Source organism: Caldovatus sediminis (assembly GCF_014644455.1).
Lineage (GTDB): Bacteria > Pseudomonadota > Alphaproteobacteria > Acetobacterales > Acetobacteraceae > Caldovatus > Caldovatus sediminis.
Genome location: NZ_BMKS01000013.1, coordinates 54,755 through 110,754, shown reverse-complemented (window position 1 = coordinate 110,754; position 56,000 = coordinate 54,755). Strand labels below are relative to the sequence as shown.

Annotated in this window: 50 protein-coding genes and 1 pseudogene (2 of these 51 running past the window's edge); 22 read left to right on the top strand and 29 right to left on the bottom strand. The window is 75.2% G+C overall.

What is annotated here, in order from left to right; genetic code table 11:
- A protein-coding gene (locus IEX99_RS17630) for an ADP-ribosylglycohydrolase family protein (RefSeq protein ID WP_229678109.1) crosses the window boundary here: on the top strand, window positions 1-102 show its end. Its footprint begins 1,323 nt before the window's first position; the window shows 102 of its 1,425 coding nt (coding positions 1,324-1,425); its start codon lies off the left edge, out of view; the stop codon is at window positions 100-102.
- Between the two features lie 19 nt (window positions 103-121).
- Here the strand turns inward: IEX99_RS17630 and IEX99_RS17625 are convergent, their stop codons facing one another.
- Both IEX99_RS17625 and IEX99_RS17620 read right to left on the bottom strand, forming a co-directional pair.
- Window positions 122-1,411 carry an adenylosuccinate synthase gene (locus IEX99_RS17625; RefSeq protein ID WP_188902716.1) on the bottom strand — a complete coding sequence of 430 codons (1,290 nt, stop codon included), beginning with the start codon at window positions 1,409-1,411 and terminating at the stop codon, window positions 122-124.
- Between the two features lie 5 nt (window positions 1,412-1,416).
- Window positions 1,417-2,565, bottom strand: coding sequence for an ATP phosphoribosyltransferase regulatory subunit (locus IEX99_RS17620; RefSeq protein WP_188902715.1), 1,149 nt, complete (start codon window positions 2,563-2,565; stop codon window positions 1,417-1,419).
- A 185-nt stretch (window positions 2,566-2,750) separates the two neighbouring features.
- Between IEX99_RS17620 and IEX99_RS17615 the strand changes: the two genes are divergently transcribed.
- Window positions 2,751-3,296, top strand: coding sequence for a hypothetical protein (locus tag IEX99_RS17615; RefSeq protein WP_188902714.1), 546 nt, complete (start codon window positions 2,751-2,753; stop codon window positions 3,294-3,296).
- Between the two features lie 11 nt (window positions 3,297-3,307).
- Here IEX99_RS17615 and serA read toward each other — a convergent pair whose 3' ends face one another.
- On the bottom strand, window positions 3,308-4,894 hold the full coding sequence (serA, locus tag IEX99_RS17610; protein WP_188902713.1) for a phosphoglycerate dehydrogenase: 1,587 nt from the start codon (window positions 4,892-4,894) through the stop codon (window positions 3,308-3,310).
- A 5-nt stretch (window positions 4,895-4,899) separates the two neighbouring features.
- Window positions 4,900-6,093, bottom strand: coding sequence for a phosphoserine transaminase (locus tag IEX99_RS17605; protein ID WP_188902712.1), 1,194 nt, complete (start codon window positions 6,091-6,093; stop codon window positions 4,900-4,902).
- Window positions 6,094-6,211: 118 nt separating this feature from the next.
- Here IEX99_RS17605 and IEX99_RS17600 point away from each other — a divergent pair, with 118 nt between their 5' ends.
- Window positions 6,212-6,496 carry a hypothetical protein gene (locus IEX99_RS17600; RefSeq protein WP_188902711.1) on the top strand — a complete coding sequence of 95 codons (285 nt, stop codon included), beginning with the start codon at window positions 6,212-6,214 and terminating at the stop codon, window positions 6,494-6,496.
- A 14-nt stretch (window positions 6,497-6,510) separates the two neighbouring features.
- Here the strand turns inward: IEX99_RS17600 and IEX99_RS17595 are convergent, their stop codons facing one another.
- Window positions 6,511-7,344, bottom strand: a complete 834-nt coding sequence (locus IEX99_RS17595; RefSeq protein ID WP_188902710.1) for a PhzF family phenazine biosynthesis protein — start codon at window positions 7,342-7,344, stop codon at window positions 6,511-6,513.
- 146 nt (window positions 7,345-7,490) lie between these two features.
- Here IEX99_RS17595 and IEX99_RS17590 point away from each other — a divergent pair, with 146 nt between their 5' ends.
- Entirely contained in the window at window positions 7,491-9,269 is a 1,779-nt protein-coding gene (locus IEX99_RS17590) for a patatin-like phospholipase family protein (protein ID WP_188902709.1), read from the top strand.
- A 126-nt stretch (window positions 9,270-9,395) separates the two neighbouring features.
- Here the strand turns inward: IEX99_RS17590 and IEX99_RS17585 are convergent, their stop codons facing one another.
- From IEX99_RS17585 to IEX99_RS17525, 13 genes and pseudogenes are all read right to left on the bottom strand, one after another.
- Window positions 9,396-10,337, bottom strand: a complete 942-nt coding sequence (locus tag IEX99_RS17585) for a Bug family tripartite tricarboxylate transporter substrate binding protein (protein ID WP_188902708.1) — start codon at window positions 10,335-10,337, stop codon at window positions 9,396-9,398.
- 243 nt (window positions 10,338-10,580) lie between these two features.
- Window positions 10,581-11,396 carry a bifunctional hydroxymethylpyrimidine kinase/phosphomethylpyrimidine kinase gene (gene thiD, locus IEX99_RS17580; RefSeq protein WP_188902706.1) on the bottom strand — a complete coding sequence of 272 codons (816 nt, stop codon included), beginning with the start codon at window positions 11,394-11,396 and terminating at the stop codon, window positions 10,581-10,583.
- Entirely contained in the window at window positions 11,393-12,784 is a 1,392-nt protein-coding gene (glmM, locus tag IEX99_RS17575; protein WP_188902704.1) for a phosphoglucosamine mutase, read from the bottom strand. Before glmM ends, thiD begins: the two co-directional genes overlap by 4 nt.
- Window positions 12,785-12,830: 46 nt before the next feature.
- On the bottom strand, window positions 12,831-13,889 hold the full coding sequence (gene folP / locus IEX99_RS17570) for a dihydropteroate synthase (protein ID WP_229678108.1): 1,059 nt from the start codon (window positions 13,887-13,889) through the stop codon (window positions 12,831-12,833).
- Window positions 13,890-13,961: 72 nt separating this feature from the next.
- Window positions 13,962-15,893 carry an ATP-dependent zinc metalloprotease FtsH gene (gene ftsH, locus IEX99_RS17565; protein ID WP_188902702.1) on the bottom strand — a complete coding sequence of 644 codons (1,932 nt, stop codon included), beginning with the start codon at window positions 15,891-15,893 and terminating at the stop codon, window positions 13,962-13,964.
- Window positions 15,894-16,194: 301 nt separating this feature from the next.
- Window positions 16,195-17,577 carry a tRNA lysidine(34) synthetase TilS gene (gene tilS / locus IEX99_RS17560; RefSeq protein ID WP_188902700.1) on the bottom strand — a complete coding sequence of 461 codons (1,383 nt, stop codon included), beginning with the start codon at window positions 17,575-17,577 and terminating at the stop codon, window positions 16,195-16,197.
- Between the two features lie 45 nt (window positions 17,578-17,622).
- A complete protein-coding gene (locus IEX99_RS17555) occupies window positions 17,623-18,513 on the bottom strand; it encodes a tetratricopeptide repeat protein (protein WP_229678107.1) in 891 nt (296 codons plus the stop codon).
- A gap of 267 nt (window positions 18,514-18,780) precedes the next feature.
- A complete protein-coding gene (pal, locus tag IEX99_RS17550) occupies window positions 18,781-19,254 on the bottom strand; it encodes a peptidoglycan-associated lipoprotein Pal (protein WP_188902698.1) in 474 nt (157 codons plus the stop codon).
- 168 nt (window positions 19,255-19,422) lie between these two features.
- Window positions 19,423-20,802: a Tol-Pal system beta propeller repeat protein TolB gene (gene tolB / locus IEX99_RS17545; protein ID WP_229678106.1), complete on the bottom strand. Its 1,380-nt coding sequence runs from the start codon at window positions 20,800-20,802 to the stop codon at window positions 19,423-19,425.
- Between the two features lie 23 nt (window positions 20,803-20,825).
- Complete coding sequence (locus IEX99_RS17540; protein WP_188902694.1) at window positions 20,826-21,905, bottom strand: hypothetical protein; 1,080 nt, start codon at window positions 21,903-21,905, stop codon at window positions 20,826-20,828.
- Window positions 21,906-21,928: 23 nt separating this feature from the next.
- Window positions 21,929-22,522 (bottom strand): protein TolR, encoded by a 594-nt coding sequence (gene tolR, locus IEX99_RS17535; RefSeq protein ID WP_188902692.1) that lies wholly within the window; start codon window positions 22,520-22,522, stop codon window positions 21,929-21,931.
- A gap of 133 nt (window positions 22,523-22,655) precedes the next feature.
- Window positions 22,656-23,366 (bottom strand): annotated as a pseudogene (gene tolQ, locus IEX99_RS17530) (protein TolQ); the annotation flags it as partial.
- Window positions 23,367-23,504: 138 nt separating this feature from the next.
- Window positions 23,505-24,029 carry a YbgC/FadM family acyl-CoA thioesterase gene (locus IEX99_RS17525; protein WP_188902688.1) on the bottom strand — a complete coding sequence of 175 codons (525 nt, stop codon included), beginning with the start codon at window positions 24,027-24,029 and terminating at the stop codon, window positions 23,505-23,507.
- 374 nt (window positions 24,030-24,403) lie between these two features.
- Here IEX99_RS17525 and IEX99_RS17520 point away from each other — a divergent pair, with 374 nt between their 5' ends.
- From IEX99_RS17520 to IEX99_RS17465, 12 genes are all read left to right on the top strand, one after another.
- Window positions 24,404-25,054, top strand: coding sequence for a TetR/AcrR family transcriptional regulator (locus tag IEX99_RS17520; protein ID WP_188902686.1), 651 nt, complete (start codon window positions 24,404-24,406; stop codon window positions 25,052-25,054).
- Window positions 25,044-25,808: an SDR family NAD(P)-dependent oxidoreductase gene (locus tag IEX99_RS17515; RefSeq protein WP_188902684.1), complete on the top strand. Its 765-nt coding sequence runs from the start codon at window positions 25,044-25,046 to the stop codon at window positions 25,806-25,808. The genes IEX99_RS17520 and IEX99_RS17515 overlap by 11 nt, the downstream gene beginning before the upstream one ends.
- 35 nt (window positions 25,809-25,843) lie before the next feature.
- Window positions 25,844-27,052: an ABC transporter substrate-binding protein gene (locus tag IEX99_RS17510; RefSeq protein WP_229678105.1), complete on the top strand. Its 1,209-nt coding sequence runs from the start codon at window positions 25,844-25,846 to the stop codon at window positions 27,050-27,052.
- A 51-nt stretch (window positions 27,053-27,103) separates the two neighbouring features.
- Complete coding sequence (locus tag IEX99_RS17505; RefSeq protein ID WP_188902682.1) at window positions 27,104-27,973, top strand: branched-chain amino acid ABC transporter permease; 870 nt, start codon at window positions 27,104-27,106, stop codon at window positions 27,971-27,973.
- Entirely contained in the window at window positions 27,970-28,929 is a 960-nt protein-coding gene (locus IEX99_RS17500; protein ID WP_188902680.1) for a branched-chain amino acid ABC transporter permease, read from the top strand. The genes IEX99_RS17505 and IEX99_RS17500 overlap by 4 nt, the downstream gene beginning before the upstream one ends.
- A complete protein-coding gene (locus IEX99_RS17495) occupies window positions 28,916-29,665 on the top strand; it encodes an ABC transporter ATP-binding protein (protein ID WP_188902678.1) in 750 nt (249 codons plus the stop codon). The genes IEX99_RS17500 and IEX99_RS17495 overlap by 14 nt, the downstream gene beginning before the upstream one ends.
- Complete coding sequence (locus IEX99_RS17490; protein WP_188902676.1) at window positions 29,665-30,360, top strand: ABC transporter ATP-binding protein; 696 nt, start codon at window positions 29,665-29,667, stop codon at window positions 30,358-30,360. The genes IEX99_RS17495 and IEX99_RS17490 overlap by 1 nt, the downstream gene beginning before the upstream one ends.
- Window positions 30,361-30,371: 11 nt before the next feature.
- Window positions 30,372-31,997, top strand: a complete 1,626-nt coding sequence (locus IEX99_RS17485; RefSeq protein ID WP_188902674.1) for a class I adenylate-forming enzyme family protein — start codon at window positions 30,372-30,374, stop codon at window positions 31,995-31,997.
- A gap of 13 nt (window positions 31,998-32,010) precedes the next feature.
- The gene (locus tag IEX99_RS17480; RefSeq protein WP_188902672.1) at window positions 32,011-32,814 is read left to right on the top strand and encodes an enoyl-CoA hydratase/isomerase family protein; all 804 of its coding nucleotides are present in this window, start codon (window positions 32,011-32,013) and stop codon (window positions 32,812-32,814) included.
- 833 nt (window positions 32,815-33,647) lie between these two features.
- A complete protein-coding gene (fusA, locus tag IEX99_RS17475) occupies window positions 33,648-35,729 on the top strand; it encodes an elongation factor G (RefSeq protein WP_188902670.1) in 2,082 nt (693 codons plus the stop codon).
- Window positions 35,730-35,737: 8 nt separating this feature from the next.
- A complete protein-coding gene (locus IEX99_RS17470; RefSeq protein ID WP_188902668.1) occupies window positions 35,738-36,055 on the top strand; it encodes a hypothetical protein in 318 nt (105 codons plus the stop codon).
- A 76-nt stretch (window positions 36,056-36,131) separates the two neighbouring features.
- A complete protein-coding gene (locus tag IEX99_RS17465) occupies window positions 36,132-36,383 on the top strand; it encodes a hypothetical protein (RefSeq protein ID WP_188902666.1) in 252 nt (83 codons plus the stop codon).
- Window positions 36,384-36,590: 207 nt separating this feature from the next.
- Here IEX99_RS17465 and IEX99_RS17460 read toward each other — a convergent pair whose 3' ends face one another.
- Window positions 36,591-36,992 (bottom strand): hypothetical protein, encoded by a 402-nt coding sequence (locus IEX99_RS17460; protein ID WP_188902664.1) that lies wholly within the window; start codon window positions 36,990-36,992, stop codon window positions 36,591-36,593.
- A gap of 98 nt (window positions 36,993-37,090) precedes the next feature.
- On the opposite strand from IEX99_RS17460, the gene IEX99_RS17455 reads away from it, so the two are divergent.
- Genes IEX99_RS17455 through der form a run of 3 tightly spaced genes read left to right on the top strand, consistent with a single transcriptional unit; the run spans window position 37,091 to window position 40,526 of the window.
- Window positions 37,091-37,747, top strand: a complete 657-nt coding sequence (locus IEX99_RS17455; protein ID WP_188902662.1) for a tetratricopeptide repeat protein — start codon at window positions 37,091-37,093, stop codon at window positions 37,745-37,747.
- Window positions 37,747-39,135 carry an outer membrane protein assembly factor BamB family protein gene (locus tag IEX99_RS17450; RefSeq protein ID WP_188902659.1) on the top strand — a complete coding sequence of 463 codons (1,389 nt, stop codon included), beginning with the start codon at window positions 37,747-37,749 and terminating at the stop codon, window positions 39,133-39,135. Before IEX99_RS17455 ends, IEX99_RS17450 begins: the two co-directional genes overlap by 1 nt.
- Before the next feature lie 26 nt (window positions 39,136-39,161).
- Window positions 39,162-40,526 carry a ribosome biogenesis GTPase Der gene (gene der, locus IEX99_RS17445; RefSeq protein WP_188902657.1) on the top strand — a complete coding sequence of 455 codons (1,365 nt, stop codon included), beginning with the start codon at window positions 39,162-39,164 and terminating at the stop codon, window positions 40,524-40,526.
- Window positions 40,527-40,553: 27 nt separating this feature from the next.
- On the opposite strand, the gene IEX99_RS17440 is transcribed toward der, so the two are convergent.
- Window positions 40,554-41,864, bottom strand: coding sequence for an ABC1 kinase family protein (locus tag IEX99_RS17440; RefSeq protein WP_188902737.1), 1,311 nt, complete (start codon window positions 41,862-41,864; stop codon window positions 40,554-40,556).
- A 55-nt stretch (window positions 41,865-41,919) separates the two neighbouring features.
- Window positions 41,920-43,776 (bottom strand): M3 family oligoendopeptidase, encoded by a 1,857-nt coding sequence (locus IEX99_RS17435; protein WP_188902655.1) that lies wholly within the window; start codon window positions 43,774-43,776, stop codon window positions 41,920-41,922.
- A 124-nt stretch (window positions 43,777-43,900) separates the two neighbouring features.
- Between IEX99_RS17435 and IEX99_RS17430 the strand changes: the two genes are divergently transcribed.
- Together IEX99_RS17430 and IEX99_RS17425 are read left to right on the top strand one after the other, a co-directional pair.
- Window positions 43,901-45,610 carry an AMP-dependent synthetase/ligase gene (locus IEX99_RS17430; RefSeq protein ID WP_229678104.1) on the top strand — a complete coding sequence of 570 codons (1,710 nt, stop codon included), beginning with the start codon at window positions 43,901-43,903 and terminating at the stop codon, window positions 45,608-45,610.
- 591 nt (window positions 45,611-46,201) lie between these two features.
- Complete coding sequence (locus tag IEX99_RS17425) at window positions 46,202-47,605, top strand: CoA transferase (protein WP_188902651.1); 1,404 nt, start codon at window positions 46,202-46,204, stop codon at window positions 47,603-47,605.
- A 132-nt stretch (window positions 47,606-47,737) separates the two neighbouring features.
- Here IEX99_RS17425 and IEX99_RS17420 read toward each other — a convergent pair whose 3' ends face one another.
- Window positions 47,738-47,914, bottom strand: a complete 177-nt coding sequence (locus tag IEX99_RS17420; protein WP_229678103.1) for a rubredoxin — start codon at window positions 47,912-47,914, stop codon at window positions 47,738-47,740.
- A 342-nt stretch (window positions 47,915-48,256) separates the two neighbouring features.
- Here IEX99_RS17420 and IEX99_RS17415 point away from each other — a divergent pair, with 342 nt between their 5' ends.
- Window positions 48,257-49,072, top strand: coding sequence for a hypothetical protein (locus tag IEX99_RS17415; RefSeq protein WP_188902647.1), 816 nt, complete (start codon window positions 48,257-48,259; stop codon window positions 49,070-49,072).
- A 147-nt stretch (window positions 49,073-49,219) separates the two neighbouring features.
- On the opposite strand, the gene IEX99_RS17410 is transcribed toward IEX99_RS17415, so the two are convergent.
- The 7 genes from IEX99_RS17410 to IEX99_RS17380 form a co-directional block, all read right to left on the bottom strand.
- A complete protein-coding gene (locus IEX99_RS17410; RefSeq protein ID WP_188902645.1) occupies window positions 49,220-50,425 on the bottom strand; it encodes a CaiB/BaiF CoA transferase family protein in 1,206 nt (401 codons plus the stop codon).
- A complete protein-coding gene (locus IEX99_RS17405) occupies window positions 50,425-51,582 on the bottom strand; it encodes an acyl-CoA dehydrogenase family protein (RefSeq protein ID WP_188902644.1) in 1,158 nt (385 codons plus the stop codon). Before IEX99_RS17405 ends, IEX99_RS17410 begins: the two co-directional genes overlap by 1 nt.
- Window positions 51,579-52,088: a MaoC family dehydratase gene (locus IEX99_RS17400; RefSeq protein WP_188902642.1), complete on the bottom strand. Its 510-nt coding sequence runs from the start codon at window positions 52,086-52,088 to the stop codon at window positions 51,579-51,581. Before IEX99_RS17400 ends, IEX99_RS17405 begins: the two co-directional genes overlap by 4 nt.
- 17 nt (window positions 52,089-52,105) lie before the next feature.
- Window positions 52,106-53,773 (bottom strand): flavin-containing monooxygenase, encoded by a 1,668-nt coding sequence (locus IEX99_RS17395; protein ID WP_188902640.1) that lies wholly within the window; start codon window positions 53,771-53,773, stop codon window positions 52,106-52,108.
- A gap of 56 nt (window positions 53,774-53,829) precedes the next feature.
- Window positions 53,830-54,246, bottom strand: a complete 417-nt coding sequence (locus IEX99_RS17390; protein WP_188902638.1) for a Zn-ribbon domain-containing OB-fold protein — start codon at window positions 54,244-54,246, stop codon at window positions 53,830-53,832.
- An 8-nt stretch (window positions 54,247-54,254) separates the two neighbouring features.
- A complete protein-coding gene (locus IEX99_RS17385; protein WP_188902636.1) occupies window positions 54,255-55,412 on the bottom strand; it encodes a thiolase C-terminal domain-containing protein in 1,158 nt (385 codons plus the stop codon).
- A 534-nt stretch (window positions 55,413-55,946) separates the two neighbouring features.
- Window positions 55,947-56,000, bottom strand: partial view of a hypothetical protein gene (locus IEX99_RS17380; RefSeq protein ID WP_188902634.1) — the end only. Its footprint extends 87 nt past the window's final position; only the last 54 of its 141 coding nucleotides appear in the window; its start codon lies off the right edge, out of view; the stop codon is at window positions 55,947-55,949.

The window sequence follows — 56,000 nt, the reverse complement described above, 5'->3', positions numbered from 1 at the left end:
GCGCTCCACGGCGCCACGGGAATCCCCGCCGAATGGCGCGCGCGCCTCGCCTGGGCCGGGCGCATCGAGCAGACCGCCCGCGCGCTGTTCGCGGCCGGCTGATCCCGGCCGCCGCCGCGCCTCACCCCGCGAAGGGGTCGCTCACCATGATCGTGTCGTCGCGCTCCGGGCTGGTCGAGAGCAGCGCCACCGGCGCCTCGACCAGCTCCTCGATGCGGCGGACGTACTTCACCGCCGTCGCCGGCAGGTCGGCCCAGCGCCGCGCCCCGCGCGTGCTCTCCGACCATCCCTCCAGCGTCTCGTAGATCGGCTCCGCCTTCGCCTGCGCCTGCATCCCGGCGGGCAGATGGCGCAGCTCCGCACCCTCGATGCGGTAGCCGACGCAGACCTTGATCTCCGGCAGCCCGTCCAGCACGTCGAGCTTGGTCAGCGCCAGGCCCTGCACGCCGCCCACCTTCACCGCCTGGCGCACCAGGCAGGCGTCGAACCAGCCGCAGCGCCGCGCCCGGCCCGTCACCGTGCCGAACTCGCGCCCGCGCTCGCCGAGCCGCCTGCCGATCTCGTCGCGCAGCTCGGTCGGGAACGGCCCCGCCCCGACCCGCGTCGTGTACGCCTTCGCGATCCCGAGCACCGTCCCGATCGCCGCCGGCGCGATGCCCGCCCCCGCCGCGGCGTTGCCCGCCACGGTGTTGGAGGAGGTGACGAAGGGATAGGTCCCGTGGTCCACGTCGAGCATCACCGCCTGCGCGCCCTCGAACAGCACGCGCCGCCCCGCGCGCCGCGCCTCGTCGAGGCGCTGCCACACCGGCTCGGCGAAGGGCAGCAGCCTCGGCGCCAGCGCCAGAAGTTCCTGCAGCAGCGCCTCCTTGCCGAACTCCGGCGCGCCGAGGCCGCGCAGCAGCGTGTTGTGGTGCAGCAGCAGCTCGTCGAGCTTGCGGCCCAGCGTCTCCGGCTCGGCGAGGTCGCAGAGCCGGATCGCCCGCCGCGCCACCTTGTCCTCGTAGGCCGGGCCGATGCCGCGCCCCGTGGTGCCGATCGCCCCCGCCCCGCGCGCCGCCTCCCGCGCCCGGTCGAGCGCCGGGTGCAGCGGCAGGATCAGCGGCACGTTCTCGGCGATGCGCAGGTTCTCCGGCGTCACCCGCAGCCCCTGCGCGCCCACCCTGGCGATCTCGTCGAGCAGCGCCTGCGGGTCGAGCACGACGCCGTTGCCGATGATGCCGAGCTTGCCGCGCACCACGCCGGAGGGCAGCAGCGAGAGCTTGTAGGTCTCGTTCCCCACCACGAGGGTGTGCCCGGCGTTGTGCCCGCCCTGAAAGCGCACGACGATGTCGGCCCGGCTGGCGAGCCAGTCCACCACCTTGCCCTTGCCCTCGTCGCCCCACTGGGCGCCGATGACGGCGACATTGGCCATCCGCGTCAGTCCTTCCCGAGCGGGACGGGCTCGCCGCCCTCCCGCGCCACATGCGTGCAGCGCAGCGCCGCCGGCGTGTCCGCCGCCGACAGCGCCGCGACCGTGGCGAACCCCCGCGCGCGCAGCCGCCGCCCCACCTCCGGCGCCGTGCCGAGCGGCAGGAAGACCCGCGGCCGCGGCGCGCCCTCCGGCGCCGCGCGCAGCACCACGTCCGGATAGAGCGTCATCCCCGTCGCCGGCTCGTCGCCGAGCGACAGGTACCGCCCGCCGCGCGCCAGCTCGCCGACGCGCCCCTCGCCGTAGAGCGTGAAGGCGACCCCCGTGTGATACCGGAAGCCGCGGAACTCCACCGGATCGAGGGTGATGCGCAGCCCCGGCGCGCGCGCCCGGATCGCCTCCACCACCGCCGCCGCGTTGTCGGCGATCGCCCGCGCCGTCGGCGGCAGCGCCGCCGCGGCGAGCGCCTCCAGCGCCCCGTCGGCCGGCCCGGCGGCGGCGAGCAGCGCGGTCAGCCCGACCGCCGGCGGCCCGGCCTCCGCCGCCAGCGCCGCCACCCGCGCCGCGTCCTTGCCGTCGAGCGCGCGCGCCAGGCGCCCGCGCAGCGCCCCCTCCACCCCCGCCGCGTCGAGCAGCGCCGGCGCCATCCGCGGCAGGGTGATGTCGAGGCTCACCCCCGAGACCCCGACCGCCGCCAGCGCCTCCACCGCCACCACGGCGACCTCGGCGTCCGCCGCCGCGCTCGCCGCGCCGATCAGCTCCACGCCGGCCTGCGGCATCTGGCGCTCCGGCGCGAGCTGCGTGCCGCGCACCCGCAGCACCTGCCCGGAATAGGAGAGCCGCAGCGGCCGCGGCACCTGCGCCAGCCGCGTCGCCGCGATGCGCGCCACCTGCGGCGTCGTGTCGGCGCGCAGCCCCATCATGCGCTGGCTCACCGGATCCATGAGGCGGAAGGTCTGCTCCGCCACCGCCGCGCCGGAGCCGGCGAGCAGGCTGTCCTCGAACTCGAGCAGCGGCGGCCGCACCCGCTCGTAGCCGTGCAGGGCGAAGACGCCCATCATCGCCTCGACCAGCGCCGCCTCGCGCTCCGCCTCGGGCGGCAGCAGGTCGAACAGGCCGGCGGGCAGGAGGGCGGGGTTGGGGGGGTCGTCGGTCATCGGGGCCTGGGGCGGGGCGGGCGTGCCAAGGGGCCGGCGCTGCGGCGCGGCCGGCGCGGTCGCGCGCTGTGTGGCAGGGGGTGGCCGGGGCCGCAACCCCCGCGCGGCAGGACCGGCCCCGCGGCGCTGGCGCTTTCCGCCAGGCGGACCATCTTCGGCGCACCGCCGGTTCCGGAGTCGTCACGATGCACCGCCTTCCCCGACGCCCCCTCCTGCTCGCGCTCCCCGCCTTCGGCGCCGCCTGTTCGGCGGACCCGGCGGCGGAGTACCTCTTCGGCATCGGCGACCCGGTGCGCGGCGCCGCGCTCAACGCGCCGCGCCTGCTCGGCGACACGGCGCAATACGCCGGCCGTCCGGCCGCGGCGGCGCGCGCCGTGGTGCAGCTCGAATTCCTCGCCCACGCCCTCGCCACCGAGCCGCGCTACGCGCCCGAGGTGCAGTCGACGGTGCTGTTCCAGCTCCGCGCGGCGCGGGCGGAGGCGCGCGAGGCCCTAGGCATCGCGCCGGACGCGCCGCCGGAGGCGGTGATGGACCGCCTGCGCGCCGCCGCGGACGCCCTCGAGGCCGGCAGCCCCGCCCGCGCCGAGGCCGCCCTCGACGCCCCGCGCATCTTCGCCCTCGGCCCGCGCGCCACCCTCGCCCGGCTCGGCGCCCTGCCGCCCCTGCCCCACACGCGCGAGGCGGCGGGCGCGGTGGCGGCGGAACTCGATCGCCTCGAACGCCGCCGCTGACCGCGCGGGCGTCAGAACGCCAGCGGCGTCGCCTGCACCACCAGCGGCAGGCGCCGCACCGCCGCCAGCACCTCCTCCGGCACCGGCCCGTCGAGGCCGACGAGGCAGATCGCGTCGCCCCCCGGCTCGCTGCGGCCGAGGTGCAGCGTCGCGATGTTGATCCCCGCCTCGGCGAGCGTCATGCCGAACCGCCCGATGAAGCCCGGCTTGTCCTGGTTCGTCACGTAGAGCATGTGCGGCGCGAAGTCCGCCTCGACCGCGATGCCCTTGATGGCGACGAGCCGCGGCCGGTCGCCCACGACCAGCGTGCCGGCGACGCTCCGCTCGAAGCGGTCGGTCACGACCGTCAGGCGCAGCAGCGTCTGGTACTCGCCGCTGCGCTCGAGCGTCGTCTCCGCCACCTCGATGCCGCGCTCGCGCGCCACCACCGGCGCGTTGACCATGTTCACCGCGCCGAGCAGCGGCGCGAGCACGCCGGCGAGCGCCGCCGCGGTCAGCGGCCGGTGGTTCAGCTCCGCCGCGTGCCCCTCGTACTCGACGCGGATCGAGCGGATCACCGCCTGCTGCGCCGCGGTGAGCTGCCCGGCCAGGCTGCCGAGCAGCCGCGCCAGCTCCATGTAGGGCTTGAGCCGCGGCGCCTCCTCCGCGGTCACGCTCGGCATGTTGATGGCGTTGGAGACGGCGCCGCTCAGCAGGAAGTCCGCCATCTGGTCGGCGATCTGCAGCGCCACCTTCTCCTGCGCCTCCATGGTCGAGGCGCCGAGATGCGGCGTGCACACCACGTTCTCCAGCGCGAACAGCGGGCTCTCCGTCGCCGGCTCGGTCTCGAACACGTCGAGCGCGGCGCCGGCGAGGTGCCCCTCGCGCAGCGCGTCGTGGAGCGCCGCCTCGTCCACCAGCCCGCCGCGGGCGCAGTTGATCAGCCGCGCCCCCTTCTTCATGCGGAACAGCGCCTCGCGCGAGAGGATGTTGCGCGTCTGCTCCGTCAGCGGCGCGTGCAGCGAGACGAAGTCCGCCCGCGCCAGCAGCTCGTCGAGCTCGACCTTCTCCACGCCGAGCTCGCGCGCCCGCTTCTCGGAGAGGAAGGGATCGTAGGCGATCACCTTCATCTTCAGCCCGATCGCGCGGTCGGCGACGATCGAGCCGATGTTGCCGCAGCCGATCAGGCCGAGCGTCTTGCCGAACAGCTCGACGCCCATGAAGCGGTTCTTCTCCCACTTCCCGGCCTTGGTGGAGGCGCTCGCCTCCGGGATCTGCCGGGCGAGGGCGAACATCATCGCGATCGCGTGCTCGGCGGTGGTGATGGCGTTGCCGTAGGGCGTGTTCATCACGACGACGCCGCGCGCGGTGGCGCTGGTGACGTCCACGTTGTCCACGCCGATGCCGGCGCGCCCCACCACCTTGAGGTTCCGCGCCGCCTCCAGCAGCTCGCGCGTCACCTTGGTCGCGCTGCGCACCGCGAGCCCGTCATAGGGCGCGATGATCGCGCGCAGCTCGGCCGGGGACAGGCCCGGCCTGAAGTCCGCCTCGATGCCGCGGCGCCTGAAGATCTCGACCGCGGCGGGCGAGAGCTTGTCGGAGATCAGGACCCTGGGCATCGCACTCACTCCGCCGCCTGCGTCGCCGCCGCGAACTCGTCCTCGACCGCGGCGAAGGCCCAGTCGAGCCAGGGCAGCAGCGCCTCGACGTCGGCGGTCTCGACCGTCGCGCCGCCCCAGAGGCGCAGCCCCGGCGGCGCGTCCCGGTACGCGCCGGCATCGAGCGCCGCCCCTTCCCTCTCGAGCAGCGCCGCGAGCCGCTTCGCCGCCGCCGCCTGCTTCTCCGCCGGCAGCGCCCCGAACCACGGCGCCACGATCTTGAGGCAGATCGAGGTGCAGGAGCGGGTGCGCGGATCCTCGGCGAGGAAGTCCACCCAGGGCGTGCGCTCCACCCACCGCGCCACGGCGGCGAGGTTCGCCTCCGAGCGCGCGATCAGCGCCTCCAGCCCGCCGATCGCCTCCGCCCAGCGCAGCCCGTCCAGCGCGTCCTCGACGCAGAGCATCGAGGGGGTGTTGATCGTCTCCCCCCGGAACAGCCCCTCGTTGATCTTCCCGCCCTTGGTCATGCGGAAGATCTTCGGCAGCGGCCAGGGGGGCGCGTAGGACTCCAGCCGCTCGACCGCCCGCGGCGACAGCGCCAGCATCCCGTGCGCCGCCTCGCCCCCGAGCACCTTCTGCCAGGACCAGGTCACCACATCGAGGCGGTCCCAGGGCAGCCGCATCGCGAAGGCCGCCGAGGTCGCGTCGCAGATCGCGAGACCCTCCCGCGCCGGCGAGATCCAGTCGCCGTCGGGCACCCGCACGCCACTGGTCGTGCCATTCCAGACGAAGACCAGGTCGCGCCCCGGGTCCACCGCCGAAAGATCGGGCAGGCGCCCATAGGGAGCCTTGTGCACTCGCACGTCGGTGAGCTTGAGTTGCCTCGTGACGTCCGTCGCCCATTCGCCGGAGAAGCTCTCCCAGGCCAGCACGTCCACCCCGCGCGGCCCGAGCAGGCTCCACAGCGCCATCTCCACCGCCCCGGTGTCCGAGGCGGGGACGATCGCGAGTCGCCATTCGGCCGGCATGCCGAGGATGGCCTTCGAGCGCTCGATCACCTCGGCGAGCCGCGCCTTCGGCGCGGAGGCGCGGTGGCTGCGCCCGAGCAGCGCGCCCTCGAGCGCGGCGAGCGACCAGCCGGGTCGCTTGGCGCAGGGACCGGAGGAGAATCGGGGATTGGCCGGACGGACGTCCGGCTTCGGCGTGGCGAGCGTCGCCATCGGATGCTCCCTTGCAGAAGCAGATGCGCCCCGGTGGGGGGGCGTGGCCCGCGCGCCGCATAGCCGATTCGGGCGCAGCGGGGCAACCCCCGGGCGTCGCCTCCGTTGGATCTGCCCCATGCGCACGGACCGCCGTCGCCACCCCGCCCTGCGGGCCTGCCGCGCCGCCCTCTTCGCCGCGGCGCTGGGCCTCTGCTGGCTGGTGCCGGGGGCGAGCCTGACGCTGTTCGCCGCGTTGCTCACTGCCGGCACGCTGTCCCTGCTGGCAGCGGAACTCGCCGGCCAGTTGCGCGTGCCGCACCGCTGGGCCCTAGCGCTCGCCGTCTGGGCCGCCGCCTTCGGTGCCGTGCTCCGGGCCGTCGAGGCGGCGGGATCGGGCGCGCTGCCGCCGGGCGGCGGGTAGGACGCGGCGCCGCCTCAGCCGGCGTCCGGCAGCAGGATCTCCCCCCGCGCGTAGAGCACCGCCGTCCCGCCCATCCGCACGCGCGCCCCGCGCAGCTCGCACCACAGCGTTCCGCCGCGCCGGCTCGCCTGGCGGCAGACCAGCGCCGTCCGCCCGAGCCGCGCCGCCCAGAACGGCACGAGCTGCACATGCGCCGTCCCCGTCACCGGGTCCTCCGGCACCCCCACCTTCGGCGCGAAGTACCGGCTGGTGACGTCATGCCCGGGCGGCCCCCCGGCCGCCGTCACCATCACCCGCTCGCCTCCCGGCAGCGCCGCGAGCTTCGCGAAATCGGGCCGGAGCCCCGCCACCTGCTCCGCCGAATCGAGCACGCAGATCCAGTCCCGCGCCCGCCACACCTCCCGCGGCGCCACGCCGAGCGCCTCCGCGAGCCCCGGCGGCGGCTCCGCCACCCGCTCCGCCGTCCGCGCCGGGAAGTCGAGCACGAACCGCTCCCCCTCCCGCTCCACGCCGAGCGTCCCGGAGAGCGTCGCGAAGGCGTAGGGCGCCCTCTCCCCGAACTCGGTCGCCAGCACGAAGCCGCTCGCGAGCGTCGCGTGCCCGCACATCTCGACCTCGGCCGCCGGCGTGAACCAGCGCAGGCGCCAGCCGCCCGCCTCGCGCACCAGGAACGCCGTCTCGCTCAGGTTGTGCTCCGCCGCCATCGCCTGCAGCGTCGCGTCCGGCAGCCAGCGCGCGAGCGGCACGACGGCGGCGGGATTGCCCTCGAAGGGCCGCGCCGCGAAGGCGTCCACGAAGAAGACGCGCAGCGTCGGCGCGCCGTCCCGCCTCGCCGTTGAAGCACCCATCGCCCCCTCCTCTCGACGCGCGGCGGCCGAGATCACGCCATCGCGCCGGCGCTGGCAAGGGCGGCGGGTCCGCGCGTCGCACGCGCGGCTTGCATCCGGCTGCGGATCGGTCCTAGGATTATTTTCTTATCGCTGAGGACCCGCCGATGACCCCCGACGCCATCCTCGCCCGCCTCCAGAAGCCACTCGTCACGCAGCCCGCGGACGCGACCACCTTCCGCCTCGGCATCGTGCTCAACGGCACCGTCTCCGCCGGCGCCTGGACCGCCGGCGTCCTCGACTTCCTGATCGAGGCGCTGGACGCCTGGGAGGCGGCGAAGCGCGCCGGCGAGGACGTGCCCCGCCACAGCGTCCGCCTGGACATCCTCGGCGGCGCCTCCGGCGGCGGCGTCTGCGCCGCGCTCCTCGCGCGCGCCGCGACCTGCCGCTTCCGCCACGCGCAGACCGCGGCCGGCGCCCCCGGCAACCCCTTCTGGCAGCTCTGGGTCGAGCAGCTCGACATCGAGGCGATGCTCGGCGCGCGGGACCTGGAGGATCCCGCCGCCCTCGCCGCCTCCGTCCTCGACGGCTGGGCGATCGAGCAGGCCGGCAGCCTCCTGCTCGACTGGGGCCCCGGCGCGCCGGGCGTGTCGGCGCTGGAGACGCCGCGCGCCTGGCTCGCCGATCCCTTCCGCGTCCTCGTCACCCTGACCAATCTGCGCGGCGTCCCCTACGGCATAGACTTCGCGCCGCCCGCGGCGACGCCGGGCGGCGCGGCGCCGCGGCCGCGGGCGAGCCACTACGTGGACCACGCCGACCACGCGCTCTTCGCCTTCCCCCTGCGCTCCGGCGCCGCGCCGGACTCGCTCGACCTGCGCGGCGACGAGTGGCTGGTCGGCCCCGACTTCGCGCGCGACCGCGCCGAGTGGGCGCGCTTCGCCGAATACGCCAAGGCCACCGGCGCCTTCCCCAGCGGCTTCCCGCCGCGCCGGCTCGAACGCCCCGCCGAGCACTACCGCTGGCGCGCCGCGCTGCTCCCCGGCTGGACCGACGCCAGGGGCGTCGTCCACCCGCCGCGGGCGCGCCTGCGCACGCCGCGCTGGGAGGCGCTCCCCCCGGAGCGCCGCCCGGACGGCGGCCGCTACGTCTTCGACTGCGTGGACGGCGGCGCGCTGAACAACCAGCCGGTCGAGCTGGTCCGCATCGCCCTCGCCGGTCTCGGCAACTCGCTCGAGCGCGACGGGAAGGCGGCGCGCGCGGCGGTGCTGCTGATAGACCCCTTCGCCGCCGCGCCGGAGGCGCCGCTGCCCGCCACGCAGGGGCTGGACCTGCTCGGCGTCGCCGGCGGGCTGATCGGCGCGTGGAAGTCGCAGGCGCGCTTCGCCACCTCCGACCTGCTGCTCGCGCTCGAGGAGGGCGTCGGCAGCCGCTTCCTGCTCACCGCCGGGCGCAAGACGCCCGATGGCGGCACGCTCTGGGGCGGCGAGGCGCTGGCGAGCGCCGGGCTCGGCGCCTTCCTCGGCTTCCTCGACCGCGACCTCCGCGTGCACGACTACCTGCTCGGCCGCAGGAACTGCCGCGACTACCTGGCGAGCCACTTCGTCCTGGACGAGGCGAACCCGCTCTTCGGCGGCCTCGCCGCGCGCGCGCCGGGGCTCGCCAGCGAGTATCGCGGCCGCGCGCCGGGCACCCTGCAGATCATCCCGCTGGTCGCCGGCCCCCGCGCCCCGCTCCCGCAGCCCGAATGGCCGGCCGGCAGGACCTGGACCGGCGGGCTGGAGGCGCGCATCCGCGCGCGGCTGCGCCGCGTCGCCGACCGGCTGGCCGAGGGCCAGGGCGTCGGCGTGCTGGCAAGGCTCGCCGCCCGTCTCGCCGCGGGACGGGGCGCCGAGGCGATCGCCAGGCAGATCCGCCGGGGCCTGCACGAGGTCGAGCGCCCGCGGTAGCCCGTCCGGCCCGCCGACGGGCGGCCGCGGACCACCGCGCGGCCGCCTGCGTTCCCTCCCGGCCGTCCGCGGCGGTGCCGCCCCGTGCCGCGGCAGGCCGGCGCGCTGCCGCTCAGGAGCGCGCCGTTACCGGCTGGTCGGGATCCCGGCCTCGCGGATCACCTGCGCCCATTTCGGGATGTCCGTGGCGATGACCCTGCGCATCTCCTCCGGCGTGCTCCCGACCGTGTCCAGGCTGAGCGAGGCGAACCGCTCCTTCATCGTCTCGTCGGCGAGCACCTTCAGCGCCTCCGCGCGGACCTTGTCGAGGATCGGCCTCGGCGTCCCGGCCGGCGCCATCAGCCCGAACCAGGAGGTCGCCTCGAAGCCGGGGAACCCCTGCTCCGCGATCGTCGGCAGGTCGGGCGCGGTGGACGAGCGGTTGAGCGAGGTGACGCCGATGCACCGCAGCCGCCCTGCGCGCACCAGCGGCATCGCCGCCCCCGCGTTCTGGATGCCGACCGGCACGAGGCCGCTCAGCACGTCCGCCATGTTGGCGCCGCGATAGGGGATGTGCTCCATCTGGATGCCGGCGCGGTGGCACAGCATCTCGCCGGCGATGTGCTGCGGCGTGCCGATGCCCGGCGATCCGTAGGAGAGCTTCCCCGGATTCGCCTTCGCGTGCGCGACGAGCTCGGGCACGGAGCGCACCGGCAGGTCGTTGTTGACGAACAGCAGCGACGCCATGCTGAGCGTGATGCAGATCGACTCGAGGTCCTTCAGCGGATCGAAGGGGAGGTTCTGGAGGCTCGGCAGGATGGTGATGGCGGCGTTGCCGGCCCACATGAGCGTGTAGCCGTCGGGCGCCGCCTTGGCGACGCGGTCGACCCCGATGGCGCCGGAGTTGCCGGGGATGTTCTCCACCACCACCGGCTGCCCCCAGGCCTCGCTGAACTTCTGCGCGAACATCCGTCCGGTGACGTCGGTCGCACTGCCCGCGGTGAAGCCCACCACCATGCGGACGGTGCGGGCGGGCCAGGCATTCTGCGCCTCGGCCCGGCGGGTAGCGACCGCGGCGGCCCCGACCATAGCCGCGCTTCCAGACGTGAGGCGCCGCCGCGAGAGCGGAAGGTTCATGGGCGTATCTCCCCCTAGAGTGGTTTTTTTCTCGGTACGACGAGGCCCCGCCGGTATTTCCGCGCGACAGGGCGTCGGAACCCTAGGGCGGCCGCCGCACGCGCGTCCATAGCCGGCGGCTCGGCCGCCGCCCTCGATCCCCGGCGCCGCGAACGGCACCGGGACCTTCGCTGCCCCTGCCGGCCGGGCGGGTGCTCAGCCCAGCCCCGCCACCCGCGCCGGATCGAGCGTCACCGCGTGATCGAGCGGCCCGTGCCCGTGCCCGAACCCCGGCGCCGCCGCTATCGCCGCGCGCACATAGGCCCGCGCGCGCAGCACCGCCGCGCGCAGCCCCATCCCCTGCGCGAGCCCGGCCGCGATCGCGCTCGCCAGCGTGCAGCCCGTGCCGTGCGTGTGCCGCGTCTCGATCCGCGGCGCCTCGAAGCTCTCGACGCCGGCGCCGGTGGCGAGCAGGTCCGTCACCACGGCGCCCGGCAGGTGCCCGCCCTTCAGCAGCACCGCCCGCGCGCCGAGGCCAAGCAGCCGCTCCGCCGCCCGGCGCATCCCCGCCAGGTCGGCGATCGCCATGCCCGCCAGCACCTCCGCCTCCGGCAGGTTCGGCGTGATCACCGCGGCGCGCGGCAGCAGCCGGCGCCGCAGCGCCTCCACCGCCTCCGCGGCGAGCAGCCGGTGCCCGCCCTTCGCCACCATCACCGGATCGGCCACCAGCGGCACCTCCGGCGCGCGCGCCGCAAGCTCGTCGCACACCGCCTCGATCGTCGCGGCGTCGTGCAGCATCCCGGTCTTGATCGCGTCCGCGCCGATGTCCTCCAGCACGACGCGCATCTGCTGGCGGATGAACGCCGCCGGCACCGCCATCACCGCGTGCACGCCGAGCGTGTTCTGCGCCGTCAGCGCCGTGATCGCGGTCGCGGCGAAGGCGCCGAGCGCCGTCACCGCCTTGATGTCCGCCTGGATCCCCGCCCCGCCGCCCGAGTCCGACCCGGCGACGATCAGCACGCGCCCCCTCATGCCGCCGCCGCGTCCTTCTCCGCCAGCGCCAGCGCCGCCGCGCGCGCGCGGATCGCCGCGGCGAGCCGTCCGACGACCTCCTCCACCAGCGCCTCCTCCTCCGCCTCCGCCATCACGCGGATCACCGGCTCCGTCCCGCTCGCCCGGATCAGCACGCGCCCGCGCGCGCCGAGCCGCGCCTCCGCCGCGGCGATCTCCCGCTGCACCTCGGCGTCGCCGAGCGGCGAGGCGCCCGCGTAGCGCACGTTGACGAGTTTCTGCGGCAGCGGCGCGAAGCGACGGCAGACCTCGCTCGCCGGCCGCTCCTCCTCGACCAGCACCGCGAGCACCTGCAGCGCCGCCACCAGCCCGTCCCCGGTGGTGGCGAAGTCGCTCAGGATCACGTGCCCGGACTGCTCGCCGCCGAGGTTGCACCCCGTCTCGCGCATCCGCTCGGCCACGTACCGGTCGCCGACCTTCGTCCGGTGCAGCCGCAGCCCGAGCGATTCGAGATGCCGCTCCAGCCCGAGGTTCGACATCACCGTCGCCACCACCGCGCCGCCCGCGAGCCGCCCCGCCTTCGCCCAGGACCCCGCCACCAGGGCGAGGATCTGGTCCCCGTCCACCACCGCCCCGCGCTCGTCGCAGAGCACCAGCCGGTCGGCGTCGCCGTCGAGCGCGATGCCGAGATCCGCGCGCCGCTCGCGCACGATCTCCGCCAGCCGCTCCGGGGCGGTGGAGCCGCAGTCGCGGTTGATGTTGAACCCGTCCGGCGCCACCCCGACCGGCACCACCTCGGCGCCCAGCTCCCACAGCACGGTCGGCGCCACGCGGTAGGCGGCGCCGTTGGCGCAGTCCACCACCACGCGCAGGCCGTCGAGCGAGAGCCCCTTCGGGAAGGTCGCCTTCGCCGCCTCGATGTAGCGCCCCGGCGCGTCCTCCATGCGGCTCGCGCGGCCGAGACGCGCCGGCGCCGCCAGGCGGTCGGCGGGATCGGCCGCCATCAGCGCCTCGATCTCCGCCTCCTGCGCGTCGGAGAGCTTGAGGCCGTCCGGCCCGAACAGCTTGATGCCGTTGTCCTCGTACGGGTTGTGGCTGGCCGAGACCATCACGCCGAGGTCGGCCCGCATGCTGCGCGTCAGCATCGCGATCGCGGGCGTCGGCAGCGGCCCGACCAGCACCACGTCCATCCCCGCCCCGATGAACCCCGCGGTCAGCGCCGGCTCGAGCAGGTAGCCCGAGAGCCGGGTGTCCTTGCCGATCACGACGCGGTGGCGGTGGTTGCCGCGGTTGAAGTAGAGCCCGGCGGCCTGGCCGAGCCGGAGCGCGGTCGCTGCGTCCATCGGCGCGCGGTTCGCCGTGCCGCGGACGCCATCGGTGCCGAACAGGCGGCGGGAGGGCGTGCTCATGGCGAGGTTTGTAGCGCGATGGCCGTGCCCTGTAACGCGCCCTCCGCTACCGCTCCGCCTCCTCGCCCTCCTCCCCGCCGGCCTCGCAGGCCCGCCATACCCGCAGCGCCTGCACCGTCTCCGCCACGTCGTGCACGCGCAGCACCGAGGCCCCGCGCGCCGCCGCCGCCAGCGCCGCCGCCACGCTCCCCGCGACCCGCCGGCGCGGCTCCGCGACCCTGCTCAGCGTGCCGATGAAGCGCTTGCGCGACGCCCCGAACACCACCCGGCAGCCGATCCCCGCGAGCAGCGCCAGCCGCTCGGTCAGCGCCAGGTTGTGGGCGAGCGTCTTGCCGAAGCCGATCCCGGGGTCCACGGCGATGCGCGAGCGCGGGATGCCGAGCGCCTCCGCCGTCGCCACGCGGTCGCGCAGGAAGCGCGCCACCTCCAGCGCCACGTCGTCGTAGCGCGGCCGGTCCTGCATGGTGCGCGGGTCGTCGCCCAGCATGTGCATCAGGATCACGCTCGCCCCGCCGCGCGCGACGACCTGCATCGCCGCCGGGTCGTGGCGCAGCGCCGAGACGTCGTTGATGATCTCCGCCCCCGCGTCCAGCGCCGCCTGCATGGTGCGGGCGTTGCGGGTGTCCACCGAGACCGGCGCCGCCTTGGCCAGCTCGCGCACCACCGGAAGGATGCGGCGGATCTCCTCCTCCGCCGGCACCGGCTGCGCGCCGGGGCGCGTCGATTCGCCGCCGATGTCGAGGATGTCGGCGCCCGCCGCCAGCATGGCGTGCCCCGCCTCGATCGCCGCGCCGGGATCGGAGAGGCGCGCGCCCTCCTCCGAGAAGCTGTCGGGCGTGACGTTGACGATCCCCATCACCAGCGGCCGCCCCGCCGCGAGGCCGGCGAAGGGCGCCGGGCGCCGCGTCAGGGCGTGCAGCGCGTCGGCCCAGTCCTCCGGCACCGCCCCGGGCGGCATCAGGCCGAACGGGCGCCCGTCCCCGATCAGCCGGACGAGGGCGAAGGCGGCCGGCCCGCCGGCAAGCGGGAGGGCGTGGCCCTCGCGCACCGCCTGGAAGGCGGAGGGGCCGGAGAGCAGGGCAAGCGGCTCGATCCAACGTTCCACCTGGTCCGGCTCCCTCGGTCCCCGCACCGCCGCCGACGCGCGCGCAGGTGACGGGGCCTCCGCCCCCGCGCCCTAGGTGCCCGGCGCCGGCGCCGGGCTCAGCGGCCCCTGTGGCGGCCGCGGCTGCGCCGCCGCGCGGCCGCTGGTCGGCACGCTGCCGCGTCCGCCCGCCAGCGGCTCGTCGGGCCGCTGGCGCACGATCGGCTCGCCGCGGATCACCTGCCGGATCTCGTCACCGGTCAGCGTCTCGTGCTCGAGCAGGCCCTTGGCCAGCAGGTGCAGCTCGTCGATGTTCTCCGACAGGATCCTCTTCGCCCGCTGGTAGGCCTCGTCGATGATCCGCCGGATCTCGGCGTCGATCTGCCGCGCCGTCTCCTCGGAGATGTTCTTCGTCTGCGTGATCGCGTGGCCGAGGAACACCTCCTGGCTGTTGTCGGCGTAGGCGATCATGCCGAGCTTCTCGCTCATGCCCCACTCGGTGACCATCCGCCGCGCCTGGTCGGTCGCCATCTTGATGTCGCCGGCGGCGCCGTTGCTCACCTTGTCGGGCCCGAAGATCAGCTCCTCGGCGACGCGCCCGCCCATCGCCATGGCGAGCTCCGCCTTCAGCTTCGCCTTGTGTTTGGAGTAGCGGTCCCCCTCCGGCAGCGACATGACGAGGCCGAGCGCCCGCCCGCGCGGGATGATGGTCGCCTTGTGCACCGGGTCGCATTCGGGCTCGTGCAGCGCCACCAGCGCGTGGCCCGCCTCGTGGTAGGCGGTCATGCGCTTCTCCTCCTCGCTCATCACCAGCGAGCGGCGCTCGGCGCCCATCAGGACCTTGTCCTTGGCCTGCTCGAACTCGTGCATGCCCACCGTGCGCCGCCCGGTGCGCGCGGCGAGCAGCGCCGCCTCGTTCACCAGGTTGGCGAGGTCGGCGCCGGAGAAGCCCGGCGTGCCGCGCGCGATCACCTTCGGGTCCACGTCGGCGGCGAGCGGCACCTTGCGCATGTGCACGCGCAGGATCTTCTCGCGCCCGACCACGTCCGGGTTCGGCACCACCACCTGCCGGTCGAAGCGCCCGGGCCGGAGCAGCGCGGGATCGAGCACGTCCGGCCGGTTGGTCGCGGCGATCAGGATCACGCCTTCGTTCGACTCGAACCCGTCCATCTCGACGAGCATCTGGTTCAGCGTCTGCTCGCGCTCGTCGTTGCCGCCGCCGAGCCCCGCCCCGCGGTGCCGCCCGACCGCGTCGATCTCGTCGATGAAGATGATGCAGGGCGCGTTCTTCTTCCCCTGCTCGAACATGTCGCGCACGCGGCTCGCGCCCACGCCCACGAACATCTCGACGAAGTCGGAGCCCGAGATGGTGAAGAAGGGCACGTTCGCCTCGCCGGCGATGGCGCGCGCGAGCAGGGTCTTGCCGGTGCCCGGCGGCCCCACCAGCAGCACGCCCTTCGGGATCTTGCCGCCGAGGCGCTGGAACTTCTGCGGGTCGCGCAAGAACTCGACGATCTCCTCGAGCTCGGCCTTCGCCTCGTCAATGCCCGCGACGTCGTCGAAGGTGACGCGCCCGTGCTTCTCGGTCAGCAGCCGCGCGCGGCTCTTGCCGAAGCCCATCGCCCGCCCGCCGCCCGACTGCATCTGGCGCATGAAGAACACCCAGACGCCGATCAGCAGCAGCATCGGGAACCAGGAGAGCAGGTAGTGGAACAGCGGGTTGACGTCGCTCTCCTCGGGCCGCGCGACGACGCGCACGCCCTTCTCGGTCAGGCGCGCGACCAGGCCCGGGTCCTCCGGCGTGTAGGCACGGACCGTTCCGTCCGCGCCATGGCCGGTGATGGTGCGGCCCTGGATGACGACCTCGCGCACCCGCCCCGCGTTCACGTCGTTGAGGAAGTCGCTGTAGGCCACCTCGCGCGCGGCCCCGCGCTGCACGCTCGCGGGCTGGAACAGGTTGAACAGCGCCACCAGCAGCAGCGCCACGATCACCCAGAGCGCGAGGTTGCGACCGAAATTGTTCACGATGGATTCCGTCCTCCGCCGGCACCCCCCTCCATGGGGCGCGCCGACCGCGCGTTGCTGTTCCCAAGATAGGGCGCCTCCGCCCCGCCTTGAATGGCCGCGGCGGCGGCGGGCACATCGCCGGCCCCGCCCGCACTCCCGGGAGCGCGGGCCGTCGCGCGCGGTTGCACCAGCTCGGCCATCCACACCTGCCGCATCGCCCCGGACCGACCCGGGCGCCGCGCCGGCGACGCCGCCGATCCGCCGCGGGCCTTCCGCAACCATCATAGACCGTCCGTCACGCCCGGCGCGACCCCGCCCGTCACCCGGCCGCCGCGGCATCCGGACGCGCCGCCCAGGCGGCGAGCGGCCCCCCGGCCGGCGCGAAGTCGAGCCGGAGCCCGCCCGCCGCCGACGCGGCCGGATAGTCCAGCGCCGGCACCGCCACCAGCCTCCCATCCGCGTCCCGGATGGCGGGCAGCGCGGCGAGCGCCAGCCGCGGCACGCCGCGCCGCGCCGCCGCGCGCCGCAGCCGCGCTGCCTCCGGCGGCGTCACGCCCGCCGCGCCGAGCGCGGCGACGGTCCAGCCCTCGCCGCCGTCCCCGCTCACCCGGAAGCGTCCGTCCCAGACCGCCCCGTCGACCGCCGCCGTCGCCGGGGCGCGCAGCGCCGCCGCCGCCTCCCGCACGAGCAGCGCCCGTGCCGCCTCGGCCGCGGCGTGCAGCCGCACCCCGGCGAGCGTCGCCCCGCGCCGCGCCCCCGTCCCGTCCCGGCTCCCGCCGAGCAGCGCCAGCAGCCGCCGCACTCCCTCCCGCGGCGGCGGAAACCCCGCGCCGCCGAGCAGGCCGAGCAGCCCGCCGAGCGCCGCCTCGGCCACCGCGTCGCGCCCCAGCGCTTGCGCATCGAGCCAGGCGAAACCCTCCGGCCGCAGCGCCATCGCCGCGGCCAGCCGATCGGCCGCCGCGGCCTCCGCCGCCGCGCGCCGTGCCGCAAAGGCCGCCGCCGCGCCGGCCAGCGCCGCCGTCGCGGTCCCCGTCCCCTCCGGATCGCCGAGCGCCGCGCGCAGGCGCGCGCGGGCGAAGCGGGCATCGAGGTTCGTCGGGTCGCGCACCGGCACGAGCCCCGCCCACGCCACCACCGCCTCCAGCCGCGCCGGCGGCACGTCGAGCAGCGGCCGCAGCACCATCGCCTCCGCCGCGGCCCGCACCGGCGCCATCCCCGCCAGCCCCGCCGCGCCGCTGCCGCGCAACGCCCGGAACAGCACCGTCTCCGCTTGGTCCCCCCGGTGGTGCCCGAGCAGCAGCCAGGGCGCGCCCGCCGCCCGGCAGGCGGCGAGCAGCGCCGCCATCCGCGCCGCCCGCGCCCGCTCCTGGACCCGCGCCCCGCCCGGCGCGAGCCGGAGCCGCAGCACCCGGCCGGCGATGCCGCGCCCCGCGAGCATCGCCGCGACCCCCTCGGCCTCGGCCGCGCTGCCGGCCCGCAACCCGTGATCAACCACCAGGGCGAGCAGCCGCCCGCCCCGCACCTCCGCCCAGCGCCCGGCGAGCAGCGCCAGCGCCAGGCTGTGCGGCCCGCCCGACACGCCGGCGGCGAGGATTGGCGCCGCCCCGAACGGTCCGAGCGGCGCCATCAGCGCGGCGAATTCCTCCTCCGTCACCGGGGTCGCGAGGCGCCCATCGGCTTCCGCGCCCTGCCCGCCACCCATCCGCGAGGCCCTCCGCGGCCGGGCGGCCGGCCGCTCGCGCCCCGGTCAGCGGCAGCCCGCGCGCTGCCGCTGCTCCTGCGCCCGCGTCGCGAGCGGCTGCGGCAGGCGGGGGAACTCGGAGCGGAGCTGGTCCAGCGTGGCGCAGGCCTCGCGCCGCGCGTTGAAGGCGTTGAACGCCGTCGCCAGGCCGAGCAGCGCCTCCGGCGCCCGCGCGCTCTGCCGGTTGCGGCGGTAGGCGTCGTCGAAGGCGATCGCGGCGTTCTGGGCGTCGCCCTTGCCGAGCAGCGCCTCGCCGAGCAGCAGCAGCGCGTCCTGCCCGCGCGGCCCGCCGCCGCGGTTGGCGAGCACCTCGCGCGCCGCCGCCTCGGCGGCGGCGAAGTCGCGCCGGGCGAGCGCCTGCTGGCCCTCGGCCAGCGCCCGCTCCGGCGGCCGCGGCACGCCCGCGGCCGCCGGCGCGGGCGCGGCGGCGGGCGGCGGGGCGGCCGGTCGGGCCGGCGCCGCCGCGCCGGCCCCCGGCGGCCGCGCCGCTCCGCCGCCCTCCAGCTGCCGGAGCCGGAAGTCCATGTCCCCCTGCAGCTTCTCCACCTCGGCGGCGAGCTGGCGGGAGCGGAACTCCGCCTCCTCCACCCGTCCGCGCAGGCTTCGCACCTCCTCCTCGAGCCGACCGACTCGGTCGAGGAGCTGGTTCAGCAGCTCGACCTGCCCGCCGGGAAGCGCGACGCCGGCGCCCCGCCCCGGCGGAGGCAGGCTCGGTGCCGCGAGCGCGCTGCCGCCGCGGCGCAGCTGCTCGAGCTCGGCGCGGAGCTGCAGGATCTGGTTCTGCAGCGCGATGCCCTCGCGGCTTTCGATCTGGGCCAGCGCCGGCCCGGAAGGAGGGACGATCCCGGCGCCGGCCATCGCCGCGGTCAGGGCCAGGACGGGCAAGGTGAACCGCATGGGCGCCTACTTCCGCATCGCTCGAACGCCGCCCCCGCGCCGTGGCGCACGCCTCCCCGCGGGAAGGGGCCGCGGCGGGGCGGGGCGCGGCCGGTTGCCGATCTTCACCGCATGGCGCGGGCCGACCAAGCCCCTCCCGCGCCCGCGGCGACGGCGCCGGGGTCGGCCGCCCCGCGGTGCCGCCTCATCGCCGGCTGCGGCCGGGCCACGCGCGGCACCGCGTCCCGGGGCTTCGCCGCCAGGCGGCGGCGCGACGCCCCGCCACACTCAGCGGACCACTGTCACCGCGCGGCGGTTCTGGGCCCAGGCCTCCTCGTTGGAGCCGAGCGCCGCCGGCCGGTCCTTGCCGTAGCTGATGGTCTGGATGCGGGCGCCCGAGACGCCCTGGGCGACCAGCACGTCGCGCGCCGCGTTGGCGCGGCGCTGGCCGAGGGCGAGGTTGTACTCGCGGGTGCCGCGCTCGTCGGCATGGCCCTCGATCGTGACCTGCACCTCCGGGTAGCGCTGCAGCCAGGCCGCCTGCCGCTCGAGCACGGGGCGCTGGTCGGGGCGGATGTTCGAGCGGTCAAAGTCGAAGAACACGCGGTCGCCGACATTGGCCACCAGGTCCTCCTGGCTGCCGGGACGGATCTGGCCGGGCGCGGCGCCGCCGGCGCCGGCGCTCACGGTCTGGCTCTGGTCGTCGGCGCACGCCGTCAGCAGCGCGGCAGCCGCCAGCGCCGTCATCAGCTTTGCGTTCATCGCGCGAATCGCTCCTTGCCTGCGCGTTTCGGTCGGGATTCCGGGCGCGGCCCTGGGGGGCGACGCCGGTTGCACGGCTTCGCTCCCGTTACAACCGCGCCCCGCGGCCGGTCAAGCGCGGGGTCGCGGCGGCCGGGCGGGAACCGGGGGGAGGCACGGGGCCGGCGCTCACGACAGCAGCGGCGACCAGGCCGGGTCGGTCGCGTCGGTCGGGGTCATGATCTGCCGCTCGTTGAAGCCGGCGATGTCGATCGAGGCGAGACGCGCGGAATAGCCGGTGCCGCGCGCGTCGCGCGCCGGCGTCTCGCGGTAGAACATCAGTACCCGGCCGTTCGGCGCGAAGGTCGGCCCCTCCATGGCCCAGCCCTCGGAGAGGATGCGCTCGCCCGAGCCGTCGGGCCGCATCACCCCGATCGCGAAGCTGCCGGTGCCGAACCGGGTGAAGGCGATCAGGTCGCCGCGCGGCGACCACACCGGCGTCGCGTAGCGACCGCGGCCGAAGGAGATGCGCCGCACGTTCCCCCCGTCCGCGTCCATCACGTAGAGCTGCTGGTCGCCGCCGCGGTCCGAGTTGAACACGATCTGCGTCCCGTCGGGCGAGTAGCAGGGCGAGACGTCGAGCGCCCCGCCCGAGGTGAGCTGCCGCTCCCGCCGCGAGGCGAGGTCGACGACGTAGATGTTCGCGACCCCTCCGCGCGCCGCCGACAGCACCACGCTCCGCCCGTCCGGCGAGAAGCGCGGCGAGAGCGTCATGCCGGGGAAGCTCCCGAGCACCTCGGTCCGCCCGGTGCCGAGGTCGAGCAGCACCACGCGCGGCTCGCCCCGCGCCTGGTAGGCCATGAAGGCGACGCGGTCGGAGTTCGGGTGGAAGCGCGGCGTCAGCGCGGCGAAGGCGCCGTCCGTCAGGAAGCGGTGGTTCTCCCCGTCCTGGTCCATGATCGCGAGTCGCCGCGTGCGCCGGTCGCGCGGCCCGGTCTCGGAGACGTAGACGACGCGGGTGTCGAAGTAGCCCTTCTCGCCGAGCAGCCGCTCGTAGATCACGTCGGAGATCAGGTGCGCGATGCGCCGCCAGTTCTGCAGCGGCGCGGTGAAGGCCGTGCCCTGGAGCTGCTGCTCCGGCAGCACGTCCCACAGCCGGAACTCGACGCGCAGCCTCTCGCCCGCCGCCTCCACCCGCCCCGTCGTCAGCGCCTGCGCGCCGATCACGCGCCAGTCCTGGAAGCGCGGCGTCGCCGCCGCGGCCTCCGGCGTCTGGATGAAGGCCTCCCGCTCGATCGGGCGGAACAGGCCGGAGTTGCGCAGGTTGTTCTGGATCACGCGGGCGATGTCGCGCCCGATCCGCTGCGCGTCCGGCGTCGCGCCGGCCATGTCGGGGATGGCGATCGGGATCGGGTTGGTGCGCGCGGTCTCGATGTTGATCACCGCGCCCGCGGCCCCCCCGCCCTGCGCCGCCGGCTGCTGGGCGCGCGCCGCGGGAAGCGGCCAGGCCGCGATCCCCGGCGCGGCGAGGGCGGCACCGGCGCCGAGCGCGGCGCGCCGGCGCGTCAATGTCGGAAATCGCAAATCGGTCCTCATCGTACGAGCCCCCTCGGGCTGAATCGGAAGGTCGAGGCCATCACGGTCTGCAGCTTGTCCGGCGGCACGCGCAGCGGATTGCACTGCGGCGAGAGCAGCGCGCGGCGGGCCGATTCATAGACCGACCGCGCGCGCGGATCCGAGGGGATCGCGCTCGCCGGAACGACGTTGCGCACGTTGCCCTGCGCGTCGAGCTGCACCTTCAGCTCCACCACGATCTCCGCCAGTCCCATCATGCCAGGATCCACGTTCCAGCACTCGCTGATCTGCTCGGCGAGGCCGCGGATCTCGCCGGCGGTGAGCGGCGCCGCCCCGGCCGGCGCGCCGCCGCCGGCGGTCGGCGGCGCCGGGGCCGGGTTGGGGCGGGCGCGCGGCGGCTCGGTCTGGCGCTGGGCCGTGCGCAGCCGCTCCAGCGTGTTCAGCACCTCGCGCGAGCGCTCCTGCGGCCGCGGCACCGGCGGGGTCTGGCCCTGGGCGTTGGCCTCCCGGCTCGGCTGCGGCGGCGGCGGCACCGGCGGGCGGGGCAGCGGCGGATCGGGCCGCGGCGGCTCCGGGCGGGCGGCCTGACGCGCCGGCGGCGGAGGCGGAGGCGGCGCCGGCGGCGGCGGCAGGGGCAGCGGCGGCCGCGCCTCCGCCTGCGGCGCCGGCATCGGCGGAGGTGGCGGCGGGACCGGCAGGGGCGGGGTCGGCGCGGGCGGCGACGCGGCGGCGACCTGCGGCGCCGGCGCCGCCGGGGCGGGCGGCGTCGGCGTCGCGGCCGGCGCCGGCGGCGGAGGCGGTGGAGGCGGCGGCGGCGCGACGGGCAGCCGCGGCTGCGCCTCCGGCGCCGGCGGCGAGGTCGGGGCGGGAGGTGGCGGGATGGGCGCCGGCTCTGGGGCCGCCTCCTCGGGCGCGGGCTGCTCGCCCCGGGCCTGCTGCGGCGGCAGCTCCGCCACCAGCTCGACGGCGATCGCCATCTCCGGCGGCTCCTCGAAGCGCCGGAACCGGTAGTCGAACAGCGCCAGCAGCGCGACGGCGAGGTGCAGCGCCGCCGAGACGGCCGCCCACCCGCGCAGTCCGAAGAGGCGTCCGGGCACCCCCATGCCCCCGCGCCCGTCGTTCAGCCCCGCGGCGGCCCGCTCTGGGCCTGCGGCCGCGCCGGTGGCCGCGCGGTCGGGGGCGCGGGCGCCCCCCCGCCCCGCGCCGGCGCCGCCCCGCCGCCCGGGACGCCGCCGCCCGGCGGCGTCGCGCCGGGCTGCGGCGAGGGCTGTTCGGCCAGCAGCGCGACGCGCGAGAACCCGGCGGCGCTGATCGTGCCCATCACCTCCATCACCCGCCCGTAGGGGATCGCGCGGTCGCCGCGCACGAAGATTCGCCGCTCCGGCGCCCCCCGCGGCTGGTTCTGCATGATCGCCTGGAGCTGCGGCACCAGGGCGTCGAGCGCGACCTCCGTCTCCTGCAGGAAGATGCGGTTCTGCGCGTCGATGGTGACGGTGAGCGGCTCGGTCTCCTGGTTGAGCGGGCTGGCGCTGGTGCGCGGCAGGTCCACCGGCACGCCGACGGTCATCATGGGCGCCGCCACCATGAAGATGATGAGCAGCACCAGCATCACGTCCACCATGGGCGTGACGTTGATCTCGGCCATCGGCCGGTAGCGCCCGCGGCGGCCGTTGCCGTTGCGCACGCTGGAGCCCTTGAAGACGGCGGCGGCCATGGCGCGGCTAGCCCCCGCGCGCGGCGACGGCCGGGGCGTGGTGCGCCGCGGGCGGCGACGGGGGCTGCGCCGGCCGCGGCGGCGGCGGCGGCGCCGGCTCCTCCTCCGCCACCGGCGGCCGCGCCGCGACGACCTCCACCTGGCGCGAGAGGATCGCCCCGAACTCCGCCGCGAAGCCCTCGAGCCGCGCGGCGAAGCGGGCGAGGTCGGTGTTGAGCTTGTTGTAGGCGAGCACCGCCGGGATCGCCGCCACCAGCCCCATGGCGGTGGCGAACAGCGCCTCGGCGATGCCCGGCGCGACCACGGCGAGGTTGGTGTTCTGCATCCCGGCGATCGCCGAGAAGCTGTTCATGATCCCCCACACCGTGCCGAACAGCCCGATGAAGGGCGCGGCGGAGCCGACCGAGGCGAGGAACACCATCCAGCGCTCCAGCCGCTCCATCTCGCGCTGGATCGTCACCGCCATCGCCCGCTCCACCCGCTCCTTGAGCCCGGCGACGGCGAGCTCCGAGGCCCCGGCGACGCGCTCGGCGCTGCGCCGCCACTCCCGCATGCCGGCGCCGAACACGGCGGCGAGCGGATGCGCCGCCTGCTCGCCCTCCTGCTCGTGGAGCTGCTCGAGCGAGCCGCCGGACCAGAAGCGGTCCTCGAAGGCGTCGCCGGCGCGGTTGACGCGGCGCAGCGTCGCGATCTTGTCGAACACCACGGCCCAGACCCAGACGCTGGCGAGCAGCAGCAGGATCATCACCGCCTTCACCACCCAGTCGGCCTGCAGGAACAGGCCCCAGAGCGAGAGGTCGTGCGGCGCCTGGCCGAGCGCGGTCGCGGTCACGGTGCGGTCCAAGCCTGGTCCTCCTTCGGTCCCCTGCGGCGCGGCGGCTGCCTAGTCCCCAAGCCCCCCCGGGTCCAGGCCCGCGCCCTGCGGCGATCGGCGGCGGCGTCCGCCCCCCGACGGGCCGCCGGCCGTCCCGCTCCGAATAAGTCACACCGCCCGCCGCCGCCCGGCCCCGGGCCCGCCGCCCCCGGCGGGCGTCGAGACCAGGCCGCGGAGGCTCGTCCGCCACGGCTCCGGGATCGGCGCGGGGCGCAGGCTGCCCTGGGCCACGCAGACCAGCCCGACGACCAGCCGGGCCAGCTCCTCCCCCGCTGCCTCCGGCCGGTCCTCCCCCGGCCCCGCCGCCGCGCGGCACACCCGCTGCTCGACGACGAGCTGGGCCCCGGTGACGCGCAGGACGGCAGTCTCCACCACCAGCGACTCGTCCAGCCGGGCCGGCCGGAAATACTCCACTTCGACGCGGCGCACCACGAGTAAACAGTGGTGGCGGTCCATCATCTGCCGGTGTGGCAATCCTAGGGCGCGCAGGGACTCGGTCCGCGCCCGCTCGGCCCAGCGGAGGTAGGAGGCGTGATAGGCCATCCCCCCGGCGTCGGTGTCCTCGAAGTACACGCGGAGCGGGTGGCGGTGGACGCGGCGCGCGGGCGGGGATGGGGTCGGATCGGGGGCCATGCCCTCAATTAGGGGCAGTCCGCCAACACCGCCCCCCAATCTTCGCCGCGCGCCCGCGCTGGTGCGGCATCGGCCCCGGCCCGGCCGCGCCGTCCGGCTCCCGGGCGTCCCGGCATTCCCGGCCCGCCCCGCCGCGGCGGGGCGGGTGTCCATGCGCTGCCGCACCCGCGCTCCGACCCCGGAGACGCCCGGCGCGACGGCCCTCCGCTCCGCTTCGCCCATCCGCGCCCGGCGTCAGGCGGGTGGCTGCCGCCCGCAGACAGCGGCGCCGCGGGCATGCGGCGGCTGCGCGCCGGCGATGATTGGGCGCTCACTCAATTTTCCTTGGCAGGTCCGCCGATCCGCGCGAGGATGCGCCCCGGAGGCCGCCCATCGTGTCGACCGCGCCCGCGCCCCGCGTCATCGCCGCCCAGATCAAGGACGAGGCCCTGGTCCAGGCGCGCCGCGCCCGGATCGCGGAGGCCGCGGCGCGGGTGTTCCGCGAGAAGGGCTTCCACACCGCGACCATCCGCGACGTGGCCGAGGCCGCCGGCCTCACCCAGGGAACGCTCTACAACTACATCCGCTCGAAGGACGACATCCTCTACCTCGTCCATCAGGACCTGACCGCCCGCTACACGGCCGACGTCGAGCGCGCGATCGAGGGCCTGTCGGATCCGCGCGCGCGGCTCCGCGCCGCGATCCGCGCCTTCGTCCGCGCCATGCGCGAGCGGCACGCCGACATCCGCCTGATCTACCAGGAGACGCACGCGCTCGGCCGCGACTCGCTGCACGCGGTCCTCGCCCAGACCGACGCCTTCATCCGCCTGTTCGGCGGGCTCATCGAGGCGGCGCGCCGCGACGGCATGGCGATCGACGGGGCGCCGCGGCTCGCCGCCGACATCGTGACCTTCCTGCCGGTGATGCTCGCGCTGCGCCGCTGGCGGCTGCGCCACGCCCTCGACGGGCCGGAGGCCGAGGACGAGCTCGTCGCCTTCCTGCTGCGCGGCCTCGGCTGCCCGGAGGAGATCGCCGATGGATCTTGACGGACGGGCCCTGCTGGTCACCGGCGCCAGCCGCGGCGTGGGGCGCGCCATTGCCCTCGCCGCCGCGCGCCGCGGCGCCGACGTCGCGCTGATCTACCGCAGCCGCGCGCGCGAGGCGGATGCCGCCGCCGCGGAGGTCCGCGCCCTCGGGCGCAACGCCTTCACGGTCGCCGCCGACCTCGCGGACAGCGCCGCGGTGGCCGCGGCGGTGGACGCCTCCGCGGCGGCGCTCGGCAGGCTCGACGCGCTCGCGCTCGCCGCCGGCGCCGTCGGGCAGTGGGCCACCGTCGCCGACCTCCCGGTCCAGGACTGGGACCGGTACATCCAGGTCGATCTCAGCGGCGCCTTCTACACGCTGCACGCCGCGATCCCCCATCTGCGGCGGGCGAGGGGCGGGGCGATCGTCGCGATCTCCTCGATCGCGGCGCAGATGTGCCAGGCGCGCAACGTGCAGGGGGCCGCGGCCAAGGCCGGGCTGGAAGCGATGGTCCGCGTCGTCGCGCGGGAGGAGGCGCGGCACGGCATCCGCGCCAACGCGCTCGCCATCGGCCTGACCGCGACCGACATGGCCCAGGTCGCCTTCGACCGCTGGGGCCCGGAGACGACCGAACGCATCGTGCAGGCCATCCCGCTGCGCCGCATCGCCACGCCGGAGGAGGTGGCCGAGGTCGCCTGCCTGATGCTCGGCCCGACCTTCGCCTACCTGACCGGCAAGGTGCTGCAGCTCGACGGCGGCCAGATCATCGCCGGCTGATCCGGCGGAAAGCACGAGAAAGGGAGGAGAGGACGATGAGCAGCACAATGATCGGCCGCCGCGCCGCGCTCGGCGCGGGTGTGGCGGTGCTCGCGGCGCCGGCCGTCCTGCGCCGCGCGCGGGCGCAGGCGGGGCCGCTGAAGCTCGGCGTGCCCACCGCCATCACCGGGACCTGGGCGGCGCTCGGCGCGCAGGTGGTGCGCACCTGCCGGCTCTGGGCCAAGACCGTCAACGCCCAGGGCGGGCTGCTCGGCCGGCAGGTCGAGTTCCTGTTCGAGGACACCCAGGGCGTGCCCGCCAACTGCCTGCGCAAGGCGCAGGAGATGGTCGAGCGCGACCGCGTCAACATCCTGCTCGGCCTCATGGCGTCGAGCGAGGCGCTCGCGGTGATGCCGAAGCTCGCCGAGTGGAACGCGCTGTTCATCTCCTCGGTCAACGGCGCGGGCTCGATCACCGCCGAGCACTGGGTGCCGAACGCCGTCCGCGCCAACATCTCCGGCCCGATGGGCGCGCGCGCCCTCGCGCTGCACCTGCGCGATTCGCCGCAGACCGACTACTTCTGCCTGTCGCTCGACTACGCCTGGGGCCGCTCCTCGGTCGAGACCTTCGAGGGGCTGCTGCGCGGCATCGGCAAGCGCTCGATCGGCAGCGTCTTCGCCCCCGTCGGCACGCGCGACTACTCGACCTACATCGCGCGCATCCGCCAGGCGAACCCGCAGGCCCTCTACATCGCGCTCACCGGCGACGACGGCACCGCCTTCCTGCGCCAGGCCGCGCAGTTCCGCCTGTTCGAGCGGATGCCGATCGTGACCGAGACGGTGGACATGCTGTTCACGCGGCCGGCGGGCGAGGCGGCGATCGGCCTCGTCGGCGGCAGCCGCTACAGCTTCGCCTACGACATCCCGGCCAACGCCGCCTTCGTCCAGCGCTTCCGCGCCGAGTACAACGAGCTGCCCGACACCTACGACGGCGAGCAGTGGCAGGCGCTCGACGTGCTGATGGCCGCCGCGCGGCGGGCGAACAGCACCGAGACGGCGGCCCTGGTCGCGGCGATGCGCGACCTCGAGCTCTCCAGCGTCAAGGGCCCGCTCAGGATCCGCGCCTGCGACGGCCAGGCGGAGCAGCAGGGCTTCGTCGTGCGCGTCGCGCGCAAGGAGGGCTTCCCGCACCCCGTGCCGGAGGTGATCCGGACCTACCCCGCGGCCGAGGTCACCCCCGCCTGCCGCAGCGCCACCTTCGCCTGAGCGCATCGGGGCGTGGCGCGGGCGATCCCGCGCCGCGCCCCGGAGCCTTCCATGGATCCGGTCGCCCTCTTCACGCTGCAGCTGCTGAACGCGCTCTCGCTCTCGGCGCTGCTGTTCTTCATCGCGCTCGGCCTGACGCTGATCTTCGGCATCATGCGCGTGATCAACTTCGCCCACGGCGCGATCTACATGCTGGGCGCCTATGTCGGGGTGACCACGCAGACGCTGACGGGCAGCTTCGCGCTGTCGCTCGTTCTGGCGCCGCTCGCCGCCGCGCTGCTCGGCCTCGCCTTCGAGCGCTCCGCGCTCACCAGGCTCTACGCGCGCGAGCATTCGGCCTTCCTGCTGGTCACCTTCGGCCTCGCCCTGGCGCTGACCGAGGCGATCCGCCTGGCCTGGGGGCCGGATCCGCGCCAGGCGGAGCTGCCGGCGGCGCTGGCCGGCATCGTCTTCGTCCTGGACGAGCCGTTTCCGGTCTACCGGCTCGTGCTGATCGGCGCGGGCGCGGCGGCGGCGCTGGCGCTCTGGCTCCTCCTGCACCGCACGCGCCTCGGCCTGCTGATGCGCGCCGCCTCCCAGAACGCCGCCATGACGGCGGCGCTCGGCAACGACGTCGCCGCGGTGCGCGCCGCGGTGTTCGCGCTGGCCTGCGGGCTCGCGGCGCTGGGCGGCGCGCTGGCCGCGCCCCTGTTCACGGCCTACATCGGCCTCGGCACCAGCGTGATCATCGACGCCTTCGTGATCGTCATGATCGGCGGCATGGGCAGCTTCGTCGGGACGGCGGTGGGGAGCCTGCTGGTCGGCTTCGCGCAGACCTTCGGGAACTTCTACTTCCCGGAGCTCGCGCTCGGCGCGACCTACGCGCTGATGATCGCCGTCCTGCTGCTCCGCCCCGGCGGCCTGTTCGGGAGGGAGGAGTGACGCCCGCCGCGCCGCGGGCCGTCCTGGCGGCGATCGCGGTCCTCGCCGCGCTGGGGTTCGTGCTGCCCGGCTATGCGGTGACGCTGCTGACCGAGGCGATCATCCTCGCCCTGTTCGCGCTCAGCCTCGACCTGCTGGTCGGCCACGCGCGGCTGGTCTCCTTCGGCCATGCCGGACCCTGGGGCTTCGGCGCCTACGTCGCGGCGGGGCTGCTGCTCGTCCTGCAGCTGCCGCTGCCCGTCGCCGCGCTCGGCGCGGCGCTCGCGACCGCACTCGTCGCGGTTCCCGTCGGCTGGCTCTGCGTACGGACCACCGGGGTCGCCTTCGCCATGCTCTCGCTCGCCTTCGCGCAGCTCGGCTACGCGGTGGTGTTCAAGTGGAGCGCCGTCACCGGGGGCTCGGATGGCCTGCCGGGCGTGCCCCGCGGCGGCGGGCCGCTCGGGCTCGACTGGCTCGCCACGCGCGAGGGGTTCCACGTGCTCGCGGCCCTCGCGCTCGCCGGCGCCTACCTGATCGCGCGGGGCTTCACGGTCTCGCCGCTGGGTCGCGTCGCCGCGGCGGTGCGCGAGAACGAGGCCCGCGCGCAGGCGCTCGGCTACGACCCGCGCCGCACGCGCCTCGCCGTGTTCGTCCTGTCCTATGGGCTCGCGGGCCTCGCCGGGGGCCTCTATGCGGGCTTCGCGCGCTATGTCTCGCCCGAACTGTTCTTCTGGACCGTCTCCGGCCACGTCCTGGTGATGGTGATCCTGGGCGGCGCCGGGACGCTGGTCGGGCCGATGATCGGCGCGATGGCCCTGTTCTTCCTCGAGCACCAGCTCTCCGGCCTCACCGAGTCGTGGGGGCTCGCTCTCGGGATCGTCTTCATCCTCGTCGTGATCTTCGCGCCGCGGGGGCTGATGGGCTGGATCGAGGACGCGCTCCGGCGCGGCAGGAGGGCGTCGCGTGCCGATCCTTGACTGCCGCGGCCTCACCCGCGCCTGGGGCGCGCTGCGCGCCGTGGACGACGTCGACCTCGCCGTCGAGGCCGGCGAGACCTGCGCCGTCATCGGACCGAACGGCGCGGGCAAGAGCACGCTGTTCGCGATGATCGCCGGCAACCTGAAGAAGACGGCCGGCCGCGTCCTCCTCGACGGCGAGGACGTCTCGGCCCTGCCGGCGCACCGCATCGCGGCGCGCGGCGTCGCCCGCACCTTCCAGATCACCGCGGTCTTCCCGGGCCTCCCGGCGGTGGAGAACGTCCGTCTCGGCCTGCAGGCGCACGACCCGCTGCGCCGGCGCCCGATCGGGGGCGGCGCCGCCCTCGCCCGCGGCGCGGAGGAGGCGCTCCACTGGCTCCGCCGCGTCGGCCTCGCCGACCGCGCCGCGACCCCCGCCGGGGAGCTCGCGCACGGCGACCAGCGCCTGCTCGAGGTGGCGATGGCGCTCGCCCAGCGGCCGCGCCTGCTCATGCTCGACGAGCCGACGCAGGGCATGTCGGTGGAGGAGACGCGGCGCACGGTGGACCTGCTCGGCCGGCTGATCGCCGAGGAGGGCGTCACCGTGCTGCTCGTCGAGCACGACATGGAGGTGGTGTTCGCGCTGGCGCCGCGCGTCGTCGTGCTGCACCGCGGCCGCAAGATCGCCGACGGTCCGGCGGCCGAGGTCCGCGCCGACGCCGGCGTCCAGGCGGCCTACCTCGGGGGCCTCGACTGATGCTGGCGCTGCGCGGCCTGGCCGGCGGCTACCGCGGCGCCCGCGTGCTGCAGGGCGTGACGCTCGACGCGCCGGCGGGCCAGGTGACGGCGGTCATCGGCCGCAACGGCGTCGGCAAGACGACGACGCTGCGCGCCGTGATGGGCCTCCTGCCCGGCGTGGAGGGCGAGGTCACGCTCGCCGGCGAGCGGCTGACCGGCCGGCCGCCGCACCTCGTCGCGCGCGCCGGCATCGGCTACGTGCCGGAGGGCCGCCAGGTCTTCCCCGACCTCACCGTCGAGGAGAACCTCCGCGTCGGCCAGCGCCGCCCCTCGCGCCAGTGGCCGCCGGAGCGCCTGTTCGCGCTGCTGCCGAACCTGCGGGAGCGCCTGCGCAACCTGGGCCGCGCCCTCTCGGGGGGCGAGCAGCAGATGCTCGCCATCGCGCGCGCCCTGGTGACCGACCCGCGGGTGCTGCTGCTCGACGAGCCCTCGCAGGGCCTGGCGCCGATGGTGGTCCGCGAGCTCGCCGCGGTGCTGCGGCGGCTGGCCGGCGAAGGCGTCGCCGTCCTCCTGGTGGAGCAGAACCTGCGCCTGACCGAGGCGGTCGCCGACCGCATCCTGATCATGGCCAAGGGCCAGGTGGTGCACGAGGCCTCCGCCGCCGCCTTCGCGGCCGAGGAGGAGGCGGTGCGCCACCGCTGGCTGACGATGTGAGGAGAAGAGCCATGGCCTTCGTCACCCGTCAGGACCCGGAGCGCGCGGCGCGGTGGCGCGCCGCCGGCCAGTGGACCGGCGAGACGCTGTTCGGCCTGCTCGCGGCGCGCGCGAACGCGACGCCGGACAGGGTCGCGATCACCGACGGTACGCGGCGCGTCACCTACCGCGCCCTCGCCGACATGGTGGACCGCATGGCGGCGCGGCTTCGCGCGCTCGGGATCGGCGAGGGCGACGTCGTCGGCATCCAGCTCCCGAACTGGATCGAGTTCGCGCCGGCCTTCTTCTCGCTCGAGCGGCTCGGCGCCGTCGCCGTCACCGTCTCGACCGACTTCCGCCTGCGCGAGCTCGAATACATCCTCCGCTTCAGCGGGGCGCGCGGCTTCGTCTGCTGCGGCGCCTACCGCGGCTTCGACCACCTCGCCATGGCGGCGGAGCTGAAGGCGCGGCTGCCGGGCCTCGCGCTGCTCGGCAGCCTGCGCGCCGGGGCGCGCGAGGGGATCGTCCCGCTCGACGACGTGATCGCCGCCGAGGGGCCGCCGCCGGGCTTCGTGCCCGCGCGCCAGTCGGCCGACGCGGTGATGCGCATGGCCTTCACCTCCGGCACCACGGGCAACCCGAAGGGGGTGATGCACAGCCACAACACGACCCTGCCTGCCGCGCGCATCCTGAACGGCGACCTCGGCCTCGGCGAGCGGGACCGGATGATGATCTGGCTGCCGCTCGGGCTGAACTGGGGCTATCTCACGCTGGTGCAGGCGGTGATGGCGGGCGCGACGGCGGTGCTGCTCGAGCGCTTCGCCGCCGCGCCGGCGCTCGCCCTCCTCGCCGCCGAGCGCTGCACCTACGTCCCGACGGCGCCCGCCTCGCTCACCGCGATCCTGCAACTGCCGGAGCTGGCGCGGACCGACCTCTCGGCGCTGCGCCTCGTCGTCTCCGGCGGCGCCTCGGCGCCGGTCGAGACCATCCGCGCCTGGCGCGCCGCCGCGCCGGGCCACTTCCTCGAGCTCTACGGCATGCTCGAGACCGGCTTCCACACCTACACCCGCCCGGGCGACGACCCGGAACGCGTCGCCGGCTCGGTCGGACGCGTCGCCAGCCACATGGGCCTGCGCCTGCTCGACGCCGAGGGCCGGGACGTGCCGCACGGCAGCGAGGGCGAGATCTGCTGCGAGGGCCCCTCGGTGCACCTCGGCTACCACAACAACCCGCAGGCGAACGCGGAGGCGTTCACCGCGGACGGCTGGTTCCGCACCGGCGACCTCGGCTTCCTCGACGCCGACGGCAACCTGCGCATCAGCGGCCGCGTCAAGGAGATGATCAACCGCGGCGGCAAGAAGTTCTTCCCGCGCGAGGTCGAGGAGGTGCTCTACGCCCACCCCGCCATCCTCTACTGCGCCATCGTCGGCCTGCCCGATCCGCGCCTCGGCGAGCGCGCCTGCCTCTGCGTCGTGCCGAAGCCCGGCCAGGCGCCGCCGACGCTCGAGGACATCCTGCGCTTCCTCGGCGACGGCTTCGCCACCTACAAGCTGCCCGAGCGCCTCGTCCTCCTCGACGAGCTGCCCTTCACCCCCACCGGCAAGATCCAGCGGCATCGCCTGGTCGAGGCGATCCTGAAGCGAGACGCCGCCGCCTGACGGAGACGACCCCGTGCCCTACGACGCCCTGCCCGACATCCTCGCCGAGCGGCCGCATCCGCGCGTGCTGCGCCTCACCATCAACCGTCCGGACCGGATGAACGCGCTCTCCCCCGCGATGCACCGCGCGCTGACCGAGGTGTGGCGCGAGATCGACGCCGACGGGAGCGTCTCCGTCGTCATCGTCACCGGTGCCGGCCGCGCCTTTTCCGCCGGCGGCGACCTCGACCTCGTCTCCCGCATGAACGCGGACTTCGAGACGCGCATCCGCGTCTGGAAGGAGGCGCGGGACATGGTCTACAACATGATCGGCTGCTCCAAGCCGATCATCTCGGCGATCAACGGCGCGGCGGTCGGCGCCGGCATCGTCCTCGCGCTGATGTCGGACATCACCATCGCCGGCCACTCGGCGCGGCTGATCGACGGGCACACCAAGCTCGGCGTCGCCTCCGGCGACCACGCGCCGATCATCTGGCCGCTGCTCTGCGGCATGGCGAAGTCGAAGTACTACCTGCTGACCTGCGACCCGCTCGACGGGCGCGAGGCGGAGCGTATCGGCCTCGTCTCGCTCTGCGTGCCGGACGACGAACTCCAGGCCAGGGCGCTGGAGACCGCGGTGCGCCTGGCCGAGGGGCCGCAGAGCGCGATCCGCTGGACCAAGCTCGCGCTGAACAACTGGCTCCGGCAGGCGGGCCCGATCTTCGAGGCGGCGCTGGCGATGGAGTTCATGGGCTTCACGGGACCGGAGCTGCCCGAGGGGGTGGCGGCGCTGCGGGAGAGGCGCGCCCCGCACTTCCCGCCGGGAAGCCCGGTGTGACCGTCGCGGGTCGCCGCGGCCGCGGCGTCGGCGCGGCGGGGCCGTGACGGCGCGCTGGACGGGGCGCTGCAGGCGGCGCGGACCGGGCGCAAGACGGCGGAAGCCCGGGGAGAGCGGGGCCCCTCGCCTGGGCGGAGCGGCTTCCCGGCGACATCCGCGCGGCCCCGGAGCCGACGGAGGCCAGGCTCCGCTACGAGCAAGCCCGCGGAATCGCCGGCGCGCCGGGCATGCGGTCGCAGCTCACGCTGGCCCGCGGCGGGCCGGGGTGGCTCCGGCGCCCGCTCCGAGCCGCGGGCGGCCCCTCGCTTCCGTGGCGGCGAGCGTCGCGCGCGGGCAGACGGGCAGATGCGGCGCAGGGTGCGGCCGGTTCCGAGCGCGCGCGTGCCGGCATGTCTCCGCTCGTCCGGCACACCGTGCCCGTCCGTGCCGCCCTGCCGATTCGTTCCCTCCCTCGCGCCAGGGCCGCCCGGCCGGCGGGTAACGCTCGCCGCGCCTGGCGCGACGGGACCGTCGCCGATCCGGACCGAGATCGGACCGCGGCAGGCGCCCCGGTCCGCCGGCCCGACCTGCTGCTGCGCCGGTTCCGGGCGCGGGCAGGCGAGGCGACGCGGGCGCGGCGGATCGCCCCATGCGACGCCCAGCCCTGCGCCCCGTGCCGGCCGGCATGCGTCCATCAAGGGCCGAGCCCCCGCCGGGGCGCTTGCAAATCCCGCCCCGATTGCGCATCTGTCCGCCCGGAAGTCGGTAGCCAACCCCTTTTCCGAACCTGACCGCGGGCGGCGCAGGGCAGATCCCCCTGCGATCGGGCCCGTTTTCGCGTATGGAGGCCCACCGTGGCGCGCACCCCGCTCGACCGGATCCGCAATATCGGCATCACGGCCCACATTGACGCCGGCAAGACCACCACGACCGAGCGCATCCTCTACTACACCGGCCGCTCCCACCGGATCGGCGAGGTGCACGACGGCACCACGACGACCGACTACATGGAGCAGGAGCGCGAGCGGGGCATCACCATCACCTCCGCCGCGGTCACGGCGGAGTGGAAGGGCCACCGGATCAACATCATCGACACGCCGGGCCACATCGACTTCAACATCGAGGTCAACCGGTCCTTGCGCGTGCTCGACGGCGCCGTCTTCATCATCGAGGGCGTGGCCGGCGTGCAGCCGCAGTCCGAGACCAACTGGCGCCTCGCCGACCGCTACAACGTGCCGCGCATCATCTTCATCAACAAGCTCGACCGCACGGGCGCGGACTTCTACCGCGCCGCGGAGACGCTGAAGGAGAAGCTCGGCATCACCTGGGTCGCGCTGCAGCTCCCGATCGGGATCGAGGACAGCTTCAAGGGCGTCGTCGACCTGGTCGGGATGAAGGCGCTGATCTGGGAGGGCGACGAGCTCGGCGCCAAGTTCCACGAGGCGCCGATCCCCGACGACCTCAAGGACCGGGCCGCCGAGTACCGCCAGCTCCTGCTCGACACCGCGCTCAGCGTGGACGACGCGGCGATGGAGGAGTACTTCGACAAGGGCGACGTCTCGGTCGAGACGCTCAAGCGCTGCATTAAGAAGGGCACGATCAGCGGCGCTTTCCGGCCCGTCCTGTGCGGCACCGCCTTCAAGAACAAGGGCGTGCAGCCCCTGCTCGACGCGGTGATCGACTACCTGCCCTCGCCGGTGGACATCCCGGGCATCAAGGTCGCCGCCGCCGAGGGCGAGGAAGAGGAGGCCGAGCGCCGCGTCATCAAGGCCGACGAGAAGGCGCCGTTCGCCGGGCTCGCCTTCAAGATCATCAACGACAAGTACGGCAACCTGACCTTCGTGCGCGTCTATGCGGGCGTCGCGCGCACCGGCGACATGGTCCTCAACACCACCAAGGGCCACCGCGAGCGCATCGGCCGCATGTTCCAGATGCACGCCGACAAGCGCGAGGAGATCAAGGAGGTCTACGCCGGCGACATCGTCGCCTTCGTCGGGCTGAAGGACACCGGCACCGGCGACACCCTCGCCGACCCGGCCGATCCGGTCGTGCTCGAGCGCATGGCCTTCCCGGTCCCCGTCATCGACATCTCTGTCGAGCCGAAGACCAAGGACGCGATCGAGAAGATGACGATCGGCCTGCAGAAGCTGGCCGGCGAGGACCCCTCCTTGCGCCTGCGCACCGACCCGGAGACCGGCCAGACCATCCTCTCCGGCATGGGCGAGCTGCACCTCGAGATCGTCATCGACCGGCTGAAGCGCGAGTACGGCGTGGAGGCCAATGTCGGCGCGCCGCAGGTCGCCTACCGCGAGACCATCACGCGGCCGCACACCGAGGTCTACACGCACAAGAAGCAGACCGGCGGCTCCGGCCAGTACGCCGAGGTGAAGATCGTCTTCGAGCCGCTCGAGCGGAACCAGGGCATCGTCTTCGAGAACCAGGTCGTCGGCGGCGCCGTGCCGAAGGAGTACATCCCGGCGGTCGAGAAGGGCATCCGCGCCCAGGCCGACACCGGCGTCCTCGCCGGCTTCCCGACGGTGGACTTCAAGGCGACGCTGGTGGACGGCAAGTACCACGACGTCGACTCCTCGGCCCTCGCCTTCGAGATCGCCGCCAAGGCCTGCTTCCGCGAGGGCATGAAGAAGGCCGGGCCGGTGATCCTGGAGCCGATCATGGACGTCGAGGTGACGACGCCCGCGGACCACGTCGGCGACGTGGTGGGCGACCTCAACCGGCGCCGCGGCGTGATCCAGAGCCAGGACATGGCGGGAACCTCGGTCATCGTCCGCGCCCATGTTCCGCTCAAGGAGATGTTCGGCTACATTTCCAACCTGCGGGGCATGACCAAGGGGCGCGCGAGCTTCTCGATGCAGTTCCACCACTACGATCCCGTGCCGCGGCAGATCGCGGACGAGATCATGGCCAAGAGCGCCTGAGGCGGCGCATGCGGCTCCGCTGGGTGCGCGGCCGCGCGGCGGAGGGGGACGGTCCGGACGACCCGGACCGGACCCGGGAATGGGTTGGTTGCGACGACGCGGGCGAGGCCATCGCCCGCGTCGTTCGCGTTTCGGGGCCCGTCCGGGCCGGCTGGCGGCTGCGCTACGCCGTCGCCCGCGACGCGGAGGCGCGCGTGGTGGAGCTCCGCCCCCCGGTGGACCGGAACCGCCGCTGGCTGATCGTGATCGGGGGCCGGGTGGTCGGGCGGGCCGCCCTGCCGCTGCAGGCGGTGCGCGGCGCGGAGGCGGCTCTCGGCGGGGGCTGATCCGCTTCGCGCTTGTCGGGCCGGCGCGGCGCGCGCCATCATGGCGGCACCGCAACACGCGCCGGAAGGCAGGCCCATGCGCATCCCGGCCGCGGCGACCCTCGCCGCCCTCGCCGTGCTGGCGACGCCGACGGCGGCGTCGGCCAGCTACTATGTCTATTGCGCCAACGGGAGGATCGAGGTGGACGGGCGCGATCCGGAGCAGATGCGCAACGCCCGCGGCTCCAACGTCTGCCAGATGGGCCCACGCTTCGACTACCTCTCGGACGCCCAGGAATTCGCGCGGAGGAATTTCGGCGGGGCCGGGCGCGCCTGCTCCTGTCGCTGAGCAGGATGGGGACCGCCCGCGGCCGCGCGGGAACCGGCGAGGACTCCTGCGCGGCGGCCGCGCCGGGCCGGGCGCGGTTGCCTTTCGCCTCGGCCGCGTCCTGACCCGCGCGGCCGGTCCCCGCGGCGGTCGCCACGGCTGGAGGCGGCCGGAGTGGCCGCCCGCCCCGTGAAAGCCCGCTCGCACCCGCGCCCGGCCCGCTGCCCCTCAGAACAGGCCGGGCCAGCGCCCCTCACGGTGGCGCTCCGGCGGTTCCGCCCCGGCGGCGGGCGGCTCGGGCCGCGATCCCGGTCCGTCAGCCACGCCGCGATAGGGTGGCCAGGCGTGCGGGGGCGCGGCGCGCCAGCAATCCACCGCGCCGAGGCTGCGGGTGCAGACGGGTGGCGGCACGGGCGGCGGCTCCTCCGGCCGGCAGTAGGGTTCGCCCCGGTCCAGCCGCACCACCGAGCAGTCGCGCCCGGTCACCGCGGACACCAGCACATCGCCGATCGCGCGGTCGAACACCATCACCGACGCCGCCTCCGCCGCGGCCCAGGGCGCGAGCGCGGCGCAGCCGGGGAGCAGCAACGGCGACAGGCAGAGCGCAAGGAGCGGGACGAGCGGACGCATGGCCGCCGACCGTTAGCGCGCCGGGCTTAACGCACCGCGAAGGCCCCGCTATGGTCCGCCGCGCCGTTCCGCCGTGTCGCTCCCAGGAGTCCCTGCCCTTGCCCGACATCTTCGACGAAGTCGAGGAGGATCTCCGCGCCGAACGCGCCGCCCGGTTCTGGCAGCGCTTTGGCGGCCTGATCATCGGCGCGGCGCTGCTCGCCGTGCTCGGCGTCGGCGCCTGGCAGGGGTGGGGCTGGTACCAGCAGCGCCAGGTCGCCGCTGCCGCGGCCTCCTACCTCGCCGCGGAGCGCGACGCCGCGACCCCGGGCGCCGACCTCAAGGCAGCGGCCGAGCGATTCGCGCAGCTCGGGCGCGACGCCGCCGGCGGCTACCGCGCCCTCGCCCGGCTGCGCGCCGCGGCGCTCAAGGCCGAGACGGGGGATCGCGAGGCGGCGCTGGCGCTGTGGGACCAGATCGCGCGCGATTCCGCCGTGGACCCGCTCTATCGCGACCTCGCCACCTTGCTCTTCGTGCTGCACTCGCTCGATGCGCCCGGCGCCGATCCGGCCGCGCTCGCCGCGCGCATCGCGCCGCTGACCGGACCGGACAGCCCCTGGCGCGCCTCGGCCCAGGAGGTCGCCGCCCTGGTGGCGCTGAAGCGCGGCGAGCGCGAGCAGGCGCGGCGCATGCTGCAGGCATTGGCCGAGGACGTCACCGCGCCTCAGGGGGTCCGCGGCCGGGCCGGCCGCATCGCCGCGGGGCTCGGAAGCTGATGCGCGCCCCGAAGATTCCCGCCGCCGGCCCCGGCCGCCGCGCCCTGCTGCTCGCCTCCGCCGGCCTGCTCGGCGGCTGCGAATGGCTCGACGACCTGTTCCGCGAGCGCAAGGTGCCGCTCGCCGGCGAGCGTCGCTCGGTGCTCAGCGCGGTGCAGCGCGCCGGCCTCTCCGTGGACGAGGGCCTGCAGGCGCGCGCCGTGAGCCTGCCTCCGCCGACGCCGAACGCCGACTGGCCCCAGGCCGGCGGCGCACCCAGCCACGCGCCGGGCCACCTGGCGCTGGACACGGGGGCGGCGGGCAGCGGCGGGTCGCTGCGCGAGGCGTGGCGGTCCTCCTTCGGCTCCGGCTCCGGCTATCGCCGCCGCATCACCGGCGCGCCGATCGTCGCCGGGGGCACGGTCTATGTGGTGGACGCCCTCGGCATCGTCTCCGCCTTCGACGCCGCGACCGGCGCCCGGCGCTGGCGCCTGGACAGCCGGCCGGAAGAGGAGCGCGACGGCGCGGTGGGCGGCGGCGTCGCCTTCGACGCCGGCACCCTCTACGTCGCCTCGGGCCTCGCCGAGATGCTCGCCGTGGACCCCGCCGAGGGCGGCGTGCGCTGGCGCACCCGCCTGCCGGCGCCGACCCGCGGCGCGCCGACCGTCGTGAACGGGCGCATCTTCGTGCCGACGATCGAGAACCAGCTCCTCGCCCTGTCCGCGGAGGACGGGCGCCGGCTCTGGACCCACCGGGCCAGTCCGGCGACCGCCGTGCCGCTCGGCCTGCCGGCCCCGGCGGTGGAGGGCGACACGGTGGTCGCCGGCTTCGCCTCCGGCGAGCTGTCGGCGCTGCGCGCCTCCGACGGGCGAGTGCTGTGGACCGAGACGCTCGCGGCCGCGGGGACGAGCACGCTCGCCGAGATCGCGGGCATCCGGGCCCTGCCGGTCGTCGACCACGGCCGCGTCTTCGCGGTCGGCATGGGCGGCCTCTCGATCGCCATCGACCTGCGCTCCGGCCGGCGCCTGTGGGAGCGCGAGGTCGGCGGGACCGAGGCGCCCTGGTCGGCCGGCGAATGGCTGTTCCTGCTGAGCCGCGACGGCGAGCTCGCCGCGATCGGCGGGGAGAACGGCCGCGTGCGCTGGGTGACCGACCTGCAGCGCCCGCGCGAGGGGCGGCGCGACCCGCCGCCTGCCCACTGGGCGGCGCCCGTGCTGGCGGGGGGCCGGATCCTCGTCGCCGGCAGCGGCGGCGAGATGGTGGCGGTCGAGCCGACCGACGGCCGGATCCTCGAGCGGCGGCGGCTGCCGGGAGGGGTCACGCTGCAGCCGGCGGTGGCGGGCGGGACGCTCTACCTCGCCACCGACGACGCCACCCTGGTGGCGCTGCGCGGAGCCGCCTCAGCCTGACGCGCCCGAGGCGCGTTGGCCGTGTCATGACCAAGCGGATTCCCACCGTCGCCATCCTCGGGCGCCCGAACGTCGGCAAGTCCACGCTGTTCAACCGGCTGGCCGGGCGGCGGCTCGCCATCGTGGACGACACCCCGGGGGCGACGCGCGACCGCAAGGAGGCAGAGGCGACGGTCGCCGGGCGGCCGGTGCGCCTCCTCGACACCGCCGGGCTCGAGGAGGCGCCGCCGGAGACGATCTCCGGCCGCATGCGGGCCTCCTCGGAGGCGGCGCTGCGCGAGGCGGACGTGGCGCTGTTCGTGGTGGACGCGCGCGCGGGCATCACCCCGGCCGACCGCGCCTTCGCCAACTGGCTGCGCCGCGCGCGCAAGCCGGTGCTGCTGGTGGCGAACAAGGCGGAGGGGCGCCTCGGCGGGCAGCAGGCGATGGAGGCCTACGAGCTCGGCCTCGGCGACCCGATCCCGGTCTCGGCGGAGCACGGCGAGGGGATCGGCGCGCTGCACGAGGCGATCGCCGAGGCCCTGCCGGCCGAGGAGCAGGCCGGCGGCGCGGCGGAGGAAGGGGAGCGCCCGCTCCGCCTCGCCATCGTCGGGCGGCCGAACGCGGGCAAGTCCACGCTGCTCAACGCGCTGGTCGGCGAGGAGCGGATGCTCACCGGCCCGGAGCCGGGCCTGACCCGCGACGCCGTCGCCGTGGCGTGGACGGACGAGACCGGCGGGCAGGTGCGGCTCGTGGACACGGCGGGGATGCGCAAGCGGGCCCGCGTCTCCCGGGGCGCCGAGCTGGAGCAGATGGCGGTCGGCGCCGGCATCGCCGCGCTCAAGGAGAGCGAGGTGGTGGTGCTCGTGCTGGACGCGCGGCTCGGGATGGACGAGCAGGACCTGCGCATCGCCCGGCTGGCCGAGCGCGAGGGCCGGGCGGTGGTGATCGCGCTGAACAAGTGGGACGCCGTCGAGGACCGCGCCGCGGCGCGCAGGCGGCTCGACGACGTGCTGGCGACGAGCCTGCCCCAGCTCCGCGGCGTGCCGGTGGTGCCGATGTCGGCGCTGACCGGGCAGGGCGTCGAGAAGCTGATGCCGGCGGTGCGCGCGGTCCACGCGCTGTGGAACAGGCGGGTCGGCACCGGCGAGCTGAACCGCTGGCTGGAGGCGGCGAAGGAGCGCCACCCGCCGCCCGTCGTCGCCGGCAGGCGGATCAGGCTGCGCTACGCGACGATGCCGAAGGCGCGGCCGCCGACGATCGTGGTGTTCGGCACGCGGACCGCGGAGGTGCCGGAGGACTACCGGCGCTACCTGGTGAACAGCTTCCGCGAGGCCTTCGACATGCCGGGCGTGCCGATCCGGCTGCAGTTCCGGGCGACGCGCAATCCCTACGCGGAGGAGGAGGGCTGAGATCCGCCGGCGGCGCCCGCCCGGCCCTCAGGCCGCCCCCGGCACCCCCGCCTCGCGCAGCGCCGCCGCCTGGCGCTCGGCGACCTTCGCCTCGTCGAAGTCGGCGATCAGCTCCTGGAACAGGCGGTGCCAGTTCAGCTCCGCGCGCAGGCGCAGGAAGACGCTGCCGAGGCCGACCGCGGCGCGGTCCATCAGCACGAACTCGCGCGGCGGGCGCACGCCGCCGGTGCGCTTCAGGCCGGCGTGCACCTGCTCCGCCACCTTGCGCCCGTAGGCGGGGTCGTCGCTGAGCTGGATGCGGCGCACGCGGTCGTCGAGCAGCGGCTCGTAGAGGAAGCGCGCCCACAGGTTCAGCACCGCCATCTTCTCGCGCGAGAGGCCGGTGAAGCCCCAGGACTCGTAGGCGGCGTGCGCCTTGTCGTCGTCGCGGTCGCGCACCGCCTCGTAGAGCATGATCACGCCGGTGACGAAGCGGGCGGCGAAGACGCGGATGGCGCCGAAGTCGAGCAGGTTGATGCCGTGCTGGTCCGGCCGCACCTGGTAGTTGCCGAGGTGCGGGTCGCCGTGGATCACGCCGTAGCGGTAGAAGGGCACGTACCAGGCGCGGAACAGGGCCTCGGCATAGCGGTTGCGCTCCTCCTGCGGCGGATCCTCCTCGAGCCGCCTGAGGATCGGGCGCCCCTCGAGCCAAGTCATGGTGAGCAGACGGCGCGTGCAGTAGCCCTCGATCGGGCGCGGTACGCGGATGGCGGGCTCGCCCGCGAGCATGATGCCGTAGAGGCGCATCTGCGCCGCCTCGCGCAGGTAGTCGAGCTCCTCGCGCAGGCGCTCGCAGAGCTCCTCGTACACCTCGTCGTGCTGGATGGCGTTGTCGAGCCGGCGGTAGAGGTGCATCGCCAGGCGGAGCTGGCGGAGGTCCGCCTCCACCACGCTCGGCATGTCCGGGTACTGCAGCTTGCAGGCGACCAGCGTGCCGTCGGGCAGCACCGCCCGGTGCACCTGGCCGAGCGAGGCCGCGGCCGCCGCCTCGCGCTCGAAGCGCGCGAACCTGCGCTCCCAGTCCGGCCCCAGCTCGGCCGCCATGCGCCGGCGCACGAAGGGCCAGCCCATCGGCGGCGCGTTGGCCTGCAGGGTGGCGAGCTGCGCGGCGTATTCGGCGGGCAGCGCGTCCGGGATGGTGGAGAGGAACTGCGCCACCTTCATCAGCGGGCCCTTCAGCCCGCCGAGGATCGCCTTCAGGTCCTCGGCATGCGCCGCGCGGTCGGTCTTGATGCCGAGGAAGCGCTCGCCGGCGACGCGCGCGGCGATGCCCCCCACCGCGCCGGAGGTGCGCGCCATCCGGCGCAGCTCGCCGAGCAGCGTGCTCTCGCCGCGCTCCCCCCCGCGCGTCGCGTCAGACACCGCCCGCCTCGAGCTCGTCGATGAAGCCCGCGATCACGTCGAGGCCGCGCCGCCAGAAGGCGGGGTCGGAGGCGTCGAGGCCGAACGGGGCGAGCAGCTCCTTGTGCCGCCTGGTGCCGCCGGCGCGCAGCATGTCGAGGTACTTGGCCTCGAAGTCCGGCACCGCGCCCTCGCGGTAGGCGCCGTAGAGCGCGTTCACCAGGCAGTCGCCGAAGGCGTAGGCGTACACGTAGAAGGGCGTGTGCACGAAGTGCGGGATGTAGGCCCAGTACACGCCGTAGTCCGGCGTCAGCTCGAAGGCCGGGCCGAGCGATTCCCGCTGCACCTCCATCCACAGCTCGGCGATCCGCTCGTGCGCCAGCTCGCCCCTGCGCCGCCGCTCCTCGTGCAGCAGGGTCTCGAAGCGGTAGAAGGCGATCTGGCGCACCACCGTGTTGAGCATGTCCTCGACCTTGCCGGCGAGCAGGGCGCGGCGGCGGCGCGGGTCGCTCTCGGCGTCGAGCATGGCGCGGAAGGTCAGCATCTCGCCGAACACGCTCGCCGTCTCGGCCAGCGTGAGCGGCGTGCCGGACATCAGGTAGCCCTGCTCGGCGGCGAGGATCTGGTGCACGCCGTGGCCGAGCTCGTGCGCGAGCGTCATCACGTCGCGCGGCTTGCCGTGGTAGTTGAGCAGCAGGTAGGGGTGCGCGCTCGGCACCGTGGGATGGGCGAAGGCGCCGCTCGCCTTGCCCGGCCGCAGCGCCGCGTCGATCCACGGCCGCTCGAAGAAGCGGCCGCCGATCTCGGCGAGCCGGGGACTGAAGGCGGCGTAGCTGTCGAGCACGCGCCGCACCGCCTCCCGCCACGGCACGAGGCGGTCCTCCTCCTCCGGCAGCGGCGCGTTGCGGTCCCAGTGCCGCAGCTTCTCGAGGCCGAGCCAGCGCGCCTTCAGCGCGTAGTAGCGGTGCGAGAGGCGGGGATAGCTCTCCCGCACCGCGGCGACCAGCGCGTCCACCACCTCGTCCTCGACCATGTTGGCGAGGTTGCGCGCGCTGGTCGGGCGCGGGTAGCGGCGCCAGGTGTCCACGATCTCCTTGTCCTTGGCGAGGACGTTGGTGATCAGCGCGAACAGCCGGATCCGCTCGCCGAAGGCCTGGGAGATGCCCTTCGCCGCCGCCTCGCGCACCGCGCGGTCGCGGTCCGAGAGCTTGTTCAGCGCCGCCGAGACGGTCAGCTCCTCGCCCGCGACCGACACCCGCATGGCGGCGACGGTCTCGTCGAACAGGCGGTTCCAGGCGGCGCGGCCGGTGACCTCCTTCTCGTGCAGCAGCTTCTCGAGCTCGTCGGAGAGCTGGTGCGGGCGGAAGACGCGCAGGTCGCGCAGCCAGGGACGCCAGCGCGCGAGCGCGGGGCTCGCGGCGAGCTTCGCCTCCAGCGCCGGCTCCTCCAGCCGGTTCAGCTCCAGGGTGAAGAACAGCAGGTGCGAGGAGATCGCCGTCACCCGCTCCTGCACGGTCTGGTAGAAGCGCCCGTTGGCGGGATCGGCGGCGTCGCCCGAGAAGACGAGCTGGGCGTAGGACATGGCCCGGCCGAGGCGCTCCTCGATCCGCTCGTACTCGGCGATGGCGGCGGCGAGGGCGTCGCCCTCCATGGCGCCGAGCCGCCCGGCGTGGCGCCCGGCGAAGGCCTTCGCCTCCGCCTCGGCGCGGTCGAGGTCGGCGGCGAGCGCCGGATCGTCCGGGGCGCGGTAGAGGTCGGAGAGATCCCAGGCCGGAAGCGGCCCGAGGGCGTCGGAGGCGCCGGTGTCCAGCGGGGCGCGGACGGCAGCGGCGGCGCGGGGGGCGGGATGTGCGTGGGTCACGTTGCCCATATAAGCCCTGGCGCGTGGTGGCGCAGGGGGGCATCGCGCGCCAGAATGGGGCGGCAACGCAACGAGGGGAGCGTCCGGGCGAAGCATGCCGTACGTGCGGGGGAACTGGCCGACTCTCCCGGCCATGATGCTGGCGCGCGCCCGGGAATGGGCCGAGCGGCCGATGCTGCGCCACTGGCGCGACGGCGCCTGGCAGCGCGTGCTGTGGGGCGAGTTCGCGCACCAGGTCGCCGCGGTGGCCGCCTTCCTCCGCGCGCACGGCGTCGCGCCCGGCGACCGGGTGCTGATCGTCAGCGAGAACCGGCCCGAGTTCCCCGTCGCCGACACGGCGGTCATGGCGATCGGCGCGGTCTCGGTGCCGACCTACACGACCAATACCGTCGCCGACCACGCCCACATCCTGCGCGATTCGGGCGCCTCCGCCGCCATCGTCTCGACGCGCCGCCTGGCCGAGCGCGTGCTGGCCGCGGCAGCGGAGAGCGGCGCCGGCCTCGCCCTGCTGCTCTGCTGCGAGGACCCGCCGGCCGCGCCGGACGGCACGGCCGCGCACCGGTGGGCGGAGGCGCTCGCCAGCCCGGGCGACCTCGCCATGCTGGAGGCGGAGGCGAACGCCGCACCGGGCACCCGCCTCGCCTGCCTGATCTACACCTCCGGCACCGGCGGCGCGCCGAAGGGCGTGATGCTGCCGCACCGCGCCATGCTGGCCAACCGCGAGGGCGTCCGGGTGCTGGCCGAGCGGCTCGACTTCTTCGGCGAGCGCTACCTCTCCTTCCTGCCGCTGTCGCATTCCTACGAGCATACGGTGGGCGGCTTCCTGCTGCCCTCGCTCGGGGTCGAGGTGGTCTATTCTCGGGGCGCCGACCGCATCGCGGCCGAGCTGCAGGAAATGCGGCCCGCCGTCATCACCGCCGTGCCGCGGCTGTTCGAGGTGCTGCGCGCGCGCATGCTGGCGCAGCTCGAGAAGGAGCCGGCGTTCCGGCGCCGGCTGTTCGAACGGGCCGTGGAGCTGGGGCTGCGGAAGATGGACGGGCCGCCGCTCGGGCCGCTCGAGCGCGCGCAGGACGCGGTGCTGGAGCGGCTGGTGCGCGCCCGGGTGCGCGCGCGCTTCGGCGGGCGGCTGCTGGCGCTGGTCTCGGGCGGGGCGCGGCTCGATCCCGACCTCTCGGGGTTCTTCCTCGCCCTCGGCGTGCCGGTGATCCAGGGATACGGGCAGACGGAGGCGGGGCCGGTGGTCTCGGTGAACCCGCCCTGGGCGAACCGGCGCCACACCGTGGGGCCGCCGCTCGCGGGCGTGGAGGCGCGCATCGCCGAGGACGGGGAGCTGCTGGTGCGCGGCGACCTCGTCATGGACGGCTACTGGAACAACCCGGAGGCCACCGCGGCGGCGCTGCGGCCGGCGGCCGGCGACCCGCCCGGCGCGCCGCCCTGGCTGCACACCGGCGACATCGGCGCGATCGACCCGGACGGCTACATCCGCATCACCGACCGTAAGCGCGACTTCATCAAGACGCTCGGCGGCGAGATGGTGAGCCCGGCGAAGATCGAGGGCCTGCTGATGGCCGAGCCGGAGATCGCCCAGGCGGTGGTCGCGGGCGAGGGCAAGCCGGCGCTGGTCGCGCTGGTGGTGCCGGCAGAAGGCATGGAGGGGAAGGTGGCGGAAGCGATCGAGCGGGTGAACGCCAGGCTCTCCGCCGTCGAGCGGGTGCGGCGCTGGACGACCGCCGAGCCCTTCACCGTCGACAACGGGCTGATGACGCCGACGATGAAGGTCCGGCGGCGGGCGGTGATCGAGCGCTACGCGCCGGTGCTGGAGAGGCTGCATCGGCGGGAGTGACGGGGCGTGCCCTCGTCGCCGCCGGTCGCGCCCGCCGCCGCGCCGGCGATCCTGCGCTGCGCCGGCGCGGACGCGCGGTCGGCGCCGGCCGATCCGGTCTGTGGCCTTCGCGGCCGTCTCCGCGCCGACGCCGGCAAGCGCGGCGGCATCGCGCACCGACGGAGAGCGGCGATCGGAAGGCGCCGAACCGCGATCGGTCCGAACGCCGCCTGCTCCAGGGGCAGGCAGCCCTGTCCGCCATACGGGCCGGCGCACCGGATCTCGGGAGCGTCGCCTTCCGCTGGGCGCGATGGCCGGAAGCGCTGGCCGCGGCGCGGCGCGGTCCGGCGTGCAGGCCGAGGCGCCGATGCGGCGCTTCGCTGGCGACCAGGCGCCGGAATCCGCCATCGCGATGGGCCCGCACGCGGACTTCCCGCCGGACATGCGAGCCGGCCGGGCACCGCTCCCGCCATTGCCCGCCACCCACCGCGCCTGCCAGGATGCCGGCGCGGTGCGGGCAAGCGGGGGATGCGGCGGCGCAGGCTGGATGTGCGCCGTCGCCCCCGCGCGCTCCAGCCGCAGGAGCGCCCGACGCCGCGCAGGAGACGCCGCATGCCCCTGATCCCGCCCGCCGATGCCCTGTCCGGCCTCTGGCGCGCAGCCGGCCTCGACCCCGGCGCGCTGGATGCGGTGGAGCTCGCCGGGCGCGAGCCCGTGCAGCCTTCCACCTACGCTGTCGGCACCGCGGCGCAGGCCTCGATCGCCGCCGCGGGCCTCGCCGCGGCGGAGGTCTGGCGGGCGCGCACCGGCCGCGCGCAGCGCGTCGCCGTGGACATGCGCCACGCGGCCGCCGAGTTCCGATCCGAGCGCTACCTGCGCATCGACGGCAAGCCGGCGCCCGAGCTCTGGGACAGGATCGCGGGGCTGTATCAGGCGGGCGACGGGCGCTGGCTGCGCCTGCACACGAACTATCCGCACCACCGCGACGGCGTGCTGCGCCTGCTCGGCTGCGACCGCGACCGCGCGGCGGTCGCCGCCGCGCTCGGCCGCTGGGCGGCGGAGGAATTCGAGGCCGCCGCCGCCGCCGCGGGCCTCGTCGTCACCATGGCGCGCAGCACGGAGGAATGGGATGCGCACCCGCAGGGGCGCGCCGTGGCGAGCCTGCCTGTCCTGCTGATCGAGCGCATCGGCGAGGCGCCGCCCACCCCCCTCCCCGCCGGCGCGCCGAGGCGCCCGCTGGAGGGCGTGCGGGTGCTCGACCTCACCCGCGTCATCGCCGGGCCGGTCTGCGGGCGGACGCTGGCGGCGCATGGGGCGACGGTGATGAACGTGACCGCCGCGCACCTGCCCTCCACGCCGACGCTGGTGATCGACAACGGGCGCGGCAAGCTCTCGACCCACCTCGACCTGCGCGCGGAGGCGGGCCGCGAGACGCTGCGCGGCCTCGCGGCGCAGGCGGACGTGTTCGTGCAGGGCTATCGCCCGGGTGCCATCGCCGGGCACGGCTTCGCGCCGGAGCAGGTGGCGGCGATCCGACCGGGCATCGTCTGCGTCTCGCTCTGCGCCTACGGCCATGACGGGCCCTGGGCGGGCCGGCGCGGCTTCGACTCCCTGGTGCAGAACGCCAACGGGATGAACCTCGAGGAGGCCGCCGCGGCGGGGGAGAGCAGGCCGAAGCCCCTCCCCTGCCAGGCGCTGGACCATGCCTCGGGCTACCTGATGGCGCTCGGCGCGATGGCCGGCCTGCTGCGCCGCGCGCGCGAGGGCGGGAGCTGGCACGTGCGCGTCGCGCTTGCGACGACGGGCCACTGGATCCGCTCGCTGGGGCGGGTGGAGGACGGCCTCGCCTGTCCGGAGCAGCGCTTCGAGGACATCGCCGACCTCCTGGAGGAGAGCGACAGCCCCTTCGGGCGCCTCACCACGGTGCGGGACGCGGCGCGCCTGTCGGAGACGCCGCCCTTCTGGGCGCTGCCCTCGGTGCCGCTCGGCACGCACGCGCCGCGCTGGCCGCGCTAGAGCGGATCGCGGATGGCCGGAACGGGCCGCGCGCGTGCCTCTGCTCTGCGAACACCGCGCGAGGGCCGTCGCGACGAGCGCGGCCGAGCGAAACCGGTCCCAGCGGCGCGGCGTTCCGCGGCGGGCGGAAAGTCAGCCCGCCTCGCGCATCTCGAAATCGTCCTTGCCGGCGCCGCAGTCCGGGCAGGTCCAGGTCGCAGGCACGTCCTGCCAGCGCGTGCCGGGCGGCAGCCCCTCCTCCGGCAAGCCGGCGGCCTCGTCGTAGCGGAAGCCGCAGAGCGCGCACTCCCAGATCTTGAAGGACGGCACTTCGGTCTCCGTCGAAGGGGATGGCCGGGCTCCGCCCTCCCCGGGCGTGTCGCGGCGGCGCATGCCTGCGCTCCCTGGCGATTGCAGCGCCTTGCCGGGCGGGCTGGCCGGGGCGTGCGCGCTTGCGCCCTCCGCGACCCCACGCCCGCGCGCCGGCGAGCCGCGCGGGCGGGGGGAGGATGGCACGATCGCCACGAACGACGCGCGCCGCATGGGCATCCCTTGGTCCACAGCGGCTCGGACCGGCCGCGGCTTGCCGCCGGCCCGGCCACCGCCGCATAGTGCGGTGCCGGCCGTGTCCTCGCAACGATGACGCCGGCCCGGCCGGGAGGAGGCGGAACCATGATCTACGCGACGGCCACCGCGGAGGCGGCGCCGACGCGCTTCGCCCGCACGACGCCGGAGGGCGGCACGATCTGGCGCACCGACTACTTCGGGCCCACCCCCTCCCAGAAGGGCTCGAATTCGGTCGATCCCGACGCGCCCAACACGAACGAGTACGTCGAACCGGCGCCGGGCGAGGTGAGGCCGCCGCAGGCCTTCCTGGTCGAGCAGGACCCGCGCGCGATCGTGCATCCGCACTTCCACTTCGTGGACCAGTTCCAGGTCGTGGTGGACGGCATCGGCACGATCGGCAAGCACCCCATCAAGCCGATCATGGCGCACTTCGCCGGCGCCTGCACCGCCTACGGCCCGATCACGCCGGGCGCGGAGGGACTGCGGTACTTCACGCTGCGTGCCAGCGCGGACGACACCGGCGCGCAATTCCTGCCCGCGGCGCGCGGCAAGATGCGCAAGGGCCCGAAGCGTTACGTGCTCGCCGACCCGCTGCTGCCCTCGGAGCCGGCGGCGCTGCGCGCCCGGCGCGAAGCGGCGGTGGAGGTGGCGCTCCGCGAGCCCGACGGGCTCGCGATCCTGATGCTGCGCGTCCCGCCGGGGGGACGGCTCGACGCACCGGATCCCGCGACAGGCGCCGGACAGTCGATGATCGTCACCGCGGGGACGATCCTGCACGGCGGCAAGGTCCTCGATCGGCTCTCCGCGCTGTTCGTCACCGCGGACGAGCCGCCGCTCGCCGTGCGGGCGGGCCCGGAAGGCGCCGAGCTTCTGGTGCTGCAGTATCCGAGGCGGATCGAACCAGCCGCTGCCGACGCCTAGCGCCGATCACGGACGGCTGGAAACAGCGGGGGGCGTGAACCAGCCCGACGAACACCGAGCGGGAGCCGTTGCGGCGAACACGGCCGGGCGAAAAACGGCTCTGGCGCGCCGCCTCGATCCGGCATCCCAGGTCGCGCGTCCCGAGCCTCATCGGACGGCGCCGCGGCGGCGCAGGTCCGCGATGGCGTCGCCATCGAGCCCGAGGCGCCGCAACACCGCCTCGGTGTCCGCGCCGAGCGCGGGCGCGGCCCTGGTCGGCGGCAGGCGGCCGTCCACGCGCACCGGTCCGGTCAGCATCCGCACCGGCGGACCGCCCTCCGCCCGCGCGAATTCGGCGACGCCGCCGCGCTCGCGCACGAAGGGGTTGTCGAGCGCCTGGCCGACGTCGAGCACCGGCGCGGCCGGCACGGCGCCGCCGATCGCCTCCAGCCACTCGGCCGTGGTGCGCTCGGAGAAGGCGGCGTCGAGCAGCCCGGTCAGCGCGGCGCGGTTCTCGAGCCGGGCGCGGAAGGTCGCGAAGCGCGGATCGGCGGCCCATTCCGGGCGGCCGAGCCGCTCCGCCAGCACGGGCCAGAACTTCTCCTTGTTGCACATGATGAAGATCCAGCCGTCGCGCGTGCGGTAGAGCTGCGAGGGCGTGAGCGAGGGATGCGCCCCGCGCGGCTCCCGCCCCTGCACGTGGCCGCCGTTCAGGTACCAGGCGGCGAGATAGGTCAGGTTGTGCAGCGCCGTGTCGAACAGGCTGACGTCGAGGTCCATCCCGCGCCCCGTCGCGCGCGCGCCGACGAGGCCGGAGACCAGCGCGAAGGCCGCCATCAGCCCGGTCATCATGTCCACGACCGAGACGCCGAAGCGCGCCGGCGGCCCGTCCGGCTCCCCGGTCAGCGAGAGGTAGCCGGCCTCCGCCTGCATCAGGTAGTCGTAGCCGGGCCAGGAGCGGCGCGAACCGTCGCGGCCGTAGGCGGAGAGGTGCGCGCAGACGAGGCGCGGGTTGACCTCCTTCAGCGCCTCGTAGGTGAGGCCGAGCCGCTCCGGCAGGTCGCCGCGCAGGTTGTCGAGCATCGCATCGGCGTGGCGCAGCAGCTCGCGCAGCAGGCGCATCCCCTCGGGGTGCTTCAGGTCCAGCCCGACGCTGCGCTTGTTGCGGTTGAAGGCCTGGTGGAAGTGGCTGTCGCCGGGCGCGAAGAAGAACGGGCCGACCAGGCGGCCGACATCGCCGCCTTCCGCCGGGTTCTCGATCTTGATCACCTCCGCGCCGAGGTCGGCGAGCAGCATGGTGCCGAAGGGGCCGGCGCCGTACTGCTCCACCGCGATGACGGTCACGCCGTCGAGTGGCAGCGGGCGATGCTCCATCAAATGCGGTTCCGCTCGATCAGGCGCTTCGCGATGACGAGGCGCTGGATCTCGTTCGTCCCCTCGCCGATCACGAGGAGCGGCGCGTCGCGGTAGAGGCGCTCGACGACGAACTCCTTGGAGTAGCCGTAGCCGCCGTGGATGCGCATCGCCTCCAGGCTGTTCTCCACCGCCGCCTCGGTGGCGAAGAGCTTGGCCATGCCCGCCTCGTAGTCGCAGCGGTCGCCGCGGTCGAGCGCCTGCGCGGCCTTCTCGGTCAGCAGCCGCGCCGCCTCCACCCGTGTGGCCATGTCGGCGAGCTTGAGCGCGATCGCCTGGTGCTCGTGGATCGGCCTGCCGAAGGTGCGGCGCTGCTGGGCGTAGCGCACCGCCTCGTCCAGCGCGCGCTGGGCGACGCCGACGCCGCGCGCGGCGACGTTGACGCGGCCGAGCTCGAGCCCGCTGATGGCGCAGGCCATGCCCTGGCCCTCGCCGCCGAGCAGCCGGTCGGCGGGCACGCGGTAGTCCTCGAACACCAGCTCGGCGCTGTCAATGCCCTTGTAGCCGAGCTTCTCCAGCCGCCGCCCGACGCGGAAGCCCGGGCCCTTCTCGGCCAGCAGCATGGACATGCCGCGGTGGCGCGGCTGCGCCTCCGGATCGGTCTTGACCAGCAGCGCGAAGCAGCTCCCGAAGATCCCGTTGCTGATCCAGGTCTTGGTGCCGTTGACGACGTAGTGGTCGCCCTCGCGCCGCGCCGTGGTGCGGATCGCCTGGAGGTCGGTGCCGCAATCGGGCTCGGTCAGCGCCAGGCCGCCGCGCAGCTCGCCGGTCGCGAAGCGCGGCAGGAAGGCGCGCTTCTGCGCCTCCGTGCCCATGCGGTCCACGATCCGCGCCATGATCAGGTGCGAGTTGACGATGCCGGAGAGCGACATCCACTCCGCCGAGATGCGCTCGATCACCTTCGCGTAGGTGGAGGGCCGCAGGCCGAGGCCGCCGTATTCCGCCGGGATCACCGCGCCGAACAGGCCGAGCTCCTTCATCCGCTCGACGATCTCGGCCGGGTATTCGTCGGCGTGCTCGAGCTTCGCGGCGACGGGGCGGACGTGCCGCTCCAGGAAGCGGTCCACGGCGTCGAGGATCAGGCGTTCCTGCTCCCCGGTGTCGGGCGAGGCGCTCATGGCCCGCGGTATCCGCGGCGCGGCATCAGGCTCGCGCGCTCGAAGGTGAGGAACACGGTGCCGTCCGCCTTGTAGCCCTCGGTCCGCGTGGTGACGATGCCCTGGCCGGGGCGCGAGCGGCTCTCGCGCACCTCGAGCACCTGCGTGCGGGCATAGATCGTGTCCCCCGGGAAGACCGGCGCGACCAGGCGGACCTCCTTCCAGCCGAGATTGGCGATGGCGTTGAGGCTGATGTCGTTCACCGTCATGCCGGTGACGATGGCGAGCGTCAGCGCGCTGTTGACCAGCGGCCTGCCGAACTCCGAGCGGGCCGCGAAGGCGGCGTCGCAGTGGATCGGGTGCTGGTTCATGGTCAGCAGGCTGAACTGGATGTTGTCGGCCTCGGTGATGGTGCGGCCGGGCCAGTGCTCGAACACCTGGCCGGGGCGGAAGTCGTCGAGGAAGTTGCCCCGCTCCCGCCCCGCCACCGCGGGTCCCGGTCGCGTCCCCGTCTCCGATGTCGCCATGGCGCGTTCGCCCGTCCTCACTGCGCCGCCGCGGCGGCCGCCTGCGGCGCGCTCATCCGGAACCCCGGATAGCCCTGCGCCGCGATCGCGTCGCACTCCTCGCGATAGGTGCCGACGCCGCCGACATAAGGCATGAACACCCGCGGCTTGCCGGGGATGTTCGCGCCCATGTACCAGGAATTCGCCTTCGGATAGAGCGTGCGGCCGCCGACCTCCGCGACATGCGCCACCCAGGCGTCCTCCGCCTCCTGCGTCGGCTCGATGCAGGTGGCGCCGCGCGCGCGCATGTGGACGAGGCAGTCGGAGAGCCAGTCCACGTGCTGCTCGATCGAGACCATCATGTTGCTGAGCACGGAGGGGCTGCCCGGCCCGGTGATCAGGAACAGGTTGGGGAAGCCCGCCACCATCAGGCCGAGATGCGCGCGCGGCCCCGCCGCCCACTTCTCGCGCAGCGACGCCCCCGACCGGCCGCGGATGTCCACCGCCAGCACGGCGCCCGTCATCGCGTCGAAGCCGGTGGCGAAGACGATGCTGTCCGCCGCGAACTCCGCGCCGCCGCGCAGGCGCAGCCCCGTCGGCGTGATCGCCTCGATCGGCGCGGAGCGCACGTCCACCAGCCGGACGTTCGCGCGGTTGAAGGTCTCGTAGTAGTGCGTGTCCACGCAGATGCGCTTGGTGCCGATCGGGTGGTCGCGCGGCTGGAGCAGCGCGGCGGTGGCGGGGTCCCTGACGATCCCGGCGATCTTGCCGCGCACGAACTCCGCCGCGGTGTCGTTGGCCTGCTGGTTGCGCAGCAGGTCCGCGAAGGCGCCCATGAAGGCGGTGCCGCCGGCGGCCCAGCGCTCCTCGTACACCCGCCGCCGCTCCTCCGGCGGAACGTCGAGGGCGGAGCGCTCGTCTATGTGGTAGAGGATGCCGGTGCGCATCATGCGCGCCCTGCGCCGGTGCGCCGCGTAGTCGGACTTCCACCAGCGCTCGTACGCCTCGTCCATCGGCCTGTTGCGCGAGGGGATGCTGAAGTTCGGCGTGCGCTGGAAGACGAAGAGCTGCTTCGCCTGCTCCGCGATCACCGGAACGGCCTGGATCGCCGAGGAGCCGGTGCCGATCACGGCGACGCGCTGGCCGGTGAAGTCCACCTCCTCGTGCGGCCAGCGGCCGGTGTGGTAGGTGCGGCCGCGGAAGCTCTCGATCCCCGGGATGTCCGGCACGCGCGCGGAGGAGAGGCAGCCCGTCGCCATCACGCAGTAGCGCGCCGAGAGGCGGTCGCCGCGGTCGGTCAGGACCAGCCAGCGCCCGGCCGCCTCGTCGAACCGCGCGGCCGTGACGCGGGTGTTGAAGCGGATGTCGCGGCGCAGGTCGAAGCGGTCGGCGACGTGCTCGGCGTAGCGCAGGATCTCCGGCTGCGCGGCGAAGCGCTCGGACCAGCGCCATTCCTGCTGCAGCCTCTCGTCGAAGGAGAAGGAGTACTGCATGCTCTCCACGTCGCAGCGCGCGCCGGGGTAGCGGTTCCACCACCAGGTGCCGCCGACGCCGCCCGCCGCCTCGATGATCCGCGCCGTCATGCCGAGGCCGCGCAGGCGGTGCAGCATGTAGAGCCCGCCGAACCCCGCGCCGACGATGACCGCGTCGAGCGCCTCGGTGGACTCGCCGGTGGCCTGGCCCGGCCGGGTCGTCAGGTCGTGCATGCCGCTCGCTCTCCGACGTTCCATGTGTCCCGCACCGCCGCCGGGGCGGCAAGCGGTCAGTCGGCCGGACGGAAGACCGGCAGGGTCAGGCCCTCGCCATTGTCCTCGAAGCCGATGCGCAGCGGAAGCCCGACGCGCAGCGCCTCCGGCCCCATGCCGCGCAGCCGCGCGAGCATGCGCACGCCCTCGGGGAGGTCGGCGGTGACGAGGGTGTAGGGCAGCTCCGCCTTGAAGGCGGGATGGAAGGGATGGTGCGCCACGGTCCAGCTGTGCACGCTCGCCCGGCCCGAGGCCTCGATCCATTCCACCGCGAAGGAGTGGCAGGCGTCGCAGAGGGGGCGCGGATAGTGCCGCACCCGGCCGCAGTCGGCGCAGCGCTGCAGGAGCAGGCGATGCGCGGCGACGCCCTCCCAGTAGGGGCGGGTGTCGTCGGAGGGCTCGGGCCGCGGCTTCGGCGGGATCGCATCGGACATGGTCGGCCTCATCCCTTGGCCATGATGGCGACGGTGCCGTCGCCGAGGTCGCCGTAGCCGGTCACGAGCCCGAGTTCGGCCCCCGGCACCTGCGCCGCGCCGGCCGCGCCGCGCAGCTGCCGCACCAGCTCGACGATGTGGTTCATGCCCGCCATGTGGGCCTGCGACAGCAGGCCGCCATGGGTGTTCACCGGCAGCCGTCCGCCGAGGCCGAGCGCGCCGCCCTCGACGAAGGCGCCGCCCTCGCCCTTGGCGCAGAAGCCGAGGTCCTCGAGCTGGCAGAGGACGATGTAGGTGAAGCAGTCGTAGATCTCGGCGACCTGGATGTCGGCCGGCGTCACGCCCGCCATGGCGAAGGCGCGCGGCGCCGCCTTGGCGACGCCGAGCCGCGTCATGTCCGGGCGCTGGGTGATCGTGCTCGGGCTGTCCGGATGCCCCTCGGCGACGCCGAGGATGACGACGGGCGGCGCCCGCAGGTCGCGCGCGCGCTCCGCGGCGCTGATCACCACCGCGGCGCCGCCGTCGCTCTCCAGGCTGCAGTCGAGCAGGCGAAGCGGGTCGGCGATCATCCGCGAGGCCTGGTGGTCCTCGATGGTGATCGGCTTCGTCATGCTGGCGTTGCCGTTCAGGATCGCGTGCCGGCGCGTCGTCACGGCGATCTCGGCGAGCTGGCGGCTGGTGGTGCCGTAGAGCTCCATGTGCCGCCGCGCCATCGGCGCGTAGTACTGCGCCGGCGCGTTGGCGCCGTGCGGCGCCTCGAACTCGCCGACCAGGCGGAACTGCGGCATCTGCGCGAGCCGCGCGCCGATCCGCGCGCCGGAGCGGCCGGTGCGGCCGAGCGGCATCAGCACGTGGTTGCACACCCCCATCGCGACCGCCGCCGCGGCGCACTGCAGCCCGGCCACCGCGGCGGCGCCGCCAAGCGGCGTCACGACGGAGAAGCGGAGGTCCGGGAGACCGAGATTGGTGGCGATGTCCTCCGCCACCACCGGCCCGGTGCCCCCCGGAATCACGATCCCGTCGATCTCGCGCGGCGCGAGCCCGGCGTCGGCGATCGCCTTGAGCGAGGCCTCGAGCTGCAGGGAGAGCGCGCTCCGGCCGGGATGGGGGCGGGTGTAGTCGGTCTCGCCGATGCCGGTGACGGCGCCGATGCTGCGGCGGGCCATGGACGCTCCTCTTCCGTTCGCTGCCGCAGCCTCCGCCCTCGCCGCCGCCACATCAAGTCCCCAGGCGCAGGGTTCGGGACGCGTTCTCTTCCCGGGCGCGCCGGCCTGCCGGCGCGCGACGGCGGAGGAGCGGCCGATCGCGGAGGCCGAGGCCGCCAGGGGCACCGCGCGGCGGACCCTGAGCGGGCCCGCAGGATCCGAGCGGAAGGATGTCCGGCCGCACATGCGGAGGCCGCCCCCGGGCTCGCGGCAGGCGCCGGTGCGCGGCAACCGGCCGCAGATGCCGCGGCCCAAGCGCGCCTGCCCTCGGCGCCGGAACGCGTCGCCGGGCCGCACGGGAACGCGGGCCGAACGGGCTCGCCTGATGCCCCCTGCAGGGAGGCGGCGGGAACCGCCCTCCGCACGATCCGGAATGACACGCCCCGGGCAGGGCAGGCGCACCTGCCTCCCGCCGCCGGACGCGGGCGGGGACCGACGCCCGTCGCCAACCCCTCCCGAGTCGCGCCGGGGCCGCCGTTCGGAGATGAGATTGGTTCAGTAGAGCGCGCGAGGCGCGGTCACCGCGCCGCCGAGGGCGCCGACGCCGCC

Bases quoted from the DNA above. Each gene is read 5' to 3' on its own strand.
- IEX99_RS17625 (WP_188902716.1), bottom strand. From the start codon at position 1,411: ATGGCCAATGTCGCCGTCATCGGCGCCCAGTGGGGCGACGAGGGCAAG.
- IEX99_RS17620 (WP_188902715.1), bottom strand. From the start codon at position 2,565: ATGACCGACGACCCCCCCAACCCCGCCCTCCTGCCCGCCGGCCTGTTC.
- IEX99_RS17615 (WP_188902714.1), top strand. From the start codon at position 2,751: ATGCACCGCCTTCCCCGACGCCCCCTCCTGCTCGCGCTCCCCGCCTTC.
- serA (WP_188902713.1), bottom strand. From the start codon at position 4,894: ATGCCCAGGGTCCTGATCTCCGACAAGCTCTCGCCCGCCGCGGTCGAG.
- IEX99_RS17605 (WP_188902712.1), bottom strand. From the start codon at position 6,093: ATGGCGACGCTCGCCACGCCGAAGCCGGACGTCCGTCCGGCCAATCCC.
- IEX99_RS17600 (WP_188902711.1), top strand. From the start codon at position 6,212: ATGCGCACGGACCGCCGTCGCCACCCCGCCCTGCGGGCCTGCCGCGCC.
- IEX99_RS17595 (WP_188902710.1), bottom strand. From the start codon at position 7,344: ATGGGTGCTTCAACGGCGAGGCGGGACGGCGCGCCGACGCTGCGCGTC.
- IEX99_RS17590 (WP_188902709.1), top strand. From the start codon at position 7,491: ATGACCCCCGACGCCATCCTCGCCCGCCTCCAGAAGCCACTCGTCACG.
- IEX99_RS17585 (WP_188902708.1), bottom strand. From the start codon at position 10,337: ATGGTCGGGGCCGCCGCGGTCGCTACCCGCCGGGCCGAGGCGCAGAAT.
- thiD (WP_188902706.1), bottom strand. From the start codon at position 11,396: ATGAGGGGGCGCGTGCTGATCGTCGCCGGGTCGGACTCGGGCGGCGGG.
- glmM (WP_188902704.1), bottom strand. From the start codon at position 12,784: ATGAGCACGCCCTCCCGCCGCCTGTTCGGCACCGATGGCGTCCGCGGC.
- tilS (WP_188902700.1), bottom strand. From the start codon at position 17,577: ATGGGTGGCGGGCAGGGCGCGGAAGCCGATGGGCGCCTCGCGACCCCG.
- IEX99_RS17555 (WP_229678107.1), bottom strand. From the start codon at position 18,513: ATGCGGTTCACCTTGCCCGTCCTGGCCCTGACCGCGGCGATGGCCGGC.
- pal (WP_188902698.1), bottom strand. From the start codon at position 19,254: ATGAACGCAAAGCTGATGACGGCGCTGGCGGCTGCCGCGCTGCTGACG.
- tolR (WP_188902692.1), bottom strand. From the start codon at position 22,522: ATGGCCGCCGCCGTCTTCAAGGGCTCCAGCGTGCGCAACGGCAACGGC.
- IEX99_RS17525 (WP_188902688.1), bottom strand. From the start codon at position 24,029: ATGGCCCCCGATCCGACCCCATCCCCGCCCGCGCGCCGCGTCCACCGC.
- IEX99_RS17515 (WP_188902684.1), top strand. From the start codon at position 25,044: ATGGATCTTGACGGACGGGCCCTGCTGGTCACCGGCGCCAGCCGCGGC.
- IEX99_RS17510 (WP_229678105.1), top strand. From the start codon at position 25,844: ATGAGCAGCACAATGATCGGCCGCCGCGCCGCGCTCGGCGCGGGTGTG.
- IEX99_RS17505 (WP_188902682.1), top strand. From the start codon at position 27,104: ATGGATCCGGTCGCCCTCTTCACGCTGCAGCTGCTGAACGCGCTCTCG.
- IEX99_RS17490 (WP_188902676.1), top strand. From the start codon at position 29,665: ATGCTGGCGCTGCGCGGCCTGGCCGGCGGCTACCGCGGCGCCCGCGTG.
- IEX99_RS17485 (WP_188902674.1), top strand. From the start codon at position 30,372: ATGGCCTTCGTCACCCGTCAGGACCCGGAGCGCGCGGCGCGGTGGCGC.
- IEX99_RS17470 (WP_188902668.1), top strand. From the start codon at position 35,738: ATGCGGCTCCGCTGGGTGCGCGGCCGCGCGGCGGAGGGGGACGGTCCG.
- IEX99_RS17465 (WP_188902666.1), top strand. From the start codon at position 36,132: ATGCGCATCCCGGCCGCGGCGACCCTCGCCGCCCTCGCCGTGCTGGCG.
- IEX99_RS17460 (WP_188902664.1), bottom strand. From the start codon at position 36,992: ATGCGTCCGCTCGTCCCGCTCCTTGCGCTCTGCCTGTCGCCGTTGCTG.
- IEX99_RS17450 (WP_188902659.1), top strand. From the start codon at position 37,747: ATGCGCGCCCCGAAGATTCCCGCCGCCGGCCCCGGCCGCCGCGCCCTG.
- der (WP_188902657.1), top strand. From the start codon at position 39,162: ATGACCAAGCGGATTCCCACCGTCGCCATCCTCGGGCGCCCGAACGTC.
- IEX99_RS17440 (WP_188902737.1), bottom strand. From the start codon at position 41,864: ATGGCGCGCACCTCCGGCGCGGTGGGGGGCATCGCCGCGCGCGTCGCC.
- IEX99_RS17435 (WP_188902655.1), bottom strand. From the start codon at position 43,776: ATGGGCAACGTGACCCACGCACATCCCGCCCCCCGCGCCGCCGCTGCC.
- IEX99_RS17430 (WP_229678104.1), top strand. From the start codon at position 43,901: ATGATGCTGGCGCGCGCCCGGGAATGGGCCGAGCGGCCGATGCTGCGC.
- IEX99_RS17425 (WP_188902651.1), top strand. From the start codon at position 46,202: ATGCCCCTGATCCCGCCCGCCGATGCCCTGTCCGGCCTCTGGCGCGCA.
- IEX99_RS17415 (WP_188902647.1), top strand. From the start codon at position 48,257: ATGATCTACGCGACGGCCACCGCGGAGGCGGCGCCGACGCGCTTCGCC.
- IEX99_RS17410 (WP_188902645.1), bottom strand. From the start codon at position 50,425: ATGGAGCATCGCCCGCTGCCACTCGACGGCGTGACCGTCATCGCGGTG.
- IEX99_RS17405 (WP_188902644.1), bottom strand. From the start codon at position 51,582: ATGAGCGCCTCGCCCGACACCGGGGAGCAGGAACGCCTGATCCTCGAC.
- IEX99_RS17400 (WP_188902642.1), bottom strand. From the start codon at position 52,088: ATGGCGACATCGGAGACGGGGACGCGACCGGGACCCGCGGTGGCGGGG.
- IEX99_RS17395 (WP_188902640.1), bottom strand. From the start codon at position 53,773: ATGCACGACCTGACGACCCGGCCGGGCCAGGCCACCGGCGAGTCCACC.
- IEX99_RS17390 (WP_188902638.1), bottom strand. From the start codon at position 54,246: ATGTCCGATGCGATCCCGCCGAAGCCGCGGCCCGAGCCCTCCGACGAC.
- IEX99_RS17385 (WP_188902636.1), bottom strand. From the start codon at position 55,412: ATGGCCCGCCGCAGCATCGGCGCCGTCACCGGCATCGGCGAGACCGAC.